The sequence below is a fragment of the Microcella alkalica genome, from assembly GCF_014595885.1.
GTDB classification, from domain to species: Bacteria; Actinomycetota; Actinomycetes; order Actinomycetales; family Microbacteriaceae; genus Microcella; species Microcella alkaliphila_B.
In genome coordinates this window covers 453,284-510,954 of sequence record NZ_JABUKC010000002.1, presented here as the reverse complement: position 1 = coordinate 510,954, position 57,671 = coordinate 453,284, and the positions used below count along the sequence as shown (strand labels likewise).

The following is a 57,671-nucleotide window of genomic DNA, read 5'->3' as shown; positions in this document are numbered from 1 at the left end:
TCATCAACTCGGGGCTGCGCCAGATCGTGGTGCTCACTCAGTACAAGAGCCACTCGCTCGACCGCCACATCTCGCAGACCTGGCGCCTCAGCGGCATGCTCAACGCCTACGTCGCCTCCGTGCCGGCGCAGCAGCGCCTCGGCAAGCGCTGGTTCGCCGGCAGCGCCGACGCGATCTTCCAGAGCCTGAACCTGATCCGCGACGAGAAGCCCGACATCGTGGTCGTGGTGGGCGCCGACCACGTCTACCGCATGGACTTCACGCAGATGATCCAGGCGCACATCGAGAACGGCGCGGGCGTCACGGTCGCCGGCATCCGTCAGCCCATCGCCCTCGCCGACCAGTTCGGCGTCATCGAGACCGACCCGGCGAACCCCTCGCGCATCGCGGCGTTCCACGAGAAGCCGAAGGATGCGGTGGGCCTCGCCGACGCGCCCGACCAGGTGCTCGCCTCGATGGGCAACTACGTCTTCGACGCCGACGTGCTCATGGACGCCGTCACGCGCGACGGCGAGCTGGAGACCTCGAAGCACGACATGGGCGGCGACATCGTGCCCGACTTCGTGCGCCGCGGCGAGGCCTTCGTCTACGACCTCAACCACAACGACGTGCCGGGCGCAACGGAGCGCGACCGCTTCTACTGGCGCGACGTGGGTACGATCGAGTCGTTCTTCGACGCCCACCAGGATCTGATCTCGGCGCTGCCGGTGTTCAACCTCTACAACACCGCGTGGCCGATCTACAGCCAGCAGCTCAACATGCCGCCGGCGAAGTTCGTGCGCGATGGCGCCGGTGAGACCGGGCACGTCATCGACTCGATCGTCTCGCTCGGCTCGGTGATCTCGGGCGCCCGCATCGAGCGCAGCGTGCTCGGCACGTGGGTCACGGTGGAGTCGGCCGAGGTGACCGACTCGGTAATCTTCGAGCGCACCACGATCGGCGCGGGTGCCGTCGTGCGGCGGGCTATTCTCGACAAGGAGGTCGTGGTCTCGCCCGGCGCGCACGTCGGCGTCGACCACGACGCCGACCGAGCCCGCGGCTTCACGGTCACCGACTCCGGCATCACCGTCGTCGGCAAGGGCATCCGCATCGAGTAGCGAGTCGGGAGCATCCCGCCTCGCGCCCGCCGCCGAGGAGTGCCCCGCCCCATGACTCGCTTCCTCGTCGTGCTCGACGTCGATTCCACGCTCATCGAGGACGAGGCCATCGAGCTGCTCGCCGACGAGGCGGGTTCCGGTGCGCTCGTCGCCGAGATCACCGAGCGGGCGATGCGCGGCGAACTCGATTTCGCCGCCTCGCTCGCCGAGCGGGTCGCGACCCTCGCGGGCGTCGACGCGGGATGCTGTGCTCGGGTCGGCGCGCGCATCCGTCTGACGGCCGGAGCGCGCGAGCTCGTCGATGCCGTGCACGCCGCTGACGGCGCGATCGCCGTCGTTTCGGGGGGCTTCCACGAGCTGCTCGACCCGATCGCCGCCGACCTCGGGCTCGACCACCACCGGGCGAACCGGCTCGAGGTCGTCGACGGCCGGTTCACGGGGCGCACCGTCGGCCCCGTCGTCGACGCGGCCGCGAAGGCGGATGCCCTGCGCGAGTGGGCGGCCGCCCACGATCTGCCGCTCCGCCGCACCGTCGCCATCGGCGACGGCGCGAACGACCTGCTGATGCTGCGCGCCGCGGGCCTCGGCGTCGCGTTCGACGCCAAGCCCGTGCTGCGGGAGGCCGCCGACGTGTGCCTGCCGCGCCGCGACCTGCGTGACGCCCTGCCCCTGCTGGGGTTGCGCGCCTGAGCAAGTGTCCGTGTATGGCTCTACCGTGCCCATGTGAGTGAATCCCAATGGTTGACATTCGGTATCGCGGGCCTGGGCGTTATCGGAACGCTCCTTGCACCGCTGATCCCTCTGCGATGGCAAGCCCGACACGAAGACCGCCAACGTCTAGATGCTCACTTTGCTGAAGTCAGAGCGGTGTTGGCACCGCTTCTTATAGCAAGCGCGAACTTCGCAGCCGGCGTCGCCAGTGTCGCGTCGTTCTCCAGGTCGTTCCGTCAGATCCCGGAAGCGCAGCGGCCGTCAGGAGACGACTATTCCGAGGCGGTAATGCTGATCCGCGATTCGTTGATGGAGCTAAGTCGCCAGATAGTTGTGGCAAAGCTCACCGTCCTTGAAGAGCAACTCCGATCGATCGTGCTCGAGATGGAGCGCTTCATCGGTACGCACTCCGGCGCAATGGCATCGTCGTCCGTAGTCTTGGCGTACTCCGCAAAGGTAGAGGACGAGACCGTTGACGAAGTCCTCCTCCTAGTGCGGCGATGGTCCGAGCTTCACCAAGAGCTAGAAAACCTCTTCGCGGCTTCGGCGCCAAAGGTAAGCACTCGAAGCTCAGGGGCTAGTGCCCCATCCCGAGGCCGCCGTCGACGGGGATGACCGCGCCCGAGATGTAGGCGGCGTCGTCGCCGGCGAGCCAGGTGACGACGCGCGCGACCTCCTGGGGGCTCGCGAAGCGGCCGGCCGGGATCGAGTCCTTGTAGGCCTGCTGCTGCTCGGCCGGCAGCTCGGCGGTCATGTCGGTCTCGATGAAGCCGGGCGCGACGACGTTGGCGGTGATGCCGCGGCTGCCGAGCTCGCGCGTGATCGAGCGGGCCATGCCGACGAGCGCCGCCTTCGACGACGAGTAGTTGACCTGCCCGGGCGAGCCGTACAGCCCCACGACGCTCGAGATCAGGATGACGCGGCCGAACCGCGCCTTGAGCATCCCCTTCATGGCGCGCTTCACGGTGCGGAAGGCGCCCGTGAGGTTCGTGTCGACGACGGTCTGGAAGTCGTCGTCCGACATGCGCAGCAGCAGGGTGTCGCGGGTGATGCCGGCGTTCGCGACGACGACCTCGATGGGGCCGTACGCGGCCTCGACCTCGCTGTAGGCGGCGTCCATCGAGGCGGCGTCGGTGACGTCGGCGGTGACCGTGAGCGCACCCTCGGGGCCGCTGCCGGAGCGCGCCGTGACGGCGACGCGGTGGCCCTGGGCGAGGAACTCCTCGGCGATCGCGTAGCCGATGCCGCGGTTGCCGCCGGTGACGAGAACGGTGCGCTGAGTGCTCATGACCCCAGCCTATTGGCAGGCTCGGAACCAGATTTCTCGCAGGCGCGAAACGTAGACTCGAGCCCTCATGAAGCAGCCGACCGGCGCCGCCATCACCTCGCTCCCCGCCTCCCCGACGGAGGAGCGCCGTGCGCGTATGGTCAAGTACTCGATCGCCATGGGCATCCGACTGGTGTGCATCGCCGCGTGCTTCGTGACGCCCGGCTGGTGGCTGCTCATCCCCGCCCTCGGCGCGATCGTGCTGCCCTACTTCGCGGTCGTCGCGGCCAACACGGTCGCCGCGCCGAAGGGCTCCGACGTCGAGCGGCCCGGGCAGATTCTGCCGTACACGCCACCGGGCACGCAGGCGTGATCTCGCTCCCCGGCGAGATCTCCGGCACCCACTGCTCGCGCGCCGGCTGCCGCGCCGAGGCGACGTGGGCGGTCAACTGGCGCAACCCCCGCATCCACGGCCCCGAGCGGGTCAAGGTGTGGCTCGCGTGCGACGAGCACCGCGACTTCCTCTACGACTTCGTCGACCAGCGCGGGTTCCCCGTGGCGCTCACCCCGGCGGGCGTCGTCGTGGGGTCGCTGCCTGATCCGGGAGAATCGTCGGTGTGAGCATCCTGCGACTGGCCCTGCAGCGTCGCTGGCTGGGCTGGCTCGGCCTCACGACGCTCTTCGCGGTCGTCTGCGTCGGCCTCGCGCAGTGGCAGTGGCAGCGGCGGCTGGAGACGGTCGCCGAGATCCGGGTCGTCGCCGAGAACTGGGATGCGGCCGCCGTCGCGCTCGACGAGGCGCTGCCCGATGAGACGGCGCTCGATCCGGCGCGCGAGTGGCAGCCCGTCGTGCTCGAGGGCGAGTACCTGGTAGACGAGCAGCTGCTCGCGCGCGCCCGCCCGCTCAACGGCCGGCCGGGCTTCGAGGTGCTCACGCCCCTGCTGCTCGATGACGGCCGGGTGTTCGTCGTCGACCGCGGCTGGCTGCCGGTCGGCTCGGCGCAGGACTCCCCCGACGTCGTGCCCGCCCCTCCGAGCGGGCGCGTCGAGGTGCTCGTGCGGCTCAAGCCCGGCGAGCCCGAGCTGCGCGGCCGCGGCGCGCCCGAGGGGCAGATCGCGACCATCCATCTGCCCGACATCGCCGAGCGGGTCGAGGCGGGTGACGTCGTGACCGGCGCCTACGGCCTGCTCGACTCGGAGTCGCCGGCGCCCGACACGCGCCCGGTGGCCGCGACCCGGCCCGTGCCCGACGAGGGCCCGCACCTCAGCTACACCTTCCAGTGGTACGTCTTCGCGCTCATGGGTTTCATCGGGTACGGCTGGGCGCTGCGGAAGGAGCACCGGCGGATGCTCGCCGAGGCCTCCGGCGAGCCCGTCGCGCAGCCGGTGCGGCGCCGGCCGAGCGACGCCGATGAAGAGGATGCGCTGCTCGACGCCCGCTGAGGCTCGCGCCGAGCATCCGCCCGCCGACAGCGCCAGCCGCGCCAGCTCGCCTCAGGCGAGCGAGATGAGCTCCGCGTAGTCCTTCGTCCAGAGGTCCTCGACGCCGTCGGGCATGATGAGCACGCGCTCGGGGTTGAGCGCCTCGACAGCGCCCTCGTCGTGGCTGACGAGGATGACCGCCCCTGAGTAGTTCGCGAGCGCCCCGAGAATCTCTTCCCGGCTGGCCGGGTCGAGGTTGTTCGTCGGCTCGTCGAGCAGCAGCAGGTTGGCCTTCGACACCACGAGCATCGCGAGCGACAGGCGCGTCTTCTCGCCGCCGGAGAGCACGCCGGCGGGCTTCGCCGTGTCGTCGCCCGTGAACAGGAACGAGCCGAGCACCTTGCGCGCCTCGAGCTCGGTGATGCTCGGTGAGGCCGACATCATGTTCTGCAGCACGCTGCGCTTCACGTCGAGCGTCTCGTGCTCCTGCGCGTAGTAGCCGACCTTGAGGCCGTGGCCCGGCTCGAGCACGCCCGTGTCGGGCTGGTCGACGCCCGCGAGGATGCGCAGGAGCGTCGTCTTGCCCGCGCCGTTGAGGCCGAGGATGACGACCTTCGAGCCGCGATCGACGGCGAGGTCGACGGCCGTGAAGATCTCGAGCGAGCCGTAGCTCTTCGACAGGTTCTTCGCCTGCAGCGGCGTCTTGCCGACGGGCGCCGGCTCCGGGAAGCGCAGCTTCGCGACGCGGTCGACGGTGCGCACCTCCTCCAGGCCCGCGAGCATCTTCTCGGCGCGCGCGACCATCTGGTGGGCGGCGGCGGCCTTCGAGGCCTTCGCGCCGAAGCGCGCCGCCTGCAGCTGCAGCGCGGTCGCCTTCTTCTCGACGTTGACGCGCTCCTTCTTGCGGCGCTCCTCGTCGGCCTCGCGCTGGCGCAGGTAGTGCTTCCAGCCCATGTTGTAGATGTCGATGACCTGGCGGTTGGCGTCGAGGTAGAAGACCTTGTTGACCGTCTCCTCCACGAGGTGGATGTCGTGGCTGATGACGATGAACCCGCCCTGGTAGCTGGAGAGGAACTCGCGCAGCCACACCACCGAGTCGGCGTCGAGGTGGTTCGTCGGCTCGTCGAGGATCATCGTCTCGGCATCGCTGAACAGGATGCGGGCCAGCTCGATGCGGCGCCGCTGACCGCCCGACAGCGTCTTGAGCGGCTGGCTGAGAATGCGATCGGGCAGGTTCAGGTTGCTCGCGATCGAGGCCGCCTCGGCCTCGGCCGCGTACCCGCCGAGCGCGAGGAACCGGTCGGTGAGTCGCCCGTAGCGCGCCATCGCCTTCTCGCTCACGGCGGGGTCGTCGCTCGCCATGTCGAGCGTGGCCTGCTGCATGTCGATGACGATCTGGCCGAGGCCGCGGGCGTCGAGGATGCGGGTGCGGGCGAGCTGCTCGGGGTCGCCCGAGCGGGGATCCTGCGGCAGGTAGCCGAGCTCGCCGATGCGCTGCACGGTGCCGGCGGTCGGCAGCTCGTCGCCCGCGAGCACCTTCGTCAGCGTCGTCTTGCCGGCGCCGTTCCGCCCGACGAGCCCGACCTTGTCGCCCTTGTCGACGCGGAACGAGACGTTCTCCATGAGCAGGCGCGCGCCGACCCGGATCTCGAGATCCTGCACAGCGAGCACAGCGAACGTCCTGTTCTTTCGTGGATTTCGTCAGAGGAGGGCACGGGGGGCCAGCCCGATAGTCTAACCGCAGTCCCCTGGCCACCGATTCCCGTGAGGAACGCTTCCGTGACGCTCGCCACCACGCTGCCCGCGCGCTCGACCATCGTCGACCGCGTCATCCCCCGCTCCCTGCTCGCCGACGCCGCGCTCGTCATCGCCGGCACGGCGCTCGTCGCCGCACTCGCCCAGGTGGCGATCCCGCTCTGGCCCGTGCCGGTCACCGGCCAGACGCTCGCCGTGCTGCTCGTCGGGGCCTCGCTCGGCGCGGCGCGCGGCGCCGCGTCGCTCTCGCTCTACGCCCTGCTCGGCGCGATCGGCCTGCCCATCTACAGCGACGCCTCCTCGGGCTGGACGGTGCTCGCCGGGCCCACCGGCGGCTACATCATCGGCTTCATCGTCTCGGCCGCGATCGTCGGCTGGGCCGCCGAGCGCCGCTGGGACCGCGGCTGGCTCAAGGCCGCCGTCACCTTCCTCGGCGGCTCGCTCGTCGTCTTCGCGATCGGCCTGCCGTGGCTGTCGTACTCCCTCGGCGGGTTCGGGCTGCCGAACGACCTGCAGGCGACCCTCGTGGCGGGCTTCTACCCGTTCATCATCGGCGGCGTCATCAAGGCCGCGATCGCCGCGGCCGTGCTGCCGGCGATCTGGAAGGCCGTCGAGCGCCGCGAGCGCACCGAGGCGTAGCGCCGCTGCCCGCGCGACGAAGGCCCCCTCCCGACCGGGAGGGGGCCTTTCGCGTGAGGTCAGGTCGTCAGATGCTGAATCCGAGCGCTCTCATCATGTCGCGACCGTCGTCGGTGATGCGCTCGGGGCCCCACGGCGGCATCCACACCCAGTTGATGCGGAACCGCTCGACGATGCCATCGAGGGCGTTCGCGACCGACTCCTCGATGACGTCCGTCAGCGGGCAGCCGGCCGACGTGAGCGTCATCGAGATGATGAGGGCATCGGTCTCCTCGTCCCAGGCCAGGTCGTAGACGAGGCCGAGGTCGACGATGTTGACGCCGAGCTCGGGGTCGACGACGTCCTTCAGTCCCTCCTCGACCTGGTCGAAGAGCTGCGGCTCGAGTGCGGTGGGCATGCGATCAGCCTACGGTCGAGCCGGTGAGGTAGCGGTCGTAGCCCTCATTCTCGAGGCGATCGGCCAGCTCCGCGCCGCCCTCCTCGGCCACCTTGCCGTCGACGAAGACGTGCACGAAGTCGGGCTGGATGTACCGCAGGATGCGCGTGTAGTGCGTGATGAGCAGAACACCGAGACCGGTGTTCTCCTTCACGCGGTTGACGCCCTCCGACACGATCTTGAGCGCGTCGACGTCGAGGCCGGAGTCGGTCTCGTCGAGCACGGCGATCTTCGGCTTGAGCAGCTCGAGCTGCACGATCTCGTGGCGCTTCTTCTCGCCGCCGGAGAAGCCCTCGTTGACGTTGCGCTCGGCGAAGGAGGCGTCCATGCGCAGGGCCTCCATCGAGCCCTTGAGCTCCTTGATCCAGCCGCGCAGCGCCGGCGCCTCGCCGTCGATCGCCGTCTTGGCAGTGCGGAGGAAGTTCGACACCGTGACCCCGGGGATCTCGACGGGGTACTGCATCGCCAGGAAGAGCCCGGCCTTCGCGCGCTCGTCGATGCTCATCGCCAGCACGTCCTCGCCGTCGAGCGTGATCGAGCCCGAGTCGACCGTGTAGCGCGGGTGGCCGGCGATCGTGTACGCGAGCGTCGACTTGCCGGAGCCGTTGGGGCCCATGATGGCGTGGATCTCGCCCTGCTTGATGGTGAGGTCGACGCCGCGCAGGATCTGCTTGACGCCCTGGTCGGTCTCGATGCTGACGTGGAGGTCGCGGATCTCGAGAGTGGACATGTCGGTGCTCTTCCTTACGTGGTGAGGGTCTGGTCGGCGTCGACGAACACGTCGCCGTTCTCGACCGTGACCGCGTAGACGGGAACCGGCTCGTAGGCCGGGAAGTTCTTCGGCTTGCCGGTCGCGAGCTCGAACTTCGAGCCGTGCGCCCAGCACTCCAGCGAGTCGTCCTCGACGAAGCCCTCGCTGAGCGAGATGTCGCCGTGGGTGCAGGTGTCGCCGAGAGCGTGCACGACGCCCGCGCTGTCCTTCACGACCGCGATCGGCTTGCCGTCGATGACGACCTTCATCGCCGAGGCGGGAGCGAGGTCGGCCTCGGCGCACACGCGCTGCGCGGCCATCGTCACACCACCTCCACGGCGGCGAGCTCGGCCTCGATCGCCGCGACGAGGCGCGCCTCGAGCTCGGCCTGGCCGATCTTCTGCACGACCTCCAGCAGGAAGCCCAGCACGACGAGGCGGCGAGCCTCCTGCTCGGCGATGCCGCGCGAGCGCAGGTAGAACAGCTGCTCGTCGTCGAAGCGACCGGTCGCGCTCGCGTGGCCGGCGCCGGCGATGTCGCCCGTCTCGATCTCCAGGTTCGGGATCGAGTCGGCGCGCGTGCCGTCGCTCAGCACGAGGTTGCGGTTCTGCTCGTACGAGTCGGTGCCCGTGGCCTCGCGGCCGATGAGCACGTCGCCGACCCAGACCGAGCGCGCGCCCTCGCCGTTCAGCGCGCCCTTGTAGGTCACGCGGCTCACGGTGTGCGGGGCGATGTGGTTGACGTAGACGCGCTGCTCGAGGTGCTGCCCCGCGTCGGAGAAGTACAGACCCAGCAGCTCGCCGGTCGCGCCCTCCCCCGCGAGGTGCGCCGAGGGGTTCACGCGCACGACGGCACCGCCGAGCGACACCACCACGTGCTTGAGGGTCGCGTCGCGGCCCACGCGGGCGAACTGGCTCGATAGGTGCACGCTCTCGTCGTCCCACTCCTGCAGGCTCACGACCGTGAGGTGAGCGCCGTCGTCGACGACGATCTCCAGGTTCTCGCTCAGGCGGGCGCTGCCGCGGTTGTCGATGACGACGAGCCCGCGGGCGTGGGCCTTCGCCGTGATGACGGTGTGGGCGGCGCGCGGGGTGCGGTCATCCCCTTGACGGTCGATGACGACCTCGACGGGCTCCTCCGCCGTCAACGTGACCGCGAGCGCCTCGCGGAAGCTCGACCAGGCGTTCGCGGCGGCGCGCTCCTCGGCCAGGCCGGCGGCGCCGATGCGCGCGTCGTCACGGCCGATCCACTCCGCGGTGACGCCGGGCGCCTCGGTGACGGTCGCGGGGAAGCGGCCGCCGTCGAGCTCGCCGTCGATGAGGTCGCGGATCTTCTCGACGGGCGTCAGGCGCCACTCCAGCTCGCGGCCTGTCACGGCCGGGAAGTCGGCGTGCACGGCGGAGGCGAAGCGCTCCGAGCGGGTCTGGACGGGGACATCCCAGTTCCCGTCCGTGTGCGCCTTCGCGCCGGGGGCCTGGGGCTTCTCGGTCTCGATGGTGGAGCTCATTCCTAGCCGACGCTGCCTTCCATGCTCATCTCGATGAGCTTGTTGAGTTCGAGTGCGTACTCCATCGGCAGCTCGCGCGCGATGGGCTCGATGAACCCGCGCACGATCATCGCCATCGCCTCGTCCTCCGGGAGGCCGCGCGACTGGAGGTAGAACAGCTGCTCCTCGCTCACGCGCGAGACCGTGGCCTCGTGCCCCAGCTGCACGTCGTCGACGCGGATGTCGATCGCCGGGTAGGTGTCGGAGCGGGAGATCGTGTCGACGAGCAGCGCGTCGCAGCGCACCGTGTTCGCCGAGTGGTGGGCGTTCGCGTCGACGCGCACCTCGCCGCGGTAGCCGGCGCGGCCGCCGCCGCGCGCGATCGACTTCGAGACGATCGACGACGTCGTGTACGGCGCCATGTGGATCATCTTCGCGCCCGCGTCCTGGTGCTGGCCGGGGCCCGCGAAGGCGACCGAGAGGGTCTCGCCCTTGGCGTGCTCGCCCATGAGGAAGATCGAGGGGTACTTCATCGTGACCTTCGAGCCGATGTTGCCGTCGATCCACTCCATCGTCGCGCCCTCGTGCGCGACCGCGCGCTTGGTGACGAGGTTGTAGACGTTGCTCGACCAGTTCTGGATCGTCGTGTAGCGCACGCGGGCGTTCTTCTTCACGATGATCTCGACGACGGCCGAGTGCAGCGAGTCGCTCTTGTAGATCGGGGCCGTGCAGCCCTCGATGTAGTGCACGTACGAGCCCTCGTCGGCAATGATGAGCGTGCGCTCGAACTGGCCCATGTTCTCGGTGTTGATGCGGAAGTAGGCCTGCAGCGGAATCTCGACGTGCACGCCCGGCGGCACATAGACGAACGATCCGCCCGACCAGACGGCCGTGTTGAGGGCGGCGAACTTGTTGTCGCCGGCCGGGATGACCGTGCCGAAGTACTCCTCGAAGAACTCCGGGTGCTCCTTCAGCGCCGTGTCGGTGTCCATGAAGATGACGCCCTGCGCCTCGAGATCCTCGCGGATCTGGTGGTAGACGACCTCCGACTCGTACTGCGCGGCGACACCCGCGACGAGGCGCTGGCGCTCGGCCTCGGGGATACCGAGCTTCTCGTACGTGGCCTTGATGTCCTCCGGCAGCTCCTCCCACGAGGTGGCCTGCTTCTCGGTCGAGCGCACGAAGTACTTGATGTTGTCGAAGTCGATGCCCGACAGGTCGGCGCCCCACAGCGGCATGGGCTTCTTGCCGAAGAGCTCGTAGCCGCGCAGGCGACGCTGGAGCATCCATTCGGGCTCGTTCTTGAGGTTCGAGATGTCGGTGACGACCTCGGCGGAGATGCCGCGACGAGCGGTCGCACCGGCGGCGTCGGGGTCGGCCCAGCCGAACTCGTACTGACCGAGGCCCTCGAGCTCGGGTCGGTCGATGAGCACGTCAGACATGCGTTTCCTCTCTGTTGCCGAACCCAACCGGTCGGAGCGTCGATCGATTCCCTCCAGCCGCCAGCGCGAACGGTCACGTCCGCGATCGGGGCTGATGCTCAAGGAGCCAGACGTAGACTGGCAGCGGGCGGAACGACCGGCGAACTGCGCCGCATCGACACCCGCGATCGACACTGATGGTGAGCGCTGAGAGTCTACCGCGCCGCCGCTGAATACGAGAGGTGCACGCCGTGAATCGCCTGGGCCACAGGATCGTCGGAGCCGGCCGCAGGGTCGTCGCGTGGCTGCCGTCGACGGTCGACCGTCGCGTGCGGTTCATCTCCTGGGCCTCGCTCGTGAGCCAGACGCTCATCGTCGGCACCGGCGGGGCCGTGCGCCTCACCGGCTCGGGTCTCGGCTGCCCCACCTGGCCCCGGTGCACGCCCGAGTCGTTCGTCGCGACGCCCGAGATGGGCATCCACGGCATCGTCGAGTTCGGCAACCGCCTGCTGACCTTCGTGCTCGTCATCATCGCGATCGTCGCCTTCGCCTTCGTGGTGCGGATGCGTCGCGAGCGCCCCGAACTGCTGCGCCTGTCGATCGCGCTGGGCCTGGGCATCCCCGCGCAGGCGATCATCGGCGGTATCACCGTGCTCACCGAGCTGAACCCGTGGATCGTCGGCCTGCACTTCGTCGTTTCGGCCGTGCTCGTCGCGCTTGCAACCGTGTTCGTCGCGCGCGTCTACCGCGGCCAGGCGGGCGCGCTGCTGCCGCTGCCCGGCTTCGTGCGGCCTCTCGCGCTCGTCACCGCCGTCGCCGTCTGGATCACCGTGCTCGTCGGCATCGTCGTCACCGGCTCGGGCCCGCACGCCGGCGACGGCGGCGCCGCGCGCAACGGACTCGACTCGGAGCTGTGGCAGCACATTCACTCGTGGCCCGCGTACGCCTCCTTCGCGGGCGCCGTCGCCCTCGCCGCGATCGGGCTGCGCCTGGGGTCGCGGATGCTCCGCCGCGCCTCGCTCGGTCTCCTCGCGGTCGTCGTCGTGCAGATCGCGGTCGGCCTCGCCCAGGCCCGGCTCGGTCTCCCGGTGATCCTGGTCGGCGTGCACATGGTGCTCGCCTGCGTGCTCGTCGCGGTCATGACGGCCGTGCTGCTCGCGCTGCGGGCACCGCGCGCCGCGGTCGCGGGCGACGACGCGATCGTCGTGCGCGACGCCGTCAGCGCCTGACGGGCATCCCGCCCAGCCTGGTGTCGCCGGCGGCGCAGCCGATCACAGCGGCAGCAGTGGGTCGATGCCGACCGCGACGAACAACAGCGTCAGGTAGCTGATGCTCGCGTGGAACACGCGCATCGGCGTGGCCTCCTCGTCGCGCAGCAGTCGGTTGTAGAGACCATGGCTCTCGACGATGAACCAAGCCCCCGAGCCGAGCGCGGCGAGGGTGTAGACCAGGCCCATGCCCGCGACGGGGATGAGGATGAGCGACATCGCGACCGTCGCCCACGCATAAAGGATGATCTGCAGGCCGACGACCTCTCCCCCGCGGACGACGGCGAGCATCGGCACGTGCGCCGAGGCGTAGTCGTCGCGGTAGCGCATCGACAGCGGCCAGTAATGCGGCGGGGTCCAGAGGAAGACCACGAGGAACAGGATGACCGGGGCCCAGTCGAGCGAGCCGGTCACCGCGCTCCAGCCGATGAGCACCGGGAAGCAGCCGGCGATGCCGCCCCAGATGATGTTCTGCTCGGTGCGGCGCTTGAGCACCATCGTGTAGAGGATGACGTAGAACAGGATCGCAGCGAGCGAGAGCGAGGCGGCGAGCCAGTTCGCGAACACGCCCAGCCAGAGGATCGAGACGGCGCCGGAGCCGTAGGCGAATGCGAGCGCCTGGCGATCGGTCAGGTCGCCCGTGACGAGCGGGCGGTTGCGCGTGCGGTTCATGAGCCGGTCGATGTCGCGATCGAGGTACATGTTGAACGCGTTCGCGCTGCCGGCCGAGAGCGTGCCGCCGATGAGGGTCGCGATCACGAGCCACGGGTCGGGCAGGCCGCCCTCGGCGAGCACCATGACGGGGGCGGTCGTGACGAGCAGCAGCTCGACGACGCGCAGCTTCATGAGGGCGACGTAGGCGGCGAGGGTGCGGCGGAGGGTCGGGCGCCGGGCGACGACGGGCTGATCCAGCGCTGTGTCCATGACTCCTCGTTCTGCGGGCGTGCCTCCCTCCAGTCTACGCGAGGCCCGGAGCCGCCCCCTCCGGCGGGCAGCCCTGGTGCCCGTCCTCCCAGCGCGCTCTTATACTGGGGAGGCTTGTCCGCCGCCACGTCCGTCTCTCGAAACGGGGGCGCCCGATCCCCCTCGGGAGCCCGAGCAGGCCGCGGTCTCGATCAAGGGTGATCTGGGCAAGAGCCTCATGCCCGCGCGCCGGGCACCATTCGAGAAAGGGCCGTACCCCCGCATGACCGAGCTCCACTGGGACGAGATCGACGCCGCCGCCGTCGACACCGCGCGGCTGCTCGCCGCCGACGCCGTCGAGAAGGTCGGCAACGGCCACCCCGGCACGGCCATGAGCCTCGCGCCCGTCGCCTACCTCCTGCACCAGAAGGTCATGCAGCACGACCCGAGCGACCCGCAGTGGCTCGGGCGCGACCGGTTCATCCTCTCCGCGGGCCACAGCTCGCTGACGCAGTACGTGCAGCTCTACCTCGGCGGCTACGGCCTCGAGCTCGACGACCTCAAGGCGCTGCGCACGTGGGGCTCGAAGACCCCCGGCCACCCCGAGTACGGCCACACCGATGGCGTCGAGATCACGACCGGGCCGCTCGGCCAGGGCCTCGCCTCGGCCGTCGGCTTCGCCTACGCCGCGCGCTTCGAGCGCGGTCTGCTCGACCCGGAGACCCCCGCGGGCGAGAGCGTCTTCGACCACCACGTCTACGTCATCGCCGGCGACGGCGACCTGCAGGAGGGCGTGACGGCCGAGGCGGGCTCGCTCGCCGGCCACCAGCAGCTCGGCAACCTCGTCGTCATCTACGACTCGAACCAGATCTCGATCGAGGACGACACCGACATCGCCTTCACCGAGGACGTCGCCGCGCGGTACGCCGCCTACGGCTGGCACGTGCAGACGGTCGACTGGAAGAGGACGGGCGAGTACGTCGAGGATGTGCACGCGCTGCACGCCGCGCTCGAGGCCGCGAAGGCCGAGACCGACAAGCCGAGCATCATCATCCTCAAGACGATCATCGGCTGGCCCGCGCCGACGAAGCAGAACACGGGCAAGATCCACGGCTCGGCGCTCGGCGCGGACGAGCTCGCCGCGACGAAGCGCGTCATGGGCTTCGACCCCGAGCAGTCGTTCGTCGTCGCCGACGAGGTCATCGCCCACACGCGCAAGGCGGTCGAGCGCGGCGCCGAGCGTCGTGCGGCCTGGCAGGCGCGCTTCGACGCGTGGGCGGCCGCGAACCCCGAGCGCAAGGCGCTGCTGGACCGGATGCTCGCCGGCGAGCTGCCCGAGGGCCTCGAACAGGCGCTGCCCGTCTTCGAGGGCGGCACGAGCGTGTCGACCCGTGCCGCGAGCGGCAAGGTCATCAACGCGATCGCCGGCGTGCTGCCGGAGTTCTGGGGCGGCTCGGCCGACCTCGCCGAGTCGAACCTCACGACGATCGCCGGCGGCGGCTCGTTCGCGCCTGCCGAGCACTCCACGCACGAGTGGCAGGCGAACCCGTACGGCCGCATCCTGCACTTCGGCATCCGCGAGCACGCGATGGGCGCGATCCTCAACGGCATCGCGCTGCACGGCCGCACGCGCGTGTTCGGCGGCACCTTCCTCATCTTCAGCGACTACATGCGCCCCGCCGTGCGCCTCGCTGCCCTCATGCGCGTGCCGGTCACCTACGTCTGGACGCACGACTCGGTCGCCCTCGGCGAGGACGGCCCCACGCACCAGCCGATCGAGCAGCTCGCCTCGCTGCGGGCGATCCCAGGCTTGGAGGTCGTGCGCCCCGCCGACGCCAACGAGACCGCCTGGGCCTGGAAGACCGTGCTCGAGCGCAACGACCGGCCCACCGGCATCGCGCTGACCCGTCAGAACGTGCCGGTCTTCGAGCGCGGGGATGACGCCGCCTCGGGCGACGTCCTGGCCGCCGCGCACCACGTCGCCCGCGGCGCCTACGTGCTCGCCGAGGCCGCGAACGGCTCTCCCGACGTCGTGCTCATTGCCACGGGCTCCGAGGTGCAGGTCGCGCTCGCCGCGCGCGAGCAGCTCGCCGCCCAAGGTGTGCACGCCCGCGTCGTGTCGGCGCCCTGCCTGGAGTGGTTCGAGGAGCAGAGCGCCGAGTACCGCGAGTCGGTGCTGCCGAGCTCCCTGACCGCGCGCGTGTCGATCGAGGCCGGCGTGGCGCTCTCGTGGCACCGCTACCTGGGCTCGCGCGGCCGGGCCGTGTCGATCGAGCACTTCGGAGCATCCGCCGACTACCAGACGCTCTTCCGCGAGTTCGGCATCACGGCCGAGGCCGCCGTCGCCGCGGCGCTCGAGTCGATCGCCGCCGCCTAGGCGACGCCCCCCTTCCCCCTCACCGCCACCACCGCATCCGCTCGCCCCCCCGGCGGGCACCGAGAGGACCATCATGAGCTCCACCCCCACCGCCCAGCTCAGCGCGCTTGGCGTCAGCATCTGGCTCGACGATCTGTCGCGCGACCGCATCACCTCGGGCGCGCTCGCCTCGCTCATCGAGACGCGCGACGTCGTCGGCGTCACCACGAACCCGACGATCTTCGCCGCGGCGCTGGCCACGGGCACCACCTACGACGCGCAGATCCGCGACCTCGCGGCGGCCGGCGTCGACGTGACCGACGCGGTCTTCGAGATCACCACGGACGACGTCGCCGCGGCAAGCGACATCTTCGCCCCGATCTATGCGAGCACCGCCGGTCAGGACGGCCGCGTGTCGATCGAGGTCGAGCCGGGTCTCGCGCACGACGCGGCTGGCACCATCGAGCAGGCCCGCCAGCTGTGGGCGAAGGTCAACCGGCCCAACGCGATGATCAAGATCCCTGCCACGCGCGAGGGTCTCGAGGCGATCACCGAGACCATCGGCGCCGGCATCAGCGTCAACGTGACCCTCATCTTCAGCCTCGAGCGCTACCAGGAGGTCATCGAGGCGTACCTCGCGGGCCTGGAGAAGGCGCGCGAGGCCGGCATCGACCTCGCGACGATCCACTCGGTCGCGTCGTTCTTCGTCTCGCGCGTCGACACCGAGATCGACAAGCGACTCGTCGCCCTCGGCACGCCCGAGGCGCTCGCGCTCAAGAGCAAGGCGGGCATCGCCAACGCGCGCCTGGCCTACGAGCTCTTCGAGCAGCAGTTCGCGGGCGAGCGCGCCCGTGCGCTGCTCGACGCCGGCGCGAACGTGCAGCGGCCGCTGTGGGCCTCGACCGGCGTCAAGGACCCGGCGCTTCCCGACACCCTCTATGTCACCGAGCTCGCCGTCGGCAGCACCGTCAACACGATGCCCGAGAAGACGCTCGAGGCCACGTTCGACCACGGCGTCATCGCGGGCGACCAGGTCACCGGCTCGTACGCGGCGTCGCGCGAGGTGCTCGCGGCGCTCGAGGGGCTCGGCATCTCGATCGCCGAGGTGACCGCGCTGCTGGAGAAGGAGGGCGTGGAGAAGTTCATCGTCAGCTGGAACGAGCTGCTCGACACCGTCACCGCGGCGCTCGAGGCGGCCCGATGACGGCGACGATCGGCGCCCGCGGCGCCGCAGGGGAGGCCATCGAGCGCGTCGTGCCGCAGCTCGTCGAGCAGTTCGTCGCGAGCCGCATCACCGCCGGTGACGCGACTCTCTGGGGCCCCGAGGCCGAGGAGGAGGCGTCGAAGCGACTCGGCTGGACCCAGGCCGTCTCGGTGTCGCGCCCGCTCGTGAACGAGATCCTCGCCCTGCGCGACGACCTGCACGCGCGCGGCCTCACCCGCGTCGTGCTGTGCGGCATGGGCGGGTCGTCGCTCGCACCCGAGGTCATCACGCGCACCGTCGGCGCCGACCTCGTCGTGCTCGACTCGACCGACCCGCACCAGGTGCGCTCCGTGCTCGAGCACCGTCTCGCCGAGACCGTCGTCGTCGTGTCGTCGAAGTCGGGCTCGACCGTCGAGACCGACAGCCAGAAGCGCGCCTTCGAGGCCGCCTTCCGCGCCGCCGGCATCGACCCCGCCGAGCGCATCGTCGTCGTCACCGACCCCGAGTCGCCGCTCGAGCAGGCCTCGCTCGCCGCCGGTTACCGCGTCTTCCGGGCCGACCCGACCGTCGGCGGGCGCTACTCGGCGCTCACCGCGTTCGGGCTCGTGCCCTCGGGCCTCGCCGGCGCCGACATCGTCGAGCTGCTCGACGAGGCCGAGGCGGCGCTCGCGCCCCTCGCCATCGACAGCCCCTCCAACCCCGGGCTGCAGCTCGGCGCCGCGATCGCCGGCACCTCCCCGCGCCGCGACAAGCTCGTCATCGTCGCCGACGGCACCCACATCGTGGGACTCGGCGACTGGGTCGAGCAGCTCATCGCCGAGTCGACGGGCAAGCAGGGCACGGGCATCCTGCCGGTTGTCGTCGGCCCCGACGCGCCCGAGCTGAGCTCCGTCGCCGACGATGTGCAGGTCGTGCGCCTCGTCGGCAGCGCCCGCGCGACCGAGGAGGTCGCTCCTGGCGAGATCGAGCTCTCCGGCTCGCTGGGCGGGCTGCTCATGACGTGGGAGTACGCGACCGCCGTCGCGGGCATCCTGCTCGGCATCAACCCCTTCGACCAGCCCGACGTCGAGTCGGCCAAGATCGCTGCGCGAGGCCTGCTGGATGCCCGCCCCGAGCCGGCCGCGCCGGCCTTCGTCGACGGCGGCATCGCCGTGACGGGCCCCGCAGCGCTGCTCGAAGGCGCGACCACCGCAGCCGAGGCCGTCGCGCGCCTGCGTAACGCCGTGCCCGCCGACGGCTACATCGCCGTGCACGCCTACCTCGACCGCACCGCGCACCCGGAGCTCGAGGCGATCCGGCACCGGCTCGCCGCCGCGAGCGGGCGCCCCGTCACGTTCGGCTGGGGCCCGCGCTTCCTGCACTCCACCGGGCAGTACCACAAGGGCGGCCCCGCGCACGGCGTCTTCCTGCAGATCGTCACCGCGCCTGCCGGCGACCTGGAGATCCCCGAGCGCCCGTTCACGTTCGGCCAGCTCATCGCGGCGCAGGCCGCCGGTGACGCGCGCGTGCTCGCCGAGCACGGCCGCCCCGTCGTGACGCTCGCCGTCGCCGACGCGGACGCGGTCGCCGCGCTCATCGCCGCGATCGCCTGACGCCCGAAGCAACCGAGGAGAACCATGGCACCGGTCGAGATCTCGCCGGAGAGCAACCCGCTGCGCTCGGCGGAGGACCGCAGGCTCAACCGCATCGCCGGGCCCAGCGGGCTCATCATCTTCGGCGTGACGGGTGACCTGTCGCGCAAGAAGCTCATGCCGGCGGTGTACGACCTCGCCAACCGCGGCCTGCTGCCCCCGGGCTTCGCCCTCGTCGGCTTCGCGCGCCGCGACTGGGAGGACCAGGACTTCGAGCAGGTCGTGCACGATGCGGTCAAGCAGTACGCGCGCACGCCGTTCGACGAGGCCACCTGGAAGCAGCTCGCGGCGGGCATCCGCTTTGTCTCCGGCGACTTCGACGACGACAGCGCCTTCCAGCGCCTCTCCGAGACGATCGCCGAGCTCGACCGCGAGCGCGGCACGATGGGCAATCACGCCTTCTACCTGTCGATCCCGCCGAAGTCGTTCCCGCTCGTCACCGAGCAGCTGCGGCGCAGCGGGCTCGCCGAGGCGAAGGAGGGCGAGTGGCGACGCGTCGTCATCGAGAAGCCCTTCGGCAGCGACCTGCAGACCGCGCGCGAGCTCAACGCCGTCGTGGAATCGGTCTTCCCCGCCGACTCGGTGTTCCGCATCGACCACTACCTGGGCAAGGAGACCGTCCAGAACATCCTCGCCCTGCGGTTCGCCAACATGATGTACGAGCCGATCTGGAACGCCAACTACGTCGACCACGTGCAGATCACCATGGCGGAGGACATCGGCGTCGGCGGACGAGCCGGGTACTACGACGGCATCGGCGCCGCGCGCGACGTCATCCAGAACCACCTCCTGCAGCTGCTCGCCCTCACCGCGATGGAGGAGCCCGTCTCGTTCGACGCGGCCGACCTGCGCGCCGAGAAGGAGAAGGTGCTCTCGGCCGTGCGACTGCCGAAGGACCTCGCGACGGCCACCGCGCGCGGACAGTACGCGAGCGGCTGGCAGGGCGGGGAATGGGTGCCCGGCTTCCTCGAGGAGGAGGGCATGAACCCGCAGTCGGTCACCGAGACCTACGCGGCCATGAGGCTCGACATCTCGACCCGCCGCTGGGCGGGCGTGCCCTTCTACCTGCGCGCCGGCAAGCGACTCGGGCGTCGCGTCACCGAGATCGCGGTCGTGTTCAAGCGCGCCCCGCAGTACCTCTTCGCCGAGAGCCAGACGTCGGCGCTCGGGCAGAACGCCCTCGTGATCCGCGTGCAGCCGGACGAGGGCGTGACGATGCGCTTCGGCTCGAAGGTGCCCGGTGCGGGCATGCAGGTGCGCGACGTGACGATGGACTTCGGCTACGGTCACGCCTTCACCGAGCAGAGCCCCGAAGCCTACGAGCGGCTCATCCTCGACGTGCTGCTCGGCGAGCCCCCGCTCTTCCCCCGCCACGAGGAGGTCGAGCTCAGCTGGAAGATCCTCGACCCGATCGAGGAGTTCTGGGCGACGCAGGGCAGGCCCGAGCAGTACGCCCCCGGCACGTGGGGCCCGAAGTCCGCGGACGACCTGCTCGCCCGCGACGGCCGCGTCTGGAGGCGCCCGTGATCATCGACCTGCCCGACACCACCACGAGCCAGGTGTCGAAGAAGCTCGTCACCATCCGCGAGGAGGGCGGCGCGGTCGCCCTCGGCCGCGTGCTCACGCTCGTCATCGCCACCGCGATCGGAGCCGAGGAGGAGGCCATCGAGGCCGCGAACGAGGCCTCGCGCGAGCATCCGATGCGCATCATCGTCGTCTCGACGAACGGTGCGGGCGAGCAGAACCGCCTCGACGCCGAGATTCGCGTCGGCGGCGACGCCGGAGCCAGCGAGGTCATCGTGCTGCGCGCGCACGGCGACACCGCGCGCGACCAGCAGGGCCTCGTCACGGGCCTGCTGCTGCCCGACGCGCCCGTCGTCACCTGGTGGCCGGGCGAATGCCCCGACCAGCGCGCGTGCGACACCCCGCTCGGCCGCATCGCCCAGCGACGCATCACCGACAGCGGTGCCGCCGACGACCCCGTCGGCATGCTGCGGCGCCTCGCCGACCACTACGAACCCGGTGACACCGACTTCGCCTGGACGCGCCTCACGCTCTGGCGCGCGCAGCTCGCTGCGGCGCTCGACCAGCCGCCGTACGAGCCCATCACGAGCGCCGAGGTCTCGGGCGCGCCCGACTCCCCTTCGACCCTGCTGCTCGCGGCGTGGCTGCGGCGACAGCTGCAGGTGCCCGTGACGGTCGACGTGGCCGACGGCAACCCGACCTCGGGCATCCACCGGGTCGTGCTGCATCGCGCGACCGGCGCGGTGCGGCTCGAGCGCGTGCAGCCCGCCGTCGCGCAGCTCTCGCAGGCCGGCCAGCCCACGCACGAGCTCTCGCTGCCCCGCCGTGGGCTGCGCGAGTGCCTCGCCGAAGAACTGCGTAGGCTCGACCCCGACGACGTCTACGGCGACGTGCTCCGCTCGGGGCTCGACGCCGGCGTCTGACCGACCGCAGGTCGGCCTCGCCGCTCCACCCGAAAGGCTCCACCGTGACCACCGATCGCCGCGTCCTCGTCCACCCCGATCGGGCGGCCCTCGCCGCATCCGTCGCCGCGCGCTTCCTCACCAAAGTCGTCGACCTCATCGAGGACGAGGGCGAGGCGCACGTCGTGCTCACCGGCGGCTCCGTCGGCATCGAGGTGCTCGCCGCGATCGCCGACTCCCCCGCGCGCAACAGCATCGACTGGTCGCGCGTGCACGTCTGGTGGGGCGACGAGCGCTGGCTGCCGCGCGACGACGACGAGCGCAACGAGAAGCAGGCCAGGCGTGCGCTGCTCGACCACGTGCCGGTCGATGCAGCGAAGGTGCACCCCTTCCCCGCGAGCGATGACGGGCTCGAGCTCGAGGCGGCGGCCGCGGCCTACGCCGACGAGCTGCGCGCCGCGGCGCCCGAGGGCGACGAGCACCCGCGCTTCGCGATCACCTTCCTCGGCGTCGGGCCGGACGGCCACGTGGCCTCGCTCTTCCCCGAGCGCGAGGGCCCGCGCGTCGAGACCGTCGGCGTGATCGCGGTGCACGACTCCCCCAAGCCGCCGCCGCAGCGCCTGAGCCTGACCCTGCCGCTCATCAACACCTCCGAGCGCATCTGGCTCGTGCTCGCCGGCGGCGACAAGGCTCCCGCGCTCGGGCTCGCGCTCGCGGGCGCGTCGCCCGCCGACGTGCCCGTCGCCGGCGTGCTCGGCCGCAAGCGCACCGTGTTCTTCGTCGACGAGGCTGCGTCGGCCGAGGTGCCCGAGTCGCTCATCATGCCGACCTCGTACTGGACGGCCGCCATGGACACGACGGAGTGGATGCCGCGCGGCTGAGCCGAGCAGCCCCGGTCGCGCCCACGGGGCGTGTCGGGATGCGCGAAGGGCCCCGACTCCGGTCGGGGCCCTTCGCGGTGGAACGGGGTGCGGGTCGGCGTCAGGCCGAGGTGCCGCGGCGCTCGCGCAGCTTCTCGAGAGCATCCTCGAGGATCTGCTTCGCCTCCTCCTCGGTACGGCGCTCCTTCACGTACGCGAGGTGCGTCTTGTACGGCTCGTTCTTCGCCAGCTGCGGCGGGTTCTCGCGGTCGCGTCCGGCCGGCAGGCCCGTCGTGGGCGAGTCGATGACCGCGGGGATCTCCTCCTCCGGGAGGTTCGCCGCGAAGTAGCGGACGGTCTCGTTGCCCTGGGCGTCCCAGTACGAGACGGCGATGCGCTCGGCGTGGACGCCGCGATCCTGCTCGCCCATGGGGCCCGAGCCGACGCGCGAGCCGCGGATGGCGCTGCCACCGGAAACCATGACTGCTCCTTAGACCGCGTCGAAACGCGTGATGAGACCGAGGATCACGATCGAGGTCACCCAGGTGAGGGCGAGGATGATCGTGATGCGATTGAGGTTGCGCTCGGCCACGCCCGAGGCGCCGAGGTTGGAGGTGACGCCGCCGCCGAACATGTCGGAGAGGCCGCCGCCGCGACCGCGGTGCAGCAGGATCATGAGCGTGAGCAGAAGGCTCGTGATGCCCAGGATGACCTGGAGCACGACCTGAAGGATTTCCACGGAATAGTGCCTCTCGGGGTGACGAACAGCGTCCCAGTCTAGCCCACGGCATCCAGCGGGCGAGCGCGGCTCGGGATCAGACGGTGCCGACGTGCTGGCGGAAGCGCGCGATCGCCGAGAACTCGTCGACGTCGAGGCTCGCACCGCCGACGAGGGCTCCGTCGACGTCCTTCTGGTTCATGAACCCGGCGATGTTGCCCGACTTCACGCTGCCGCCGTAGAGGATGCGCGTCCGGGCGGCAGCGTCCTCCCCCAGCTTCTCGGCGATCGCCGCGCGCAGCGCCGCGCAGACCTGCTGCGCCTGCTCGGGCGTTGCGGCCTGGCCCGAGCCGATCGCCCAGACCGGCTCGTAGGCGACGACGACGTCGGCGTCGACGCTGATCGCGTCGAGCACGACCTGCAGCTGCGCGACGGGCACCGCGGAGGGCCCGTGCGCCTCGAGGTCCTCCGCCGTCTCGCCGACGCAGACCACCGGCACGAGGCCGTGGCGGAGGGCGGCGACGGTCTTCTGGGCGACGACCTCGTCGGACTCGTGGTGGTACTGACGGCGCTCGGAGTGGCCGATGATGACGTACCGGCAGGCGAGCGCGGAGAGGAAGGCCCCCGAGATCTCACCCGTGTAGGCGCCGCTGTCGTGGACCGAGAGATCCTGCGCGCCGTGCCCGAGCTCGAGCTTGTCGGCGGCGATGAGGGTCTGCACGCTGCGCAGGTCGGTGAAGGGCGGGAACACCGCGACCTCGACGTCGCTGAAGGAGTGCTTCGCGTCGCGCAGCGCCCAGGCGAGCTTCTGCACGAACGCGATCGACTGCAGGTGGTCGAGGTTCATCTTCCAGTTGCCCGCGATGAGCGGGGTGCGGGCTACGCCCATCCGAGGACCTCCAGTCCGGGAAGCTTCTTGCCCTCGAGGAACTCGAGGCTGGCCCCGCCGCCGGTGGAGACGTGGCCGAACTGATCGTCGCGGAACCCGAGGGCCCGCACCGCGGCGGCGGAGTCGCCGCCCCCGACGACGCCGAGGCCGTCGACGCGCGTGAGCGCCTCGGCGACCGCCTTCGTGCCGTTCGCGAAGGCCGGGAACTCGAACACGCCCATGGGGCCGTTCCAGAACACGGTCTTCGAGGCGGCGACGAGCTCCGCGAAGCGCGCGGCGGTCTCGGGCCCGATGTCGAGGCCGATGCCGGATGCCCCGGCCGGCCCCGTCTCGATAGCGTCGGCCGCGAGCACGGTGTGGCCGGCATCCGCGGCGAAGCGGTCGGCGACGACCACGTCGGTCGGCAGCACGATCTCGACGCCGCGCTCGGCCGCCTCGGCGAGGTAGCCGCGCACGGTGTCGAGCTGATCCTCTTCCAGCAGGCTCGCGCCCACGGCGTGGCCCTGCGCCTTGAGGAAGGTGAAGAGCATGCCGCCGCCGATGAGCAGACGGTCGACCCGCGGCAGCAGGTGCGCGATGACGCCGAGCTTGTCGCTGACCTTCGAGCCGCCGAGGACGACTGTGTACGGCCGCTCGGGGCGCTCGGTCAAGCGGTCGAGCACGTCGGTCTCGTTCGCGATGAGCGAGCCGGCCGCGCTCGGCAGCAGCTGCGCGAGCTCGTACACGCTCGCCTGCTTGCGGTGAACGACGCCGAAGCCGTCGGAGACCATGACGTCGCCGAAGCGCGCGAGACGCTCGGCGAACGCGCGGCGCTCGTCGTCGCTCTTGCTCGTCTCGCCCGCGTTGAACCGCAGGTTCTCGAGCACGGCGACGGAGCCGTTCTCGAGGCCGTCGACCGTGCGCTCCGCGCCCTCGCCGACGGTGTCGTCGGCGAGGGCCACGGGAGCGCCGAGCAGCTCGCTCAGTCGCTGCGCCGCCGGAGCGAGGCTGTACGTCGCCTCCGGAGCGCCCTCGGGGCGACCCAGGTGCGAGATCACAACGACCTTCGCCCCGCGGTGCAGCAGAGCGTTGATCGTCGGCAGCGACGCCCGGATGCGGCCGTCATCGGTGATGACGCCGTCCTTCAGCGGCACGTTGAGGTCGCAGCGGAGGATGACCCGCTTGCCGGCGAGCTCGCCGAGGGAATCGATGGTGCGCAGGGACACGGGGGCGGCTCCGGGGCTCGGGGTCAGAGACGCTCGGCGACGTACTCGGTGAGGTCGACCAGACGGTTGGAGTAGCCCCACTCGTTGTCGTACCAGGCCGAGACCTTGACGAGGTTGCCGCTGACGTTGGTGAGCTCCGAGTCGAAGATCGACGAGTGCGGGTTGAGCTGGATGTCGCTCGACACGATCGGGTCGGCCGTGTACTGGAGGTAGCCCTTGAGGCGGCCCTCGGCCGCGGCGGCCTGGTAGGCGGCGTTGATCGTCTCGGCGGTGAGGCCCTCGGTCGGGGTCACGATGGTGAGGTCGACGATCGAGCCCGTGGGCACGGGCACGCGGTACGACGAGCCGCTGAGCTTGCCGTTGAGCTCGGGCAGCACGAGGCCGATGGCCTTCGCGGCGCCGGTCGAGGCGGGGACGATGTTGATGGCGGCGGCGCGGGCGCGGCGGAGATCGCCGTGCGGACCGTCCTGGAGGTTCTGGTCGGCGGTGTAGGCGTGCGCGGTCATCATGAAGCCGCGCTCGATGCCGAAGTTGTCGTTGAAGACCTTCGCGAGCGGCGCGAGGCAGTTCGTGGTGCAGGAGGCGTTCGAGATGATGACGTCGGTCGCCGGGTCGTAGGTCTCCTCGTTGACGCCCATGACGATGGTGGCGTCGTCGCCGGTCGCAGGAGCGGAGATGAGGACCTTCTTGGCGCCGCCGGCGACGTGCTTGCGGGCGTCCTCCGCCTTGGTGAAGCGGCCCGTCGACTCGATGACGATGTCGACGCCGAGGTCGCCCCAGGGCAGGTTGGCCGGGTCGCGCTCCTCGAAGACGCGGATGCGACGGCCGCCGACCGTGATTGAGTCGCCGTCGTGCGAGACGTCGTGGGCGAGGGGGCCGCCGACCGAGTCGTACTTCAGCAGGTGCGCGAGCGCGGCGTTGTCGGTCAGGTCGTTGACGGCCACGATGTCGAGGTCGCTGCCCTGGGCCAGCGCGGCCCGGAGGTAGTTGCGACCGATGCGGCCGAAGCCGTTGATGCCGATCTTCACGCTCACTGCAGACTCCTGGTGGTTCAGACGGCGCGCGGCGCCGCGGGGGTGGTGGTGTTGTGGTGGCGAGGCCTGCTCGAGGGTGGAGGCTCGAGGGGTGGCCGGGGCTCGCGCCCCGGCCACGTCGCCCGTTTACGACAGTAGCAGGAGCGCGTCGGTGCCCGAACGGGCGGCCTGGAAGCGCTCGGCGACGTTCTGCCAGTTCACGATGTTCCAGAACGCCTTGACGTAGTCGGCCTTGACGTTGACGTAGTCGAGGTAGAAGGCGTGCTCCCACATGTCGAGCTGCAGCAGCGGCACGGTGGCCTGTGCGGTGTTGCCCTGCTGGTCGAACAGCTGCTGGATGACCAGGCGACGCCCGATCGGATCCCACGACAGCACGCCCCAGCCCGAGCCCTGGATGCCGAGCGAGGCGGCCGAGAAGTGGGCGACGAACTTGTCGAAGTCGCCGAAGAACTCGTCGATCGCCGCGGCGAGCTCGCCCTCAGGGCGGCCGGCCCCCTCAGGGGTGAGGTTCGTCCAGAAGATCGAGTGGTTCACGTGCCCGCCGAGGTGGAACGCGAGGTCCTTCTCGAGGCGGTTGATGTTGGCGAAGTCGCCGGATTCGCGAGCCTCGGCCATCTTCTCGAGGGCCGTGTTGGCGCCCGTCACGTACGCGGCGTGGTGCTTGGAGTGGTGCAGCTCCATGATGCGCGCGCTGATGTGCGGCTCGAGGGCGGCGTAGTCGTAGGGCAGGTCGGGAAGGCTGTAAACGGACATCACGTGCTTTCTTCTCGCAGATGGTCCGAGACCGCGGTGGCGGCGGCCCCGCTGACGGCTGTCAGTCTAGTGACGGCAACCGTTCAGACTGCGGGGCTGTTCCCGATGCCCACGGGACGCTCAGACTCCGCCCGGAGCGTCGGTCAGTCGTCGTCCTCAGCGGGCAGATCCGCCTCCGTGCCGGGGATGCCGAGCTGCTCGGCTCGCTTGTCGGCCATCGCGAGCAGGCGCCGGATGCGCCCCGCGACGGCATCCTTCGTCATCGGTGGGTCGGCGTGGTGGCCGAGCTCGTCCAGGCTCGCGTCGCGGTGATCCAGGCGCAGCTGGCCGGCGTACCGCAGGTGCTCGGGCACGTCGTCGCCCAGGATCTCCAGGGCCCGCGACACGCGCGCGCACGCGGCCACCGCGGCCTGCGCCGAGCGTCGCAGGTTCGCGTCGTCGAAGTTCACGAGCCGGTTCGCGGTCGCCCGCACCTCGCGGCGCTGGCGAAGCTCCTCCCACTCGGTGACGGTGCGCTCGGCACCGATGAGGCGCAGCATCTGGCTGATCTTCTCGCCGTCGCGGATGACGACGCGGTGCACGCCGCGCACCTCGCGCGCCTTCGCGGGGATGCCCAGCCGGCCGGCCGCGCCCACGAGCGCCATCGCCGACTCGTTGCCGGGGCAGGTGATCTCCAGCGAGGCGGAGCGGCCCGGGTCGGTGAGCGAGCCGTGCGCGAGGAAGGCGCCGCGCCAGACCGCGGCGAGCTCCTCCTTCGAGCCGGTCGTGAGCTTGTTCGGCAGACCGCGCACGGGGCGGCGGCGCGCATCGAGCAGCCCGGTCTGGCGAGCGAGAGTCTCGCCGCCCTCCAGCACGCGCACCACGTAGGCGGGTGTGCGACGGATGCCCCCGGGCGATAGCATCGCGGCGTCGCTGCGCATGCCGTACAGCTCGGCGAGGTCGCGTCGCACGCGTCGCGCGATCGTCGGAGCGTCGAGCTCGACCTCGACGGCCACGCGGCCGGAGATCAGGTGCAGGCCGCCGGCGAAGCGGAGGATCGTGGCCAGCTCGGCCGCGCGCACCGTGGTCTTGGTGACGGCCAGCTGCGCGAGCTCCTCTTTCACGTCGGCGGTCAAAGCCACGGCGGATCCTCTCGAAGGTTGCGGGTGGAAGGGCCTCGCCCTCGTGGGGCGACTCTCGAGCCTACTCGCGACCGAGGTCGCGGTGCTTCACGGCGACGGCGACGCCGGGCATCCCCCGAAGGTGCGCTGCGAGGTCTTCGATGATCGCCACCGAGCGGTGCTTGCCGCCCGTGCAGCCGACGGCGATCGTCGCCGTGCGCTTGTTCTCGCGGGCGTACCCGCGCAGCACCGGCTGCAGCAGGGCGACATACCGGTCGACGAACTCTCTCGCGCCCTCCTGGGCGAGCACGTAGTCGCTCACCTCGTCGTCGAGGCCCGTCTTGGCGCGCAATGCGGGCTGCCAGAACGGATTGGGCAGGAACCGGGCATCCGCCACCATGTCGGCGTCGGTCGGCAGCCCGTACTTGAAGCCGAAGCTCTCCAGCGTGACGCGCACGGTCGAGGCGCCTTCCGGCGCGAAGATCTCGGAGACCGTCGAGGCGAGCTGGTGGATGTTGAACTCGCTAGTGTCGATGATGATGTCGCTGAGCTCGCGGACCTCGCGCATGCGCTCGCGCTCGCGGGCGATGCCGTCGAGCAGCGTGCCGTCCTCCTGCAGCGGGTGCGGCCGTCTGACCTGCTCGAAGCGGCGCACGAGCGCGGCATCCGTCGCCTCGAGGAACAGCACGCGGACCGTCGCCCGGTCACGCAGCTCGTCGACGATGCGACGCACGTCGGCGAACAGCCGGCCGCCGCGCACGTCGACGACGGCCGCCATCTTCGGCAGCTGATTTCCCGGATGCACGGCAAGGTCGACGAGCGGGCGCAGCATCTGCGGCGGCAGGTTGTCGACCACGTACCAGCCCAGATCCTCCAGGGCGTTCGCGACCGTCGAGCGGCCCGCGCCGGACATGCCGGTCACGATGAGGACCTCGTGGGGTCGGTCGGTCATGCTCGGGCCTCGATGCGCTGGGGGGTCGTGCTGCCAGCCTACCGGCGGGTCGCGAGGGCCTGCTGCACGGCCTCGGCGGTCTTGCGGCCGATGCCGTCGATCGCCATGAGCTCCTCCAGGCTCGCGGCGCGCAGCCGCGCGACCGAGCCGAAGCGCGACAGCAGCTCGCGCACGCGGGCCGGCCCGAGCCCCGGCACGCTCGAGAGCTCGGTCGTGATCGACTGCTTGCGCTTCGTGCGCTGATGCTTGAGCGCGAAGCGGTGCGCCTCATCGCGCAGCCGCTGGAGGAGGAACAGGGCGTCGGAGCTGCGCGGCAGGATGACCGGGAAGTCGCTGTCGGGCAGCCAGATCTCCTCCAGGCGCTTGGCGATGCCGCAGACTGCGATGTCGGTGATGCCCGCGTTGGCGAGGGCGCGTGCGGCGGCCTGCACCTGCGGCTGGCCGCCGTCGATGACGAGCAGTCCCGGCCGGTAGTGGAACGACTTCTTCGCCTTCGCCGTGCCCGTCGGGGTCTGCCCGGGTGTGACCGACTCGGCCTCGACCGAGTCGGACGCGGCGGCGTCGCGCGAGGCGGGGTCGGTGCTCGTGTCGGCCGGCACCTCGCCGGGATCGCTGCCGGGCCGCAGGTAGGCCAGACGGCGCGTGAGCACCTGATGGATCGCATCCGTGTCGTCGCGCGCGCTCGCGATCGAGAACGAGCGGTACTGATCCTTGCGCGGCAGGCCATCTTCGAAGACGACCATCGAGGCGACCTGGTTCGTGCCGCCGAGGTGCGAGACGTCGTAGCACTCCAGCCGCAGCGGGGCTTCGGGCAGCCCCAGGGCCTCCTGGATGTCCGCGAGGGCCTGAGAGCGCGCGGTGAAGTCGCCGCTGCGGCGCGTCTTGTAGACCTGGAGCGCACCCTGCGCATTGGTGAGCGCGGTCTCGGCGAGCGAGGCCTTGTCGCCGCGCTGCGCGGTGCGGACGACGACCGCGCCCCGCTCCCCCGCCGCGCGTCGCCGCTCGGTGAGCACGGTCTGCAGCGCGGCCGCGTCGTCGGGCACCGCGGGCACCAGGATCTCGCGCGCTGGCGGCTCGCTCGCGTCGTCGTAGGCGTTCTGCAGCACGGTGTCGACGAGCTCGGCGAGCGTGACGTCGAGCTCGGTGTCGACGACCCAGCCGCGCACGCCGCGCACGCGGCCGCCGCGCACGATGAAAAGCTGCACCGCGGCGGCGAGCTCGTCGTAGGCGATGCCGAACACGTCGGCGTCGACGTCGTCGGCGAGCACGAGCGCGCTCTTCGAGAGCGCCGTCTCAAGTGCGCCGATCTGGTCGCGGAACCGCGCGGCGGACTCGTAGTCGAGCTCGGCGGCGGCTGCCGCCATCTGCTCGCGGAGGCGCCGCACGTAGGTCTGATCGTTGCCGGCCATGAAGGAGGCGAAGTCGAGGGCGAGCGACTTGTGCTCCTCCGGGCTCACGCGGCCGACGCACGGGGCGGCGCACTTGCCGATGTCGCCGAGCAGGCACGGCCGCTTCCGGTCGCGGGCGCGCTTGAAGGTCGCCTCGCTGCACGAGCGCACCGGGAAAGCCTTGAGCATGATGTCGACGGTCTCGCGCACCGCCCAGACCTTCGTGTACGGGCCGAAGTACCGCGCGCCGGGGATGCCGCGCGTGCGCGTCACCATGACGCGCGGGAAGCGGTCGCCGAGCGTGATGGCGAGGTAGGGGTAGGTCTTGTCGTCGCGGAACTTGACGTTGAAGGGCGGGGCGAACTCTTTGATCCATGTGTACTCCAGGCTCAGCGCCTCGAGCTCGCTGCCGACGACCGTCCACTCGACCCCGCGCGCGGTCGTCACCATGCGCCGGGTGCGGTCGTGCAGGGAGTGCAGCGGCTGGAAATAGTTGCTCAGCCGCGAGCGCAGGTTCTTGGCCTTGCCGACGTACAGCACGCGCCCCTGCTCGTCGCGGAAGCGGTACACGCCCGGTTCGGTGGGGATCTCGCCCCGCCGGGGGCGCCAGCTCTCGCGCGTCTCGTTCGCGGTCGCCACGGCGCTCCGGATCAGCTCGCGGCCCTGGCCGCCGGCAGCAGCTCGGCCAGGAAGCGCCCGGTGTGGCTCGCCTCGACTCGCGCGAGCTCCTCCGGCGTGCCGGTGGCGAGGATGGTGCCGCCGCCCGAGCCGCCCTCGGGGCCGAGGTCGATGAGCCAGTCGGCCGCGCGGATGACGTCGAGGTTGTGCTCGATGACGACGACCGTGTTGCCCTTGTCGACGAGCCCGCCGAGCACGCCGAGGAGCTTGCGCACGTCTTCGAAGTGCAGGCCCGTCGTCGGCTCGTCGAGCACGTAGATGCTGCGCCCGTTGGAGCGCTTCTGCAGCTCGGTGGCGAGCTTGACGCGCTGGGCCTCGCCGCCGGAGAGGGTCGTGGCGCTCTGGCCGAGCCGCACGTAGCCGAGCCCCACGTCGACGAGCGTCTGCAGGAAGCGGTGGATCGCCGAGATCGGCTTGAAGAACTCGGCCGCCTCCTCGATGGGCATGTCGAGCACTTCGGCGATGTTCTTGCCCTTGTAGTGGACGGCGAGCGTGTCGCGGTTGTAGCGCGCGCCGCCGCACACCTCGCACGCGACGTAGACGTCGGGCAGGAAGTTCATCTCGATCTTGATGGTGCCGTCGCCCGCGCAGTTCTCGCAGCGGCCGCCCTTGACGTTGAAGCTGAAGCGGCCAGGCAGGTAGCCGCGCGCCTTCGCCTCGACGGTCTCGGCGAAGAGCGCCCGGATGCGGTCGAAGACGCCCGTGTACGTGGCGGGGTTCGAGCGTGGGGTGCGGCCGATGGGCGCCTGGTCGACGTGCACGACCTTGTCGAGGTGCTCGAGCCCCGTGATGCGCGTGTGCTTGCCGGGCACCTGCCGGGCGCCGTTGAGGCGGTTGGCGAGCACCTTGTAGAGGATGTCGTTCACGAGCGACGACTTGCCCGAGCCGCTCACGCCCGTGACGGCGACGAAGACGCCGAGCGGGATGTCGACGCTCACGTTCTGCAGGTTGTTGGCGCGGGCGCCCTCGATGCGCAGCTGACGAGCGGGGTCGATCGGCCGGCGGGGGAACGACTCGACTACCTGCCGCCGCCCGGCGAGGTAGTCGCCGGTGATGGACTCGCGATTGGCGAGCAGCTCGTCGTAGGTGCCGGAGTGCACGACGCGACCGCCGTGCTCGCCCGCGCCGGGCCCGATGTCGACGACCCAGTCTGCGGTGCGGATGGTGTCTTCGTCGTGCTCGACCACGATGAGGGTGTTGCCGAGGCTCTTGAGCTTGACGAGCGTGTCGATGAGCCGGCGGTTGTCGCGCTGGTGCAGGCCGATCGAGGGCTCGTCGAGCACGTACAGCACGCCCGTGAGGCCCGAGCCAATCTGCGTCGCGAGGCGGATGCGCTGGGCCTCGCCGCCCGAGAGCGTGCCGGCCGCGCGCGCCATGCTGAGGTAGCCGAGGCCGACCTCGAGCAGGAACTCCAGGCGCGCGCGGATCTCGCGCAGCACCGCGGCGGCGATCGAGGCCTCGCGCTCGGTGAGCGTGATGCCCTGCATGAAGGCGTAGGCGTCGTGGATGCTCAGCTCGGCGACCGACGAGATCGAGTGGCCGTCGACGAGCACCGAGAGCACCTCGGGCTTGAGCCGCGCGCCCTCGCACTCGGGGCACGGCACCTCGCGCAGGTACTCGGCGAAGCGCTGCTGCGACCAGTCGCTCTCGGCCTCGGCGTACTTGCGCTCGATGTACGGGATAACGCCCTCGAAGCCCGTGGAGTACGTGACGTCGCGGCCGTAGCGGTTGCGCCACTTGACGCGCACCTCGAAGTCGTTGCCGAGCAGGATCGCCTGCTGCGTGCTCTCCTCCAGGTCGCCCCAGGGGGTGTCGAGCGAGAAGCCGAGGTCGCGCCCGAGGCCCGCGAGGAGCTTCTGGAAGTAGCTGTAGAGGCCCTTGCCCTGCTGGTTCCAGGGCAGGATGACGCCGTCGTTGAGGCTGAGGCTCGGATCGCCGATGAGAAGCTCCTGATCGACCGCCATGCGGGTGCCGAGGCCGGAGCACACCGGGCAGGCGCCGAACGGCGCGTTGAACGAGAAGGTGCGCGGCTCGATCTCGGTGAGCTGCAGGGGGTGCCGATTGGGGCACGCGAGCTTTTCGCTGAACGTGCGGGAGCGCTGCGGCGAGCCGGCCTCCTCGTCGACGAAGTCGATGACGACGAGCCCGTCGGTGAGCCCGAGCGCCGTCTCGAGCGAGTCGGTCAGGCGGGTGAGGATGTCGGCGCCGGCGACGAGTCGGTCGACGACGACGGAGATGTCGTGCTTGTTCTGCTTCTTGAGCGCCGGTGGCTCGGTGAGCTGGATGACCTCGCCGTCGACGACCGCGCGCGAGTAGCCGCCCGCCGAAAGCTCGGCGAAGAGGTCGACGAACTCGCCCTTCTTCTGGCTCACGACCGGAGCGAGTATCTGGTACCGACGCCCCTCCGGCAGGGTCATGAGCTCGTCGGCGATTTGCTGCACGGTCTGACGCTGGATGCGCTCGCCGCACTCAGGACAGTGCGGGATGCCGACGCGCGCCCAGAGCAGACGCATGTAGTCATAGATCTCGGTGATCGTGCCGACCGTCGAGCGGGGGTTGCGGTTGGTCGACTTCTGGTCGATCGACACCGCGGGGCTGAGGCCCTCGATGAAGTCGACGTCGGGCCGGTCGACCTGCCCGAGGAACTGTCGGGCGTAGGCCGAAAGCGACTCCACGTAGCGTCGCTGGCCCTCGGCGAAGATGGTGTCGAAGGCGAGCGAGCTCTTGCCCGAGCCCGAGAGCCCGGTGAACACGACGAGGGCGTCGCGCGGGATGACGAGGTCGACGTCGCGCAGGTTGTGCACCCGCGCGCCGCGCACGCTCAGGTGCGAGTGGAGGTCGAGAGGGGATGCCGGCACTCGCGTCATTCTAGGTGCGGCCCCCGACATTCCTCCCGGAGCGCAGGTCGCCGACGTGCGACGAGCGACCGCTCGGAACGATGCGGGAACGCCTCACTCCTTTGCCTTATAGGTCAGCGCACGTGGCCAGCCTCGACCATCTGGCGCAGCTCCTTCTTGAGCTCCTGCACCTCGTCGCGGAGTCGGGCCGCGAGCTCGAACTTCAGCTCGGCGGCCGCGGTGCGCATCTGGGCGTCGAGATCGGCGATGATGCCCTCGAGCTCGGCGGCGCCCTCGGCCGCGCGACCCTCGCGCGGCGCCCGCGGCGTCGGTGCCTTGCGGCCCGCGCTGCTCCCCCGCTGCGCGAGCAGCGCCGCGGTGTCGGCGCCCTCGCGCGCGAGCTGGTCGGTGATGTCCGCGATGCGCTTGCGCAGCGGCGTCGGGTCGATGCCGTGCGCCACGTTGTAGGCGATCTGCTTGTCGCGGCGCCGGTTGGTCTCGTCGATCGCCTGCGCCATCGACGGCGTCACGACGTCGGCGTACATGTGCACCGAGCCCGACACGTTGCGCGCGGCACGACCGATCGTCTGGATGAGCGACGTCGCCGAGCGCAGGAACCCCTCCTTGTCGGCGTCGAGGATCGCCACGAGCGACACCTCCGGCAGGTCGAGCCCCTCGCGCAGGAGATTGATGCCGACGAGCACGTCGTAGACGCCCTGCCGCAGCTCGCTCAGCAGCTCGACGCGGCGCAGCGTGTCGACGTCCGAGTGCAGGTAGCGCACCCGCACGCCGGCCTCGGTGAGGAAGTCGGTGAGCTCCTCCGCCATCTTCTTCGTGAGCGTCGTGACGAGCACGCGCTCGTCGCGCTCGACGCGCAGCCGGATCTGCTCGAGGAGGTCGTCGATCTGGCCCGCGCTGGGCTTCACGACGATCTCCGGGTCGACGAGGCCCGTCGGGCGGATGATCTGCTCGACCACCGAGTCGGTGATGCCGAGCTCGTACTTGCCGGGGGTGGCCGAGAGGTAGACCTTCTGACCCGTGCGCTCCAGGAACTCCTCCCACCGCAGCGGACGGTTGTCGAGCGCGCTCGGCAGCCGGAAGCCGTGCTCGACGAGCGTGCGCTTGCGACTCGCGTCGCCCTCGTACATCGCGCCGATCTGCGGCACCGTGACGTGACTCTCGTCGATGACGACGAGGAAATCCTCCGGGAAGTAGTCGAGCAGGCAATTCGGCGGCTCGCCCGGGGCGCGCCCGTCGATGTGACGGGAGTAGTTCTCGATGCCGTTGCAGAACCCGATCTGCTCCATCATCTCGATGTCGTACGTCGTGCGCATGCGCAGGCGCTGCGCCTCCAGGAGCTTGCCCTGCCGCTCGAGCTCGGCCAGGCGCAGCTCGAGCTCCTCCTTGATGGTCACGATCGCGCGCTGCATCGTGTCAGGCGAGGCCGCGTAGTGCGTTGCCGGGAAGACCGACACGGCGTCGAGCGTCTTCATGACGTCGCCCGTGAGCGGATGCAGCGCGTAGAGCGCCTCGATCTCGTCGCCGAACATCTCGATGCGGATCGCCAGCTCTTCGTACATCGGGATGATCTCGATCGTGTCGCCGCGCACGCGGAACTTGCCGCGCGAGAAGTCGATGTCGTTGCGCTGGTACTGCATGCCGACGAAGCGGCGGATGAGGGCATCCCGCGAGATGCGCTCGCCCACCTGGAGGGCGACCATCGCGTCGAGGTACTCCTCTGCCGCACCGAGGCCGTAGATGCACGAGACCGTCGAGACCACGACGACGTCGCGGCGGCTCAGCAGCGAGTTCGTCGTCGAGTGCCGCAGCCGCTCGACCTCGGCGTTGACCGAGCTGTCTTTCTCGATGAAGGTGTCGGTCTGCGGCACGTAGGCCTCGGGTTGGTAGTAGTCGTAGTACGAGACGAAGTACTCCACCGCGTTGTGCGGCAGCAGCTCGCGGAACTCCGTCGCGAGCTGGGCGGCGAGCGTCTTGTTGTGCGCGAGCACGAGCGTCGGGCGCTGCACCTGCTCGATGAGCCACGCGGTCGTCGCCGATTTGCCGGTGCCCGTCGCGCCGAGCAGCACGACGTCGGTCTCGCCGGCGTTGATGCGGGCCGCGAGCTCGGCGATCGCCTGCGGCTGGTCGCCGCTCGGCTGGTACTCGCTGACGACCTCGAAGGGGCGGACGGACCTCGTGGGCTGCATCCTCCCAGCCTAGGAGCGACCTCCGACAGCGCGCTGGGCGACCAGGCGCTCCCACAGCGCGTCGACCTGCTCCAGGGTGTGCTCGAGGGTGCCGCCTGCGTCGATCACGACATCGGCCATCGCCCGACGCTCCTCGTCGGGGGCCTGGGAGCGGATGCGCGCCTCGGCCTGCTCGCGCGGCAGGCCGCGCAGGCTCACCAGACGCTCGAGCCGCACCTCCGGCGGAGCGTCGACGACCACGATGAGCGCGAACTCGTCGGCGGCCCTGGCCTCGGCGAGCAGCGGGACGTCGTAGACGACGATCGCGTCGGGGTTCGCCGCGAAGGCCGCCTCGACGTGCTCGCGGTACAGCCGCCGGACCTCCGGGTGCACGATCGCGTTGAGCGCGAGCCGCGCCTGCTCGTCGCCGAAGATCAGCGCGCCAAGCCGCGCGCGATCGAGGGAACCGTCGGGGGCGAGCATCCCCTCGCCGAAGCGATCGACGACCGCTGCGAGCCCCGGGCTGCCCGGCTCGACCGCCTCGCGCGCCAGCTGATCGGCGTCGATGACGACTGCCCCGTGCTCGGCGAGCCGCGCCGCGACCGCCGACTTGCCGGCGGCGATGCCGCCCGTGAGTCCGATGACCTCCACCCCTCGACCCTAGCCCGGTGACGGGCGCCCGAGCGGCGAGTACCATGACCGCACAGTCGACCAGGAGGCCACCGTGCTCGAAGCCCTCACCGGCACCGGTCTCGCCGTCGCGGCCGGGCTCAACGCGTACATCCCGCTGCTGCTGCTCGGGCTCGCCGGGCGGTTCACCGACGTCGTGCAGCTGCCCGCGGGCTGGGCGTGGCTGGAGAACGAGTGGGTGCTGGGCATCCTCGCCGTGCTGCTCGTGATCGAGGTGGTCGCGGACAAGATCCCCGCCGTCGACTCGATCAACGACTGGCTGCAGACGATCGTGCGCCCCGCCGCTGGCGGCATCGTCTTCGGCTCCGGAAGCGGTGCGCAGACCGTCGCCGTGACCGACCCCGAGGCCTTCCTCGCCTCGCAGCAGTGGGTGCCGATCGCCGCGGGCGTCGTCATCGCGCTCGTCGTGCACGGCCTCAAGATGGCGGCGCGACCGGCCGCGAACGCGCTCACGGGGGGCGCCGCGGCACCCGTGCTGTCGACCGTGGAGGACATCGGCGCGGTCGGATTCAGCATCCTCGCGATCGTCGTGCCCGTGCTCGTGGTCGTGGCGCTGCTCGGCCTAGTCATCGCCCTGCCGGTGCTGCTCGCCCGAGCGCGGCGGCGCCGGCTCTCCGTCGAGCAGCGCTGAAGCCGGGCATCCCCCGTCGGCGCGATGCGGAGGGGAGCCGAGAACGCGGAACGGGCCGCCCTCCCGAAGGAGGACGGCCCGCTCACGAACCTGCTGGCGTCAGTTGCCGGCGAGCTTCTCGCGCAGCGCGGCGAGCGACTCGTCGTCGGCGAGGGTGCCGCCCGTGCTCGACTCCGAGGTGAAGCTCGAGCCACCGGGGAGGTCGAGGGTGGCCTCCTCGGCGAGAGCCGCGGCGACCTGCTTCTTGTGAGCCTCCCAGCGCGACTGGGCGGCAGCGTAGTCCTGCTCCCACTTCGCGCGCTGCTCCTCGAAGCCTTCCTTCCACTCGCCCGACTCCGGGTCGAAGCCCTCGGGGTACTTGTAGTTGCCGGCCTCGTCGTACTCGGTCGGCATGCCGTACACGGCGGGGTCGAACTCGGTGCCCTCGGGGTCGACGCCCTCGTTGGCCTGCTTGAGGCTCAGCGAGATGCGGCGACGGTCGAGGTCGATGTCGATGACCTTGACGAACACCTCGTCGCCGACCGACACGATCTGCTCGGCGAGTTCGACGTGCTTGCCCGACAGCTCCGAGATGTGCACGAGGCCCTCGATGCCGTCGGCGACGCGGACGAACGCACCGAAGGGGACGAGCTTGGTGACCTTGCCCGGCGCGACCTGACCGATCGCGTGCGTGCGGGCGAAGACCTGCCACGGGTCCTCCTGCGTCGCCTTGAGCGACAGCGACACGCGCTCGCGCTCGAGGTCGACCTCGAGGATCTCGACGGTGACCTCCTGGCCGACCTCGACGACCTCGCTGGCGTGCTCGATGTGCTTCCACGACAGCTCGGAGACGTGCACGAGGCCGTCCACGCCGCCGAGGTCGACGAACGCGCCGAAGTTGACGATCGACGACACGACGCCCTTGCGCACCTGGCCCTTGGCGAGGTTGTTGAGGAACGTCGTGCGGCTCTCCGACTGCGTCTGCTCGAGCAGCGCACGGCGCGAGAGCACCACGTTGTTGCGGTTCTTGTCGAGCTCGAGGATCTTCGCCTCGAGCTCCTGGCCGAGGTACGGCGTGAGGTCGCGCACGCGGCGCAGCTCGATGAGCGAGGCGGGGAGGAAGCCGCGGAGGCCGATGTCGACGATCAGGCCGCCCTTGACGACCTCGATGACCTGACCGGTCACGACACCGTCGGCCTCCTTGATCTTCTCCACGTCGCCCCAGGCGCGCTCGTACTGGGCGCGCTTCTTCGACAGGATGAGGCGACCCTCCTTGTCCTCCTTCTGGAGGACGAGCGCCTCGACGGTGTCGCCGACCGAGACAACCTCTGCGGGGTCGACGTCGTGCTTGATGGAGAGCTCGCGCGAGGGGATGACGCCCTCGGTCTTGTAGCCGACGTCGAGGAGGACCTCGTCGCGGTCGATCTTCACCACGGTGCCCTCGATGAGGTCGCCGTCGTTGAAGAACTTCAGGGTCTGCTCGACCGCGGCCAGGAAGTCTTCAGCAGAGCCGATGTCGTTGATGGCGATCTGCTTGGGGGCCTTGGTCGTTACGGTGGTCATGTAGTGGTTGCTCCGATGCGGACATGGATCGGGCCCGGTGCGACGTGATGCTGGAAGATGTCGTCCGGGCGAACGGACAGAACGACGCCAGAATGGCGACCCTCCACCCTATCGTTCCGCCACTCCTCCGGCAAACACGCGACCGCACGGCTGCGGCCCCGCCGATCGTGAACGACGGGGCCGCAGCGGTGAGCGGATGCTCGGCGCCGGTGCGCGCGGCGACTCAGCCCAGCAGCGCCGACTTCAGCGTGTCGAGCCCGACGCCGCCGAGGTCGAGCGCGCGCTTGTGGAACGCCTTGTTCGAGAACGCCGCCCCCTCGCGGGCCTTCACCTCGTCGCGGATCTGCTCCCAGATGCGCTGGCCGACCTTGTACGAGGGCGCCTGACCCGGCCAGCCGAGGTAGCGATTGACCTCGAACTGCACGAAGCCGTCGTTCATGTTGACGTTCCTCCGCATGAACGCGAAGGCGTCCTCGCTCGTCCAGACCTCGCCGGTCTCGGGGTGGATCTTGCCCAGGTGCACGCCGATGTCGAGCACGACACGGGCGGCGCGCATGCGCTGGCCGTCGAGCATGCCGAGGCGGTCGGCCGGGTCGTCGAGGTAGCCGAGCTCCTCCATGAGGCGCTCGGCGTAGAGGGCCCAGCCCTCGGCGTGACCGCTCGTGCCGGCGAGCAGTCGACGCCACGAGTTGAGCTGCGCGCGGTTGTAGACGGCCTGCCCGATCTGCAGGTGGTGGCCGGGAACGCCCTCGTGGTAGACCGTGGTCGTCTCGCGCCAGGTGTCGAACGAGTCGACGCCCTCCGGGATCGACCACCACATGCGGCCCGGCCGCGAGAAGTCGTCGGTGGGGCCCGTGTAGTAGATGGCGCCGCCGGGCGTCGGGGCGATCATGCACTCGAGCGCCTTGACCGGCTCGGGGATCTCGAAGTGAGTGCGCGAGAGCTCCTCCACCGCGGTGTCGCTGAGCTGCTGCATCCAGCGCTGCAGCTCATCGCGGCCGTGCAGCTTGCGCGACTCGTCCTGCTCGAGGTGGGCGATGGCCTCCTCGACGCTCGCGCCGGGCAGGATCTCGTTCGCGATGCGGGTCTGCTCCTCCACCATGCGGCGGAGCTCCTCGATGCCCCACTCGTAGGTCTCGTCGAGGTCGATCGTGGCCCCGAGGAACTTGCGGGAGAGCAGCGAGTACAGCTCGCGCCCGACCGCGTCCTCCTCGCGCGCGGCGGGAGCGAGCTCGTGCTCGAGGAAGTCGCCGAAGCGGCCGTAGGCGTCGGCGGCCTGCTCGGCGGCGTCGGCGAGCTGCTTCTTGAGGCTCTCGGGCACCTCGGCGGCGCCGGTGAACTCGGCGAAGAAGCCGTCACGGGCGGCGTTCGTGCGCACCTGCGTGAGCACCTCGCGCACCTGGCGGATGGCGGGCGGGTTGCCCTTCGCGACGCCCTCGCGGAGGGTCTCGGCGTAGCCCTCGAGCGCCTCGCCGACGCGAGTCAGCTTGCGGGCGATGATCTCCCAGTCGGCCTCCGTCGCGGTCGGCATGAGGTCGTAGATCTCGCGGATGCCCTGCGCGGGTGAGGCGAGCACGTTGAGGTCGCGCGCATCCCACCCCGCCTCCGCGAGCTCGAGCTCGAGCCGGATCTCCGCCGACATGTCGGCGATCGTGACCCGGTCGGTGTCGTCGACGGGGGTGGCGGCCTCGAGCTTCGCGAGCATCTCGCGGCTCGCGGCGAGCGAGCGCTCGCGCCCGGCGGGCGAGTAGTCCTGGTACTCGTCGAGCTTCCCGTCGGCACCGATGTAGGTGGCGAGCTCGGGGCTCAGGGAGACCAGGGTGGCGACCCACTCCTCGGCGATCGTGTCGACCTCGGTGGGCTGGCGGCTGGCGGCGTTGTCAGTCATGCAGGCGAGCCTAGTGCGCGGCGGCATCCCAGTTCGGGCCCGTGCCCACCTGCACCTCGAGCGGCACGGCGAGCTCGGCGGCCGAGCCCATGCGGGCCCGCACGATCGCCTCGAGTCGCTCGCGCTCGCCGGGCGCCACCTCGAACACGAGCTCGTCGTGCACCTGCAGGAGCATGCGCGAGGCGAGGCCTTGCTCGCGCAGGTCGTCGGCGACGCCGATCATCGCGAGCTTCATGATGTCGGCCGCCGTGCCCTGGATGGGCGCGTTGAGCGCCGCGCGCTCGGCGTTCTCGCGCAGCACGCGGTTAGGCGAGTTGAGGTCGGCGAAGGGGCGACGGCGCCCGAAGATCGTCTCGGTGTAGCCGTCCTCCTTCGCTTGGGCGACGACCGAGCGCAGGTAGTCGCGCACGGCGCCGAAGCGCGCGAAGTAGTCGGTCATGAGCTGCTTGGCCTCGGCGCTGGAGATGCGCAGCTGCTTCGACAGGCCGAAGGCGCTCAGCCCGTAGGCGAGGCCGTAGCTCATCGCCTTGACCTTCGTGCGCATCTCGGGGGTGACGTCGGCGGGCGCGACGCCGAAGATGCGGGCGCCGACGAAGCGGTGCAGGTCTTCTCCCGAGGTGAAGGCCTCGATGAGCCCCGCGTCGCCGGAGAGGTGCGCCATGATGCGCATCTCAATCTGCGAGTAGTCGGCCGTGAGCAGCCCCTCGTACCCCTCGCCGGCGACGAAGGCGGCGCGGATGCGGTGGCCGACCTCGGTGCGGACGGGGATGTTCTGCAGGTTGGGGTCGGTCGACGAGATGCGGCCCGTCGTCGTGCCGGTCTGGTCGTACGTCGTGTGGATGCGCCCGTCAGCGCCCGTCGCCTTCTCGAGCGTCTCGACCATCTGCCGCAGCTTCGTCGCGTCGCGGTGCTGCAGCAGCAGGCCGAGGAACGGGTGCGGATGCGCCTCCTGCAGGTCGGCGAGGGCCGCGGCGTCGGTCGAGTACCCCGTCTTCGTCGCTCGGGTCTTCGGCATGCCGAGCTCGTCGAACAGCACCTGCTGCAGCTGCTTGGGCGAGCCGAGGTTCACCTCGCGGCCGATCTCGGCATAGGCCTGCTCGGCGAGCCCGGCGGCGGTCTCGCCGAGCTCGGCGTTGAGGCTCGTGAGCTGGCCGCGGTCGACCGCGATGCCCGTGCGCTCCATCTCGGCGATGACGGGGGTGACGCGCAGCTCGATGCTCGTGAGCACCGACTGCGTGGGCGGGGCGAGGCGCTCACGCTGCGCGGCGACGATGCGGGCGAGGTACCAGGCACCGGTCGCGGGCGACAGCGCCGCGGTGTCGGGCACGAGCTGGTTCGGGTCGGGCTCGGGCAGGCTCTCGCCGAGGATGCTGCCCACGAGCTCGGCGAGCGACTGCGTGCTCGACCCCGGGCGCTCGAGCCAGGCGGCGAGCGAGGCATCCCACACCACGCCCGCGAGCGGCAGGCCCTGGGCGGCGAGGATGCTCGTGGCCCGCTTGCCGTCGACGACGAGCTTGGGATCGCCGCCCGCGAGCCACTGCTCGAGCGCGACGTAGTCGGGGCGGCCCGCGGCCCAGTTCACGTGCACCGTGTCGGTGCCGGCGGCGAGGCCGAAGCCCTCGAGCGAACCGAGCGGGGCATCCACCACGAGGGCGATCGGCTCGCCGGTCGCGACGGCGGCGCGCAGCCACGCTGCCAGCTCTTCGTCGACGAGGGTGCGCACGGGGGGCGCATCGGCGGCGGCGGTCGGCGCCTCGCCCTCACCGCTCATGTCGGCGCCCTCGGCGGCGGCGATCTTCAGCACCCGCTCGGTGAGGGTGCGGAACTGCAGGCGCTCGAACACGCGCTTCACCGCGCCGACGTCCATCGGTCGACGCTCCAGATCGGTCGGCCCCACCGGCAGCTCGACGTCGTCGACGAGGCGGTTGAGGCGGCGGTTGCGCTCCGCGCGCTCGCGCTGCTCGCGCAGGTTCGCCCCGACCACTCCCCCGATCTCGTCGGCGTGGGCCAGCAGGTTCTCGAGCGAGCCGTACTGGGTGATCCACTTCACGGCGGTCTTCTCGCCGACCTTGTCGATGCCCGGCAGGTTGTCGCTCGTCTCGCCGACGAGCGCCGCGATCTCCGGGTACTGGTGCGGATCGATGCCGTAGCGCTCGCGCACCGCCTCGGCGTCGTAGCGCTTGAGTTCGCTCACGCCGCGCGCGTTCGGGTAGAGCAGGGTCACGCGGTCGTTGACGAGCTGGATCGTGTCGCGGTCGCCGGAGACGACGAGCACGTCGAAGCCCTGCTCGGCGCCCTGGCGAGCGAGCGTCGCGAGGATGTCGTCGGCCTCGAAGTCCTCCTTCGTGATGGTCGTGACGTTCATCGCCGCGAGGGCCTCCTGCAGCAGCGGCACCTGCCCGACGAACTCGGGCGGGGTCTCCCCGCGCGTGCCCTTGTACTCGGCGTACTCGCGCGTGCGGAACGAGAACCGCGAGATGTCGAAGGCGACCGCGACGTGCGTCGGCTTCTCCTTCGCCAGCAGCCCCAAGAACATCGAGATGAAGCCGTGGATGGCGTTCGTGTGCTGACCGTCGTGCGTGACGAAGCTGTCGATCGGCAGGGCGTAGAACGCCCGGAAGGCCAGCGAATGGCCGTCGACGATGAGCAGAGTAGGCTTTCCGGAGTCCGTCACGGGGCCAGCCTAACGGGGCGCTCCGACACCCCAGGGGGCCCTGCCGAGCAGGCCTCCGCGAGCCTGCGAGAGAGCGCGATGACGCAGTTCCCCGCTGATCTGGACCCCGAGCTCTACGAGCGCCTCATCGTCTCGGGCGGCGGCGCGCTCACCCGCAAGATGGGCATCGAGTTCCTCGAGCTCGGCGCCGATCGATCCGTGGCGCGGATGCCCGTCGAGGGCAACACGCAGGTCATCGGTCTGCTGCACGGGGGCGCGCACGTCGTGCTGGGCGAGAGCCTCGGCTCGATCTCGTCGGCGATCCACGCCGGGCCGGGCCGCTACGCGGTCGGCATCGAGATCAACGCGACCCACTCGCGCTCGGTGACCGAGGGCTGGGTCACGGGCACCTGCACGGCGCTCGTGCTCGGGCGCACACTCGCGACGCACGAGATCGTCATCCGCGACGACGAGGGCCGCCGGCTCTCGACGGTGCGCATGACGAACATGCTGCGCGACCGCTGACCCGGCGCAGGGCGCGGTCGGCGCTGCGCAGGCGACGCTTCGCGGTCGGCGCTGCGCAGGCGACGCTTCGCGGTCGCCGGCGCGTGGCCGTGGCCGGCCGCTCGCTACTCGGCGGGCGTCGACTTCTTCGGCGCATCCTTCTTCGGCGCCAGCTGCTCGATGACGGCCTGCGCGACCGCGTGCATCGTCGTGCGGCGATCCATCGACGCCTTCTGGATCCAGCGGAACGCCTCGGGCTCGGTGAGGCCCATGCGCTCGTTGAGCAGGCCCTTCGCGCGGTCGACGAGCTTGCGCGTCTCGAAGCGCTCGACCAGATCGGCGACCTCGGCCTCGAGGGTCAGGATCTGCTGGTAGCGGCTCAGCGCAATCTCGATCGCGGGGAGCAGGTCGTTCGGGGTGAAGGGCTTCACGACGTAGGCGAGGGCGCCCGCCTCGCTCGCCTGCTCGACGAGCTCCTTCTGCGAGAAGGCGGTCAGCAGCACGACCGGAGCGATGTGGTTCTCGCTCAGGCGCTTGGCGGCTTCGATGCCATCCATCTGCGGCATGCGGATGTCCATGACCACGAGGTCGGGGCGCAGCTCGGTCGCGAGCGCGACGGCCGTCTCGCCGTCACCGGCCTCGCCGACCACGTCGTAGCCGTTGTCGCGGAGGATCTCGACGATGTCCATGCGGATGAGCGACTCGTCCTCGGCGACGACGACTCGGCGGGGGGCCACGGTGCTCTGTTCCTGATCACTCACGGAAATCACCCTACGGTATGGTCGGTCTGTCGGGCCTGGCCCGGGCCGGCTTGGCGGAATGGTAGACGCGGCGCACTCAAAATGCGTTGTCCGGAAGGACGTGTGGGTTCGAGCCCCACAGCCGGTACTCGCCCTCTCTCCCCCACCGAACCCGAGAAATCAACCCCGGTGCGGTGCGATGACGGATGCTCTTCGCTGGTGCCTCGAAGGAGGCCACCATGACCATTCCGAACGATCGAGATCGCAACCAGGGCTTCACCGACCGCGACCGCGACGGCCGTGACGACCGCACCGAGGTGCTGCACCACGACCAGCACGACCGCCACGACCGCGACCACGACGGCATCGACGACCGCCGCGAGGCCGTCGCCGCGCCCGTCGGGGCCACCGGGGCGCGCCACGGCGATCACGCCGTCGACGAGGATCCCCGAGCGCTCCACCGCGAGGTCATCGCCCGTGAGAAGGAGGAGTACGGCGGCATCAAGTGGGGGTCGGCCTTCTTCGGCTGGCTCACCGCCGTCGGCACCGCGCTGCTGCTCACGGCGCTCGTCGCCGGCACCGGCACCGCGCTGGGCCTCGCGAACGACACCACGGCCGAGGAGGCCGTCGAGGGCGCAGCCCGGCAGCCTGACACCGTCGGGATCGTCGGCGCGATCATCCTCGCGCTCGTGGTCTTCATCGCCTACTACGCCGGCGGCTACGTCGCCGGCCGCATGGCACGGCTCGACGGCGCCAAGCAGGGCATCGCCGTGTGGCTGTGGGCGATCATCATCGCGATCGTCGTCGCCATCATCGGCGCGATCGGCGGTGCGCAGTTCAACGTGCTGGCGAACCTCAACGGGTTCCCGCGCCTGCCGATCGGCGAGGGCGAGCTGACGACGGTCGGCATCATCACGGCGGTCGTCGTGGCGCTCGTGAGCCTCGGCGGCGCCGTGCTCGGCGGGCTCGCCGGCATGCGATTCCACCGCAAGGTCGACCGCGCGGGCCTCGGGCTCGAGCGGCACTAGTCGAGCGGGCCCTCGGCCCGCGCCGGGCATCCGCCGCGAAAGGCGAACGGGGCGCGACCACGCAGGTCGCGCCCCGTTCGTCGTGCCAGGGTCAGTCGGCGTGGTCGCCGCTCTCCCAGACCGGAGCCTTGGCGTGCACGGCGTCGCCGATGGTGTGCACGCGCAGGTCGTTCGTCGAGCCGGGGATGCCGGGAGGCGAGCCCGAGATCACGACGACCTTGTCGCCCACCTCGGCCAGGCCTGCGCCGAGCAGCGCCTCGTCGACCTGGTGGTACATCGCGTCGGTGTGGGTCACGCGGTCGACGAGGAACGACTGGATGCCCCACGTCAGCGCCATGCGCCGCTGGATCGCCGCGTCGGGCGTGAACGCCTTCATCGGGATGCGGAACCGCAGCCGCGACATGCGGCGAGCCGAGTCGCCCGACTCGGTGAACACGCACACGTACTTCGCGTCGACGAAGTCGGCGACCTCGGCGGCGGCGAGCGTGATCGCGCCGCCCTGCGTGCGGGGCTTGGTGCCGAGCGGCGGGATGCGCTCGAGGCCGTGCTCCTCCGTCGACTCGACGATGCGGGCCATGGTTGAGACGGTGATGACGGGGAACTCGCCCACACTCGTCTCGCCCGAGAGCATGACGGCGTCGGCGCCGTCGAGCACGGCGTTGGCGACGTCGGAGGTCTCGGCGCGCGTCGGGATGGGGCTGGAGATCATCGACTCGAGCATCTGCGTCGCGACGATGACGGGCTTGGCCATGCGGCGAGCGAGCTCGACGGCGCGCTTCTGCACGATCGGCACCGCCTCGAGCGGCAGCTCGACGCCGAGGTCGCCGCGGGCGACCATGATGCCGTCGAAGGCGTCGACGATCTCCTCGAGCGCGTCGACGGCCTGCGGCTTCTCAATCTTCGCGATGACGGGGATCGTGCGCCCCTCCTCCGCCATGATCTCGTGCACGCGCACGACGTCGGCGGCGTTGCGCACGAACGACAGGGCGATGTAGTCCGCGCCGAGCTTTAGACCCCAGCGCAGGTCGTCCTCGTCCTTCTCCGACAGCGCCGGCACGTTCACGGCGACGCCGGGCAGGTTGATGCCCTTGTTGTTCGAGACGGGGCCGGCGACGACGACCTCGGTGCGCACGCGCACGCCGTCGGTGTCGAGCACGCGCACCTTGACCTTGCCGTCGTCGATGAGCAGGAAGTCGCCGGGCTTGACGTCGTTCGGCAGGCCCTTGAAGGTCGTGCCGACGAGCTCCTTCGTGCCGAGCACGTCCTCCGTGGTGATCGTGAACACGTCGCCTTCGGCGAGCTCGTGCGGGCCGTTCTCGAACTTGCCGAGGCGGATCTTGGGGCCCTGGAGGTCGACGAGCACGGCGACCGGGCGAGCGGCGTCCTGGGCCGCCTGCCGCACGTTGCGGTAGACCTCCTCGTGCACGGCGTAGCTGCCGTGGCTGAGGTTCATGCGGGCGACATCCACGCCCGCCTCGATGATGGCGCGGATGTTCTCGTAGCTCGAGGTCGCCGGCCCGAGGGTCGCGACGATCTTTGCTCGTCTCATGACTTCCTTACAGATGGGGTGGTGGTAGAGGTGGTGCGCACCGCCGCGCAGGCGGTTCTTCCGCCCGACAGTGTCGCAGAACTCGTCGGAGCGGAGGGTCGGAGGGTCAGACGGTGAGTGCCCGATCGGTCGCCCGCACGGGGGCGGGCAGGTCGGTGGAGCCCTGGAGGTAGCGGTCGACCTCCGCGGCCACGGCGCGGCCCTCGGCGATCGCCCACACGATGAGCGAGGCGCCGCGGCCGGCGTCGCCGGCGACGAAGACGCCCGACTCGCTCGTGGTGTAGTCGGCGCCGCGCGCGACCGTGCCCTTCGCGTCGATCGGCAGCGCGAGCTGCTCGTCGAGCGTCGCCCGCTCGACGCCCGTGAAGCCGAGGGCGAGCAGCACGAGGTCGGCGGGGATCTCGCGCTCGGTGCCAGCCTTCGGCACGCGGCGGCCGTCCACGTACTCGGTCTCGGCGACCCTCAGCGCGCGCACCTCACCGGCGTCGTTGGTGAGGAACTCGACGGTCGAGGCGAGGTACACGCGCTCACCGCCCTCCTCGTGGGCGCTCTGCACCTCGAACAGGGTCGGCTGCATCGGCCACGGCTGGTGCGCGGGGCGCTCCGCCGGAGGCTGCACGCCGATCGCGAGGTTCGTGACCGAGAGCGCGCCCTGGCGGTGCGCGGTGCCGATGCAGTCGGCGCCGGTGTCGCCGCCGCCGAGCACGACGACGTGCTTGCCCTCCGCCGTGATCTGGTCGGCTACCGCGTCACCGGCCTGCACGCGGTTGGCCTGCGTGAGGTACTCCATCGCGAAGTGGATGCCGAGGGCGTCGCGGCCCGGGATCGGCAGGTCGCGCGGCTGGGGCGCGCCGGTCGCGATCACGACGGCGTCGTAGCGGGTGCGCAGGTCGCTCCAGGTGATGTCGCGGCCGATCTCGACGCCGGCGCGGAAGCGCGTGCCCTCCGCCTGCATCTGCGTGAGCCGGGCATCCAGGTGCCGCTTCTCCATCTTGAAATCGGGGATGCCGTACCGCAGCAGGCCGCCGATGCGGTCGTCCTTCTCGAAGACGGCGACCGTGTGCCCGGCGCGCGTGAGCTGCTGCGCCGCGGCGAGCCCGGCCGGGCCGGAGCCGACCACGGCGACCGTCTTGCCGGTGAGGCGCTCCGGCGGCGCGGGCTGCACCCAGCCGTTCTGCCAGGCCTGCTCGATGATCGACGCCTCGACCTGCTTGATGGTCACCGGCGGCTGGTTGATGCCGAGCACGCACGAGGCCTCGCACGGGGCGGGGCACAGCTTGCCGGTGAACTCCGGGAAGTTGTTCGTCGCGTGCAGGCGCTCGATGGCCTGCCGGCCCTCGCCGCGCCAGGTGAGGTCGTTCCACTCGGGAATGAGGTTGCCGAGCGGGCAGCCCTGGTGGCAGAACGGGATGCCGCAGTCCATGCACCGGCCGGCCTGGCGCTTGAGCACGGCGCTGTCGCCCTGCTCGTACACCTCCTTCCAGTCCATGAGGCGGATCGGGACGGGGCGGCGCGGCGGGAGCTCCCGCTCGGGCACGTTCAGAAAACCGCGGGGGTCAGCCACCGGTCACCTCCAGGATGCGGCCCCAGACGACGTCGCCGTCGGGGTCGAGGCCTTCGTCGAGCGCGCTCTGCCGCGTCTGCATGACGGCGGCGAAGTCGCGCGGGAGCACCTTCACGAATCGGTCGAGTGCGGCGTCGCCCTCGGCGAGCAGGCGCGCGGCGAGAGCCGACTCCGTCTCGTCGTGGTGGGCGCGCAGGAGCGCGGTGAGCTCGGCGCGGTCGTCGGCGTCGAGCGGCAGCAGCTCGAGCTCACCGTTCTCGAGCGCGTCGCGGTTGACGCGCTCGCGGCGCAGCTCGTGCACGTAGGCGATGCCCCCGGACATGCCGGCGCCGAGGTTGCGGCCGGTCTGCCCGAGGATGACGGCGACGCCGCCGGTCATGTACTCCAGCGCGTGGTCGCCGACGCCCTCGACGACCGCCGTCGCGCCCGAGTTGCGCACGAGGAAGCGCTCGCCGACGATGCCGCGCAGGTACAGCTCGCCGCTCGTCGCGCCGTAGCCGATGACGTTGCCGGCGATGACGTTGCGCTCGGCGTGGAGCACGGCGTCGCGCGCGGGGCGCACGATGACGCGCCCGCCCGAGAGGCCCTTGCCGACGTAGTCGTTGCTGTCGCCGTAGAGGCGCAGCGTGATCCCGCGCGGCATGAACGCGCCGAGGCTCTGCCCCGCCGAGCCGGAGAGCGTCACGTCGATCGTGTCGGGCGCGAGGCCGTGCTCGCCGTGCCGCATTGTGACGTGGTGGCCGAGCATGGTGCCGACCGCGCGCTCCGTGTTGCGGATCGGCAGATCGATGCGCACCGGATGCCCGTGCTCGAGCGCGTCGCCCGACAAGCGGATCAGCTCGTTGTCGAAGTGCTCCTCGAGCTCGTGATCCTGCTCCTCGCTCTTGGTGCGCGGCACCGAGGCGTCGAAGACGGGGCCCTGGAGGATGGGCGACAGGTCGAGCCCGTCGGCCTTCCAGTGCCGCACGGCGCGGTCGACGTCGAGCAGCTCGGCGTGGCCGATCGCCTCCTCCAGGCTGCGGAAGCCGAGCTGCGCGAGGTACTCGCGCACCTCCTGCGCGAGGAACTCGAAGAAGGTGATGACGAACTCGGGCGTGCCCGTGAAGCGCTTGCGCAGCTCGGGGTTCTGCGTCGCGACGCCGACGGGGCAGGTGTCGAGGTGGCACACGCGCATGAGGATGCAGCCCGAGACGACCATGGGGGCCGTCGCGAAGCCGAACTCCTCGGCGCCGAGCAGGGCCGCGATGATGACGTCGCGCCCGGTCTTCATCTGGCCGTCGGCCTGCACCGTGACACGGCCGCGCATGTTGTTGAGCATGAGCGTCTGCTGCGCCTCGGCGAGCCCGAGTTCCCACGGGGTGCCGGCGTGCTTGAGCGAGTTGAGCGGGCTCGCGCCCGTGCCGCCGTCGTGGCCCGAGATGAGGATGACGTCGGCCTTCGCCTTCGCGACGCCCGCTGCGACCGCGCCGATGCCCGATTGGCTGACGAGCTTGACGTGGATGCGCGCGCTCGGGTTGGAGCGCTTGAGGTCGAAGATGAGCTGCTTGAGGTCTTCGATCGAGTAGATGTCGTGGTGGGGCGGCGGCGAGATGAGGCCGACGCCGGGCGTGCCGTGGCGCAGGCGCGCGATCCACGGGTACACCTTGTTGGCCGGCAGCTGGCCGCCCTCGCCGGGCTTCGCCCCCTGCGCCATCTTGATCTGGATGTCGTCGGCGTGGCTGAGGTACAGGCTCGTGACGCCGAAGCGGCCGCTCGCGACCTGCTTGATGGCGCTGCGCTTCTCGGGGTCGAGCAGGCGCTCGGGGCTCTCGCCGCCCTCGCCGGTGTTGCTGCGGCCGCCGATCCGGTTCATCGCCACCGCGAGCGTCTCGTGCATCTCGGGGCTGATGGCGCCCATGCTCATCGCGCCCGTGGTGAACCGACTGATGATCGACTCGACGCTCTCGACCTCGTCGATCGGGATCGGCTGGCGCTCCTCGGTCTTCAGGCGGAACAGCCCGCGCAGCGTCATGAGGTTCTCGGCCTGCTCGTCGACCGCGCGCGTGTAGTCGCGGAAGATGTCGTACCGCTTCTCGCGCGTGGCGTGCTGCAGCCGGAACACCGTCTCGGGGTTGAACAGGTGCGGCGGGCCCTCGCGTCGCCACTGGTACTCGCCGCCGGTCTGCAGCCGCTCGTGCGGGTTGACGGGGGTGGATGCCGGGTACGCGAGCGCGTGGCGGCGCGCGTTCTCCTCCGCGATGGTCTCGATGCCGACCCCGCCGAGCACGCTGGAGGTGCCGGTGAAGTAGCGGTCGACGAACTCCTGGCTGAGCCCCACGGCCTCGAAGGCCTGGGCGCCGGCATACGAGCCGACGGTCGAGATGCCCATCTTCGACATGATCTTCAGCACGCCCTTGCCGAGCGCCTTGATGACGTTGCGCACGGCCTTCTCGGGCGTGATGCCGGTGATCATGCCGGAGCGGACCAGGTTCTCGACCGTCTCCATGGCCAGGTACGGGTTGATCGCCGAGGCGCCGTAGCCGATGAGCACGGCGCAGTGGTGCACCTCGCGCACGTCGCCGGCCTCGACGATGATGCCGACCTGCATGCGCTTCTCGGTGCGGATCAGGTGGTGGTGCACGGCCGCGAGCGACAGCAGCGACGGAACCGGCGCGAGGTCGGCCGTGGAGTCGCGGTCGCTCAGCACGATGAACTCGGCGCCGTCGGCGATGGCCTCGTCGACCTCGCGGCACATCTCCTCGATGCGGCGCTCGAGCGCGCTCGGCCCCTCGTCGACGCGGTAGAGGCCCTTGATCGTGGTGGTGAGCGAGCTGCCGGGCCGCGAGTCGATGTGCTGGATCTTCGCGAGCTCGTCGTTGTCGATGATCGGGAAGTCGAGCACCACCTGACGCGCATGCCGCGGCGTCGCGGTGAGCAGGTTGCGCTCCGGGCCGAGGCCGAGGCGCATGGAGGTGACGACCTCCTCGCGGATCGAGTCCAGCGGCGGGTTCGTCACCTGCGCGAACTGCTGCGTGAAGTAGTCGAAGAGCGCTCGCGGGCGCTCCGAGAGCACGGCGATGGGCGTGTCGGAGCCCATCGCGCCGAGCGGCTCGGCGCCGGCCTGCGCCATCGGCGCCAGGAGGACGCGAACCTCCTCCTCGGTGTAGCCGAAGGTGCGCTGGCGGCGCACGATCGAGGCGGGGGTGTGCACGATGTGCTCGCGCTCGGGCAGGTCGCGCAAGTTGATGCGCTGGCCCTCGAGCCACTCGCCCCACGGCTCGGCCTGCGCGAGCTGCGACTTGATCTCGTCGTCCTCGATGAGGCGGCCCTCGGCCGTGTCGACGAGGAACATCTTGCCGGGGCGCAGGCGGCCCTTGCGCACGATGCGGCTCTGCTCGATGTCGAGCACGCCGATCTCGGAGGCGAGCACGACGAGGCCGTCGTCGGTGACGAGGAAGCGCCCGGGGCGCAGGCCGTTGCGGTCGAGCGTCGCGCCGACGAGCGAGCCGTCGGTGAACGAGAGCGCCGCCGGGCCGTCCCACGGCTCCATGAGCATGCCGTGGTACTCGTAGAAGTCGCGCAGGGCGGGATCGATGTCGGTCTGGTTCTCCCAGGCCTCCGGCACCATCATCATGACGGCGTGCGGCAGGCTCCGACCGCCGAGGGTCAGCAGCTCGACGACCTCGTCGAACGAGGCGGAGTCGCTCGCGCCGGGCGTGACGATGGGGAACACGTCGCGCAGGTCGCCGAAGAGCTCGCTCTCGAGCTGCGACTGGCGGGCGCGCATCCAGTTGCGGTTGCCCTGCACCGTGTTGATCTCGCCGTTGTGGGCGATCATGCGGAACGGCTGCGCGAGCGGCCACGACGGGAACGTGTTCGTCGAGTACCGCGAGTGCACGAGGGCGAGCTTCGAGGCGAAGCGCTCGTCGCTGAGGTCGGGGTAGAACGGCTCGAGCTGCAGCGTCGTCACCATGCCCTTATAGACGAGCGTGCGGCTCGACAGCGAGGGGAAGTACGACCCGAGCTCGCGCTCGGCGCGCTTGCGCAGGCGGAAGGTCTGACGATCGAGCTGGATGCCCGACAGCGGCTGCCCGTCGGCGCCGGAGCGCGTCGAGCGCACGAAGAGCTGCTCGAACGCGGGCATCGCCTCGCGGGCGAGCGTGCCGATCGGCTCGGGGTTCGTCGGAATCTCGCGCCAGCCGAGCAGCTCCAGGCCCTCCTCGGCGACGATGCGCTCGATGCCGGCCTTCTCGGCGGCGCGCTCGTCGGCGTCGGTGGGCAGGAACGCGGTGCCGACGGCGTAGCGACCGACGGCGGGCAGCTCGAAGGGCACGACCGCGCGCAGGAACGCATCCGGGATCTGGGTCAGGATGCCCGCGCCGTCGCCCGTGCCCGCATCCGAGCCGACCGCGCCGCGGTGCTCGAGGTTGCGCAGGGCGTCGAGGGCCGCCTGGATGATGTCGTGGCCGGCCGTGCCGCGCAGCGTCGCCACCATCGCGAGCCCGCAGGCGTCGCGCTCGCGCTGCGGGTCGTACAGACCCTGCGCGGCAGGCACGCCGGAGAACCGCTGGTAGGGCAGGTGCTGGGTGCGATCCATGGGGAACCGTCCTCGTGTGGAGCAGGATGGGACGTCGCTGGCCCGATGGAAGGGGGCGCGCTCGATGGGCGCGAGAAGGGACGCGAGACGCTGGTGGGCGCGCCTCTACGACCGAGTGGTGGCTTCGCTTGTGGCTGCAGACGTTCCGGTGGTGGCGGAGACGAGATCGGCTCCGTTGCCGTCGTCGTCGGTCTCGGTGTAGACCTCGTCGGAGTCTACCCCAGCCTGCGGCGACCACTCGCGGCCCGACACGTACGGGCTCGGCTCGACGCCGGTGTGCCGGCGGTGCTGCACCAGGATGATCACGAGACCGATGACGATCGCGGCCCAGGCCGCCCACACGTTCACCCGGACGCCGAGGAAGAGCTCGCTCGGGTCGAGGCGGATCGACTCGAACACGCTGCGGCCCGCGCCATACCAGATCAGGTAGGCGCCGAGCAGCTTGCCCCACTGCACCTTGAGGCGGGCATCCAGCAGCAGCAGCACGGCGACGCCCGCGAGGTTCCAGACGATCTCGTACAGGAACGTCGGGTGGAAGAGCGTGGCGTCGGGCAGGCCGACCGGGATCGCGTCGTTCGGGCGGTCGATCTCGAGGCCCCACGGCAGGTTCGTCGGCAGGCCGAAGAGCTCCTGGTTGAACCAGTTGCCGAGCCGGCCGAAGGCCTGCGCGAGCAGCAGGCCAGGGGCCAGCGCGTCGGCGAACGACCAGAAGCGGATGCCCGTCACGCGGCAGCCGATCCACACGCCGATCGCCCCGCCGATGAGAGCCCCGAAGATCGCCAGGCCGCCCTCCCAGATGCGCAGTGTCGCCCACAGGTCGGCGCCCTCGAAGAAGTAGTCGTCGGGGTGGGTCAGCACGTGGTAGACGCGGCCGCCGATGATGCCGAGCGGCACCGCGAACAGCGCGATGTCGAGCGTGATCCAGCGCTCGGCGCCGCGCTTCGAGAGGCGGTGGTTCGTCAGCACCGTCGCCGCCACGATGCCGAGCAGGATGCACAGCGCGTAGGCGTAGACGTTCACATCGAAGGTGAACCACGACAGACCGAGGTCGCGCAGCCACTGGCCGACGTTGAACACGCGCCACTCGTCGCTCGGGCTCGGGATGCTCAGGGCGTGGATCACGGTGGAGAGGACCTTTCCGTCGTCAGGGGCTCGGTTCAGCCTAGGGCTTGCCGGTGGCGAGCTCGGCCGCGAGGCGGCCCACCGCGGGCACGCCGCCCTCGGCGAGGGCCGACACCAGGCGCGAGCCGACGATCGCGCCGTCGGCGTAGGTGAGCACGTCGGCGACCTGCTCGGGCGTGGAGATACCGACGCCGACGCAGGCGCTCGTCGCCCCCGCCTCGCGCAGTCGGCCGATGACGCCGCGTGCGGCGGCATCAACGTCGGCGCGCGCTCCCGTGATGCCCATCGTCGAGACCGCGTAGACGAAGCCGCGGCTCGACTCGACGGCCTGGCGCATGCGCGCGTCCGACGAGGAGGGCGCGGCGAGGAAGACGCGATCCAGCGCGTGGGCGTCGGAGGCGGACATCCACTCGCCCGCCTCGTCGGGGATGAGATCGGGGGTGATGAGGCCCGCTCCCCCGGCGTTCTCCAGGTCGGTCGCGAAGCGGTCGACGCCGTACTGCATCACCGGGTTCCAGTAGGTCATCACGAGCAGCGGGGCGTCGACGCGCGAGCGGATGCGCTCGACGGCCTCGAAGCCCTGGCGCAGCGTGAAGCCGTTCTCGAGCGCCTGCTGGGTGGCCTTCTGGATGACCAGGCCATCCATGACCGGGTCGCTGTACGGCAGACCGAGCTCGACGACGTCGACGCCGTTCTCCAGCAGCGCCACGGCCGCGTCGACGCTCGTGTCGAGGTCGGGGAAGCCGACCGGCAGGTAGCCGATGAGCGCGCCGGAACCGGCCTCCTTGCGCGCGGCGATCGCCGCGGCGACGGGGCTCGCGATCGTCGGGGTGCTCATTCCTGGCCCTCCTCGGCGGCGGTCGGGTGCGCATCGGCCTCAGCGGCGCGCTCGGCGGCCTTCGCGTCGAGCAGGCCGAAGTAGCGCGCGGCGGTCTCCATGTCCTTGTCGCCGCGGCCGGAGAGGTTGACGAGCACGATCCCGTCGGGGCCGAGCTCGCGGCCGAGCTCGAGGGCTCCGTGCAGGCCGTGCGCGGTCTCGATGGCGGGGATGATGCCCTCGGTGCGGCTCAGCAGGCGCAGAGCATCCATCGCCTGCGCGTCGGTCACGCCGCGGTACTCGGCCCGGCCGATCTCGGCCAGCCACGCGTGCTCGGGGCCGACGCCCGGGTAGTCGAGGCCCGCGGAGATCGAGTGCGACTCCATCGTCTGGCCGTCGGCATCCTGCAGCATGAGGCTCTTCGCGCCGTGCAGCACGCCGGGGCGGCCCATCGTGATCGTCGCCGCGTGGAACGGCGTGTCGATGCCATCGCCGGCCGCCTCGAGGCCGACCAGCCGCACGTCGGCGTCGTCGAGGAAGGCGTGGAAGATGCCCATGGCGTTGCTGCCGCCGCCCACGCACGCCGCGACCGCGTCGGGCAGGCGACCGGTGAGCTCGAGCACCTGCTCGCGCGCCTCGATGCCGATGACCGAGTGGAAGTCGCGCACCATGACCGGGAACGGGTGCGGGCCCGCGACCGTGCCCAGGAGGTAGTGGGTGTGCTCGACGTTCGCAACCCAGTCGCGCAGGGCCTCGTTGATCGCGTCCTTGAGGGTGCGCGAACCGGTCGTGACCGGCACGACCTCGGCGCCCAGCAGCTTCATACGGGCGACGTTGAGCGCCTGACGCTCGGTGTCGACCTCGCCCATGTAGACCACGCACTCCAGGCCGAAGAGGGCGGCGGCGGTCGCGCTCGCGACGCCGTGCTGGCCCGCGCCGGTCTCGGCGATGATGCGGCGCTTGCCGAGGCGCTTGGCGAGCAGGGCCTGCCCGAGCACGTTGTTGATCTTGTGCGAGCCGGTGTGATTCAGGTCTTCGCGCTTGAGCAGGATGCGGGCCCCGCCGGCGTGCTCGGCGAAGCGCTTCGCCTCGGTGATGATCGAGGGTCGGCCGGTGTAGGTGCGGTGCAGCTCGGCGAGCTCGGCGGCGAACGCCGGGTCGGTGCGCGCCTCGCTGTACGCGGCATCGAGCTCGTCGAGCGCGGCGATGAGCGACTCGGGCACGAAACGGCCGCCGAAGCTGCCGAAGTAGGGGCCCTGCTGGGTGCGGAGACTCATGAGACCTTCCGGAACGACTCGACCGCGGCGCGGGGATCGCCGCCGGTCACGAGCGCCTCGCCGACGAGCACGGCGTCGGCGCCCGCGGCGCGGTAGTGGATGACGTCGTCGACCCCGAGCACGGCCGACTCGGCGATGCGCACGGTGCCGGCCGGGATCATCGGGGCCAGGCGCCCGAACAGGTCTCGGTCGAGCTCGAAGGTCGACAGGTTGCGAGCGTTCACGCCGATGACGCCCGCGCCGAGGTCGACGGCTCGGCGCACCTCGTCGGCGTCATGCGTCTCGACCAGCGGCGTCATGCCGAGCTCGGTGATGAGCCCGTGCAGGCTCGCGAGCGTCGCGTCGTCGAGCGCCGCGACGATGAGCAGCACGAGGTCGGCGCCCGCGGCGCGCGCCTCGAGCACCTGGTACGGGTCGGCGATGAAGTCCTTCCGCAGCAGCGGGGTGTCGACCGCGGCGCGCACGGCCACGAGGTCGTCGAGGCTGCCGCCGAAGCGGCGCTCCTCCGTGAGCACGCTGATGGCGCTCGCCCCGCCCGCCGCGTACTCGACCGCGAGCGCGGCCGGGTCGGGGATGCTCGCGAGCGACCCGCGCGAGGGGCTCGCGCGCTTCACCTCGGCGATGACCTTGATCGTCTCGGCCGGGGCGAGGGCGGCGCGGGCGTCGCGCGCGGGCGGCGCCGCGAGCGCGGCGGCCTCGACCTCGGCGAGCGAGCGGGTCTCGCGGCGGCGAGCCGCGTCGGCGAGGGCTCCGGCGACGAGGTCGCCGAGCACTTAGTGGTGCGCCTTCGGCGAGTAGCGCGGACCCTTCACGCCGTAGCCGGCCTTGGCCATGAGCGCGCCGACGACGAGGCCGACGACGACGAGACCGGCGCTCGCCCACACGATGAGGGGCTGGTCGAACCAGAACGCGAGGGTGCCGATCGCGAACGCGATGAGGATGATCGTCACGGCCGTCCAGGCGGCGGGCGAGTGTCCGTGGCCGGGGTCGGAGTGCGCGTTCATGGGTCTCCTCGAGCGTCGAGTGCAGGTGGGGGGTGGCGCGCGCGACGCTCCGCCGCGGCGCTGCCGCCAGTCTACCCCGCGGTCGGGTCGCGGCCGTCGCTCAGCGCGTCCCACGCGTCGAGTCGATCGGTGCGGGCGGCGTCGCCCGCCGCGGTCGCGTCTCGATCGGCCACGGAGGTCGGGGTCGCGCCGGCGACGGGCTCGGTGCGCACGGCGTCGTACTTCCGCACGCGCTCCGGCCAGCGCCGGGCGCTCGCGGCGACGCCGACGCCCGCGACGATGCCGAGCACGCCCGCGGCGAGGGCGACCGACGGCCAGGCGGTGAGCTGCGCGCTCTCCACGATCGCGCGCACGGAGTCGTCGCCGTCGACGCCGCTCGCGGCCGTGACCGCCGCTGAGACCGCGCCGACCGGGTCGCCGAGGGCGAGGGCGGCGGAGGTCGTGATCGCCGCGCCGAGCAGCACCAGCAGCACGCCGAGCACGACGCGGAAGAACGGCCCGGCGAGCGCGAGGGCGGCGACGAGCGCGAGCGCGGCGAGGGCCAGGGCGGGCAGCGCGGGCGCCGCGACATCCCCCGCCGCGGTCACCGCGACGCCGCCCTCGATCGTCGCGTCGACCCACGGCTGGGTCCAGGCCAGCAGCGCGAGCCCGGCCACGACGGCGGGGGCCAGCAGCGCCAGCAGCCGCACGCGGCGCGGCGTCATGCGCCCGCCG

Annotated in this window: 50 protein-coding genes and 1 tRNA gene (2 of these 51 running past the window's edge); 17 read left to right on the top strand and 34 right to left on the bottom strand. The window is 70.9% G+C overall.

The window, feature by feature from the left end:
* Together glgC and serB are read left to right on the top strand one after the other, a co-directional pair.
* Positions 1-1,097 carry the 3' portion of a glucose-1-phosphate adenylyltransferase gene (gene glgC / locus ID804_RS06885; RefSeq protein ID WP_169078368.1) on the top strand. 139 nt of this gene lie to the left of the window's left edge, so only the last 1,097 of its 1,236 coding nucleotides appear in the window; the start codon falls outside the window, past its left edge; its stop codon occupies positions 1,095-1,097.
* A gap of 51 nt (positions 1,098-1,148) precedes the next feature.
* A complete protein-coding gene (gene serB / locus ID804_RS06880; protein ID WP_169078366.1) occupies positions 1,149-1,787 on the top strand; it encodes a phosphoserine phosphatase SerB in 639 nt (212 codons plus the stop codon).
* 598 nt (positions 1,788-2,385) lie between these two features.
* Here serB and fabG read toward each other — a convergent pair.
* Positions 2,386-3,096: a 3-oxoacyl-ACP reductase FabG gene (gene fabG / locus ID804_RS06875; RefSeq protein ID WP_169078364.1), complete on the bottom strand. Its 711-nt coding sequence runs from the start codon at positions 3,094-3,096 to the stop codon at positions 2,386-2,388.
* A gap of 67 nt (positions 3,097-3,163) precedes the next feature.
* Between fabG and ID804_RS06870 the strand changes: the two genes are divergently transcribed.
* The 3 genes from ID804_RS06870 to ID804_RS06860 are packed head-to-tail and all read left to right on the top strand — an operon-like array spanning position 3,164 to position 4,517.
* Entirely contained in the window at positions 3,164-3,448 is a 285-nt protein-coding gene (locus ID804_RS06870; protein ID WP_169078362.1) for a DUF3099 domain-containing protein, read from the top strand.
* A complete protein-coding gene (locus ID804_RS06865; protein WP_317451202.1) occupies positions 3,445-3,696 on the top strand; it encodes a hypothetical protein in 252 nt (83 codons plus the stop codon). Before ID804_RS06870 ends, ID804_RS06865 begins: the two co-directional genes overlap by 4 nt.
* The gene (locus ID804_RS06860) at positions 3,693-4,517 is read left to right on the top strand and encodes an SURF1 family cytochrome oxidase biogenesis protein (protein WP_169078360.1); all 825 of its coding nucleotides are present in this window, start codon (positions 3,693-3,695) and stop codon (positions 4,515-4,517) included. Before ID804_RS06865 ends, ID804_RS06860 begins: the two co-directional genes overlap by 4 nt.
* 51 nt (positions 4,518-4,568) lie before the next feature.
* Here the strand turns inward: ID804_RS06860 and ID804_RS06855 are convergent, their stop codons facing one another.
* On the bottom strand, positions 4,569-6,167 hold the full coding sequence (locus ID804_RS06855; protein WP_169078358.1) for an ABC-F family ATP-binding cassette domain-containing protein: 1,599 nt from the start codon (positions 6,165-6,167) through the stop codon (positions 4,569-4,571).
* A 108-nt stretch (positions 6,168-6,275) separates the two neighbouring features.
* Between ID804_RS06855 and ID804_RS06850 the strand changes: the two genes are divergently transcribed.
* Positions 6,276-6,890 (top strand): biotin transporter BioY, encoded by a 615-nt coding sequence (locus tag ID804_RS06850; protein ID WP_169078356.1) that lies wholly within the window; start codon positions 6,276-6,278, stop codon positions 6,888-6,890.
* Positions 6,891-6,957: 67 nt separating this feature from the next.
* Here the strand turns inward: ID804_RS06850 and ID804_RS06845 are convergent, their stop codons facing one another.
* From ID804_RS06845 to sufB, 5 genes are read right to left on the bottom strand one after another with little or no spacing between them, the layout of a single operon-like run.
* Positions 6,958-7,287 carry a metal-sulfur cluster assembly factor gene (locus ID804_RS06845; RefSeq protein ID WP_169078354.1) on the bottom strand — a complete coding sequence of 110 codons (330 nt, stop codon included), beginning with the start codon at positions 7,285-7,287 and terminating at the stop codon, positions 6,958-6,960.
* A 4-nt stretch (positions 7,288-7,291) separates the two neighbouring features.
* Positions 7,292-8,056: a Fe-S cluster assembly ATPase SufC gene (gene sufC / locus ID804_RS06840; protein WP_169078352.1), complete on the bottom strand. Its 765-nt coding sequence runs from the start codon at positions 8,054-8,056 to the stop codon at positions 7,292-7,294.
* 14 nt (positions 8,057-8,070) lie between these two features.
* A complete protein-coding gene (locus tag ID804_RS06835) occupies positions 8,071-8,397 on the bottom strand; it encodes a non-heme iron oxygenase ferredoxin subunit (protein ID WP_169078350.1) in 327 nt (108 codons plus the stop codon).
* Positions 8,398-8,399: 2 nt separating this feature from the next.
* Positions 8,400-9,584 (bottom strand): Fe-S cluster assembly protein SufD, encoded by a 1,185-nt coding sequence (sufD, locus tag ID804_RS06830; RefSeq protein WP_169078348.1) that lies wholly within the window; start codon positions 9,582-9,584, stop codon positions 8,400-8,402.
* Positions 9,585-9,586: 2 nt separating this feature from the next.
* Positions 9,587-11,005, bottom strand: a complete 1,419-nt coding sequence (sufB, locus tag ID804_RS06825) for a Fe-S cluster assembly protein SufB (protein ID WP_169078346.1) — start codon at positions 11,003-11,005, stop codon at positions 9,587-9,589.
* Between the two features lie 230 nt (positions 11,006-11,235).
* On the opposite strand from sufB, the gene ID804_RS06820 reads away from it, so the two are divergent.
* Positions 11,236-12,213: a COX15/CtaA family protein gene (locus ID804_RS06820; protein WP_188219176.1), complete on the top strand. Its 978-nt coding sequence runs from the start codon at positions 11,236-11,238 to the stop codon at positions 12,211-12,213.
* A 42-nt stretch (positions 12,214-12,255) separates the two neighbouring features.
* On the opposite strand, the gene ID804_RS06815 is transcribed toward ID804_RS06820, so the two are convergent.
* Entirely contained in the window at positions 12,256-13,176 is a 921-nt protein-coding gene (locus tag ID804_RS06815) for a heme o synthase (RefSeq protein ID WP_169078344.1), read from the bottom strand.
* Between the two features lie 262 nt (positions 13,177-13,438).
* Here ID804_RS06815 and tkt point away from each other — a divergent pair, with 262 nt between their 5' ends.
* From tkt to pgl, 6 genes are all read left to right on the top strand, one after another.
* The gene (tkt, locus tag ID804_RS06810) at positions 13,439-15,532 is read left to right on the top strand and encodes a transketolase (RefSeq protein WP_169078342.1); all 2,094 of its coding nucleotides are present in this window, start codon (positions 13,439-13,441) and stop codon (positions 15,530-15,532) included.
* A gap of 73 nt (positions 15,533-15,605) precedes the next feature.
* The gene (tal, locus tag ID804_RS06805) at positions 15,606-16,715 is read left to right on the top strand and encodes a transaldolase (RefSeq protein WP_169078340.1); all 1,110 of its coding nucleotides are present in this window, start codon (positions 15,606-15,608) and stop codon (positions 16,713-16,715) included.
* Positions 16,712-18,307 carry a glucose-6-phosphate isomerase gene (locus tag ID804_RS06800; RefSeq protein ID WP_169078338.1) on the top strand — a complete coding sequence of 532 codons (1,596 nt, stop codon included), beginning with the start codon at positions 16,712-16,714 and terminating at the stop codon, positions 18,305-18,307. Before tal ends, ID804_RS06800 begins: the two co-directional genes overlap by 4 nt.
* 24 nt (positions 18,308-18,331) lie before the next feature.
* The gene (gene zwf / locus ID804_RS06795; RefSeq protein ID WP_169078336.1) at positions 18,332-19,873 is read left to right on the top strand and encodes a glucose-6-phosphate dehydrogenase; all 1,542 of its coding nucleotides are present in this window, start codon (positions 18,332-18,334) and stop codon (positions 19,871-19,873) included.
* Positions 19,870-20,793, top strand: coding sequence for a glucose-6-phosphate dehydrogenase assembly protein OpcA (locus ID804_RS06790; RefSeq protein ID WP_169078334.1), 924 nt, complete (start codon positions 19,870-19,872; stop codon positions 20,791-20,793). Before zwf ends, ID804_RS06790 begins: the two co-directional genes overlap by 4 nt.
* 44 nt (positions 20,794-20,837) lie before the next feature.
* On the top strand, positions 20,838-21,653 hold the full coding sequence (gene pgl, locus ID804_RS06785; protein ID WP_169078332.1) for a 6-phosphogluconolactonase: 816 nt from the start codon (positions 20,838-20,840) through the stop codon (positions 21,651-21,653).
* Positions 21,654-21,753: 100 nt separating this feature from the next.
* Here pgl and ID804_RS06780 read toward each other — a convergent pair whose 3' ends face one another.
* The 12 genes from ID804_RS06780 to coaE form a co-directional block, all read right to left on the bottom strand.
* On the bottom strand, positions 21,754-22,113 hold the full coding sequence (locus ID804_RS06780; protein WP_169078330.1) for an RNA polymerase-binding protein RbpA: 360 nt from the start codon (positions 22,111-22,113) through the stop codon (positions 21,754-21,756).
* Positions 22,114-22,122: 9 nt separating this feature from the next.
* Positions 22,123-22,371, bottom strand: coding sequence for a preprotein translocase subunit SecG (gene secG, locus ID804_RS06775; RefSeq protein ID WP_055861275.1), 249 nt, complete (start codon positions 22,369-22,371; stop codon positions 22,123-22,125).
* Positions 22,372-22,447: 76 nt separating this feature from the next.
* Complete coding sequence (gene tpiA, locus ID804_RS06770) at positions 22,448-23,239, bottom strand: triose-phosphate isomerase (protein ID WP_169078328.1); 792 nt, start codon at positions 23,237-23,239, stop codon at positions 22,448-22,450.
* On the bottom strand, positions 23,230-24,444 hold the full coding sequence (locus ID804_RS06765) for a phosphoglycerate kinase (protein ID WP_169078326.1): 1,215 nt from the start codon (positions 24,442-24,444) through the stop codon (positions 23,230-23,232). The genes tpiA and ID804_RS06765 overlap by 10 nt, the downstream gene beginning before the upstream one ends.
* Positions 24,445-24,467: 23 nt before the next feature.
* A complete protein-coding gene (gap, locus tag ID804_RS06760) occupies positions 24,468-25,478 on the bottom strand; it encodes a type I glyceraldehyde-3-phosphate dehydrogenase (RefSeq protein WP_169078324.1) in 1,011 nt (336 codons plus the stop codon).
* A gap of 126 nt (positions 25,479-25,604) precedes the next feature.
* The gene (locus tag ID804_RS06755) at positions 25,605-26,231 is read right to left on the bottom strand and encodes a superoxide dismutase (RefSeq protein WP_169078786.1); all 627 of its coding nucleotides are present in this window, start codon (positions 26,229-26,231) and stop codon (positions 25,605-25,607) included.
* A gap of 143 nt (positions 26,232-26,374) precedes the next feature.
* The gene (gene whiA, locus ID804_RS06750) at positions 26,375-27,352 is read right to left on the bottom strand and encodes a DNA-binding protein WhiA (protein ID WP_169078322.1); all 978 of its coding nucleotides are present in this window, start codon (positions 27,350-27,352) and stop codon (positions 26,375-26,377) included.
* Between the two features lie 61 nt (positions 27,353-27,413).
* The gene (gene rapZ / locus ID804_RS06745) at positions 27,414-28,283 is read right to left on the bottom strand and encodes an RNase adapter RapZ (RefSeq protein WP_169078320.1); all 870 of its coding nucleotides are present in this window, start codon (positions 28,281-28,283) and stop codon (positions 27,414-27,416) included.
* Positions 28,284-28,321: 38 nt separating this feature from the next.
* Entirely contained in the window at positions 28,322-30,310 is a 1,989-nt protein-coding gene (gene uvrC, locus ID804_RS06740) for an excinuclease ABC subunit UvrC (protein WP_169078318.1), read from the bottom strand.
* Positions 30,311-30,321: 11 nt separating this feature from the next.
* Positions 30,322-33,216: an excinuclease ABC subunit UvrA gene (uvrA, locus tag ID804_RS06735; protein WP_169078316.1), complete on the bottom strand. Its 2,895-nt coding sequence runs from the start codon at positions 33,214-33,216 to the stop codon at positions 30,322-30,324.
* Between the two features lie 104 nt (positions 33,217-33,320).
* The gene (uvrB, locus tag ID804_RS06730) at positions 33,321-35,393 is read right to left on the bottom strand and encodes an excinuclease ABC subunit UvrB (RefSeq protein WP_169078314.1); all 2,073 of its coding nucleotides are present in this window, start codon (positions 35,391-35,393) and stop codon (positions 33,321-33,323) included.
* Positions 35,394-35,402: 9 nt separating this feature from the next.
* Entirely contained in the window at positions 35,403-36,023 is a 621-nt protein-coding gene (coaE, locus tag ID804_RS06725; protein ID WP_169078312.1) for a dephospho-CoA kinase, read from the bottom strand.
* Between the two features lie 73 nt (positions 36,024-36,096).
* On the opposite strand from coaE, the gene ID804_RS06720 reads away from it, so the two are divergent.
* On the top strand, positions 36,097-36,693 hold the full coding sequence (locus ID804_RS06720; protein ID WP_169078310.1) for a DUF4126 domain-containing protein: 597 nt from the start codon (positions 36,097-36,099) through the stop codon (positions 36,691-36,693).
* Positions 36,694-36,792: 99 nt separating this feature from the next.
* Here the strand turns inward: ID804_RS06720 and rpsA are convergent, their stop codons facing one another.
* The 3 genes from rpsA to polA all read right to left on the bottom strand — a co-directional run bounded on the left by rpsA (position 36,793) and on the right by polA (position 42,797).
* Complete coding sequence (rpsA, locus tag ID804_RS06715; protein ID WP_169078308.1) at positions 36,793-38,235, bottom strand: 30S ribosomal protein S1; 1,443 nt, start codon at positions 38,233-38,235, stop codon at positions 36,793-36,795.
* 223 nt (positions 38,236-38,458) lie between these two features.
* Entirely contained in the window at positions 38,459-40,123 is a 1,665-nt protein-coding gene (locus ID804_RS06710) for a DUF885 domain-containing protein (protein ID WP_169078306.1), read from the bottom strand.
* Between the two features lie 10 nt (positions 40,124-40,133).
* Positions 40,134-42,797, bottom strand: a complete 2,664-nt coding sequence (gene polA, locus ID804_RS06705; protein ID WP_169078304.1) for a DNA polymerase I — start codon at positions 42,795-42,797, stop codon at positions 40,134-40,136.
* 78 nt (positions 42,798-42,875) lie between these two features.
* Between polA and ID804_RS06700 the strand changes: the two genes are divergently transcribed.
* Complete coding sequence (locus ID804_RS06700) at positions 42,876-43,301, top strand: PaaI family thioesterase (protein WP_169078302.1); 426 nt, start codon at positions 42,876-42,878, stop codon at positions 43,299-43,301.
* A gap of 104 nt (positions 43,302-43,405) precedes the next feature.
* Here ID804_RS06700 and ID804_RS06695 read toward each other — a convergent pair whose 3' ends face one another.
* A complete protein-coding gene (locus tag ID804_RS06695) occupies positions 43,406-44,041 on the bottom strand; it encodes an ANTAR domain-containing response regulator (RefSeq protein WP_169078300.1) in 636 nt (211 codons plus the stop codon).
* 44 nt (positions 44,042-44,085) lie between these two features.
* Here ID804_RS06695 and ID804_RS06690 point away from each other — a divergent pair.
* Together ID804_RS06690 and ID804_RS06685 are read left to right on the top strand one after the other, a co-directional pair.
* Positions 44,086-44,168, top strand: a tRNA-Leu gene (locus ID804_RS06690).
* A 91-nt stretch (positions 44,169-44,259) separates the two neighbouring features.
* The gene (locus ID804_RS06685) at positions 44,260-45,048 is read left to right on the top strand and encodes a hypothetical protein (RefSeq protein ID WP_188219175.1); all 789 of its coding nucleotides are present in this window, start codon (positions 44,260-44,262) and stop codon (positions 45,046-45,048) included.
* A gap of 91 nt (positions 45,049-45,139) precedes the next feature.
* On the opposite strand, the gene pyk is transcribed toward ID804_RS06685, so the two are convergent.
* From pyk to ID804_RS06635, 10 genes are all read right to left on the bottom strand, one after another.
* Entirely contained in the window at positions 45,140-46,597 is a 1,458-nt protein-coding gene (pyk, locus tag ID804_RS06680; RefSeq protein ID WP_169078298.1) for a pyruvate kinase, read from the bottom strand.
* Between the two features lie 106 nt (positions 46,598-46,703).
* Positions 46,704-48,161, bottom strand: a complete 1,458-nt coding sequence (locus tag ID804_RS06675) for a glutamate synthase subunit beta (RefSeq protein WP_169078296.1) — start codon at positions 48,159-48,161, stop codon at positions 46,704-46,706.
* Entirely contained in the window at positions 48,154-52,737 is a 4,584-nt protein-coding gene (gene gltB / locus ID804_RS06670) for a glutamate synthase large subunit (RefSeq protein ID WP_169078294.1), read from the bottom strand. Before gltB ends, ID804_RS06675 begins: the two co-directional genes overlap by 8 nt.
* Positions 52,738-52,842: 105 nt before the next feature.
* On the bottom strand, positions 52,843-53,856 hold the full coding sequence (gene lgt / locus ID804_RS06665; protein WP_317451225.1) for a prolipoprotein diacylglyceryl transferase: 1,014 nt from the start codon (positions 53,854-53,856) through the stop codon (positions 52,843-52,845).
* A 43-nt stretch (positions 53,857-53,899) separates the two neighbouring features.
* Positions 53,900-54,697, bottom strand: coding sequence for a tryptophan synthase subunit alpha (gene trpA, locus ID804_RS06660; RefSeq protein WP_169078292.1), 798 nt, complete (start codon positions 54,695-54,697; stop codon positions 53,900-53,902).
* The gene (gene trpB, locus ID804_RS06655) at positions 54,694-55,953 is read right to left on the bottom strand and encodes a tryptophan synthase subunit beta (RefSeq protein ID WP_169078290.1); all 1,260 of its coding nucleotides are present in this window, start codon (positions 55,951-55,953) and stop codon (positions 54,694-54,696) included. The genes trpA and trpB overlap by 4 nt, the downstream gene beginning before the upstream one ends.
* Positions 55,950-56,726 carry an indole-3-glycerol phosphate synthase TrpC gene (trpC, locus tag ID804_RS06650; RefSeq protein WP_169078288.1) on the bottom strand — a complete coding sequence of 259 codons (777 nt, stop codon included), beginning with the start codon at positions 56,724-56,726 and terminating at the stop codon, positions 55,950-55,952. Before trpC ends, trpB begins: the two co-directional genes overlap by 4 nt.
* The gene (locus tag ID804_RS06645) at positions 56,727-56,957 is read right to left on the bottom strand and encodes a DUF6704 family protein (RefSeq protein WP_169078286.1); all 231 of its coding nucleotides are present in this window, start codon (positions 56,955-56,957) and stop codon (positions 56,727-56,729) included.
* A 71-nt stretch (positions 56,958-57,028) separates the two neighbouring features.
* Positions 57,029-57,661: a Trp biosynthesis-associated membrane protein gene (locus ID804_RS06640; RefSeq protein ID WP_169078284.1), complete on the bottom strand. Its 633-nt coding sequence runs from the start codon at positions 57,659-57,661 to the stop codon at positions 57,029-57,031.
* Positions 57,658-57,671, bottom strand: the final stretch of a protein-coding gene (locus tag ID804_RS06635; protein ID WP_169078281.1) for an anthranilate synthase component I. The gene runs 1,507 nt beyond the window's last position; the window shows 14 of its 1,521 coding nt (coding positions 1,508-1,521); its start codon lies off the right edge, out of view; it ends in the stop codon at positions 57,658-57,660. Before ID804_RS06635 ends, ID804_RS06640 begins: the two co-directional genes overlap by 4 nt.

Coding starts and splice junctions, on each gene's coding strand:
- ID804_RS06685 (WP_188219175.1), top strand. CDS start 44,260: ATGACCATTCCGAACGATCGAGATCGCAACCAGGGCTTCACCGACCGC.
- tal (WP_169078340.1), top strand. CDS start 15,606: ATGAGCTCCACCCCCACCGCCCAGCTCAGCGCGCTTGGCGTCAGCATC.
- ID804_RS06870 (WP_169078362.1), top strand. CDS start 3,164: ATGAAGCAGCCGACCGGCGCCGCCATCACCTCGCTCCCCGCCTCCCCG.
- rapZ (WP_169078320.1), bottom strand. CDS start 28,283: ATGACCGACCGACCCCACGAGGTCCTCATCGTGACCGGCATGTCCGGC.
- ID804_RS06800 (WP_169078338.1), top strand. CDS start 16,712: ATGACGGCGACGATCGGCGCCCGCGGCGCCGCAGGGGAGGCCATCGAG.
- uvrB (WP_169078314.1), bottom strand. CDS start 35,393: ATGCAGCCCACGAGGTCCGTCCGCCCCTTCGAGGTCGTCAGCGAGTAC.
- ID804_RS06755 (WP_169078786.1), bottom strand. CDS start 26,231: ATGTCCGTTTACAGCCTTCCCGACCTGCCCTACGACTACGCCGCCCTC.
- sufC (WP_169078352.1), bottom strand. CDS start 8,056: ATGTCCACTCTCGAGATCCGCGACCTCCACGTCAGCATCGAGACCGAC.
- zwf (WP_169078336.1), top strand. CDS start 18,332: ATGGCACCGGTCGAGATCTCGCCGGAGAGCAACCCGCTGCGCTCGGCG.
- uvrA (WP_169078316.1), bottom strand. CDS start 33,216: ATGACGCGAGTGCCGGCATCCCCTCTCGACCTCCACTCGCACCTGAGC.
- ID804_RS06710 (WP_169078306.1), bottom strand. CDS start 40,123: ATGACTGACAACGCCGCCAGCCGCCAGCCCACCGAGGTCGACACGATC.
- rpsA (WP_169078308.1), bottom strand. CDS start 38,235: ATGACCACCGTAACGACCAAGGCCCCCAAGCAGATCGCCATCAACGAC.
- ID804_RS06700 (WP_169078302.1), top strand. CDS start 42,876: ATGACGCAGTTCCCCGCTGATCTGGACCCCGAGCTCTACGAGCGCCTC.
- ID804_RS06640 (WP_169078284.1), bottom strand. CDS start 57,661: ATGACGCCGCGCCGCGTGCGGCTGCTGGCGCTGCTGGCCCCCGCCGTC.
- ID804_RS06780 (WP_169078330.1), bottom strand. CDS start 22,113: ATGGTTTCCGGTGGCAGCGCCATCCGCGGCTCGCGCGTCGGCTCGGGC.
- ID804_RS06845 (WP_169078354.1), bottom strand. CDS start 7,287: ATGCCCACCGCACTCGAGCCGCAGCTCTTCGACCAGGTCGAGGAGGGA.
- trpB (WP_169078290.1), bottom strand. CDS start 55,953: ATGAGTCTCCGCACCCAGCAGGGCCCCTACTTCGGCAGCTTCGGCGGC.
- fabG (WP_169078364.1), bottom strand. CDS start 3,096: ATGAGCACTCAGCGCACCGTTCTCGTCACCGGCGGCAACCGCGGCATC.
- sufB (WP_169078346.1), bottom strand. CDS start 11,005: ATGTCTGACGTGCTCATCGACCGACCCGAGCTCGAGGGCCTCGGTCAG.
- gltB (WP_169078294.1), bottom strand. CDS start 52,737: ATGGATCGCACCCAGCACCTGCCCTACCAGCGGTTCTCCGGCGTGCCT.
- ID804_RS06815 (WP_169078344.1), bottom strand. CDS start 13,176: ATGGACACAGCGCTGGATCAGCCCGTCGTCGCCCGGCGCCCGACCCTC.
- ID804_RS06645 (WP_169078286.1), bottom strand. CDS start 56,957: ATGAACGCGCACTCCGACCCCGGCCACGGACACTCGCCCGCCGCCTGG.
- pyk (WP_169078298.1), bottom strand. CDS start 46,597: ATGAGACGAGCAAAGATCGTCGCGACCCTCGGGCCGGCGACCTCGAGC.
- tkt (WP_169078342.1), top strand. CDS start 13,439: ATGACCGAGCTCCACTGGGACGAGATCGACGCCGCCGCCGTCGACACC.
- serB (WP_169078366.1), top strand. CDS start 1,149: ATGACTCGCTTCCTCGTCGTGCTCGACGTCGATTCCACGCTCATCGAG.
- trpA (WP_169078292.1), bottom strand. CDS start 54,697: ATGAGCACCCCGACGATCGCGAGCCCCGTCGCCGCGGCGATCGCCGCG.
- sufD (WP_169078348.1), bottom strand. CDS start 9,584: ATGAGCTCCACCATCGAGACCGAGAAGCCCCAGGCCCCCGGCGCGAAG.
- tpiA (WP_169078328.1), bottom strand. CDS start 23,239: ATGGGCGTAGCCCGCACCCCGCTCATCGCGGGCAACTGGAAGATGAAC.
- ID804_RS06835 (WP_169078350.1), bottom strand. CDS start 8,397: ATGGCCGCGCAGCGCGTGTGCGCCGAGGCCGACCTCGCTCCCGCCTCG.